A 42,337-nucleotide genomic window follows, 5' to 3' on the forward strand; every position below is an offset into this window, starting at 1 on the left:
CGGCTCGCTCCTGGCGGCGGCCGCGCGCGCCGGGCGCGCAGCCGCCTTGGCCGGAGCGGGCGCCAGGGCCTGTTCGCGCTTCTGCGCGCGGCGCTCGGCGGACTCGAAGATCCGTTCCATCTCGCCCAGGCTCGCGCGCGCCGCCTCGCTCAGCGGTTCGGCGGCTTCCAGCACGTGCTTCATGGTGTTGAGCGCTTCGCGGATCGCGGCGGCCGGCGAATTTTCGAGCAGGCGCGGCATGGCCTGGACGGCGGCGGCCGAATCCAGCGTCATCATCAGGGCCTGGTCGCGGATGACGCCCTTGAATTCCGGCAGGGTCAGCGCGGTGTCGGATTCCGCGCGCATCTTGCGGATCAGCGCGAAGCTGCGCTCGTCCAGGCCGCCCTCGGAGCCCGCTACGTACAGCAGCATCCGGATGGCGGCGACGCGCAGGCCGCCTTCCTGCAGCAGCGAACGCAGTTCGCCCGCGCGTTCTTCCATGAAGCGGCGGTGTTCGGGCGACACGCCCGGGTGCTTGCGCGGCGGGCCGGAACGCGCGCCCAGGCCGGCCAGGTCCTGCACCAGGGGCGATCCGTACACGCTCATGAAGGTGCGCTCATCGGCCGAATCGCGCAGTTCCTGCCAGATGTCCAGGCTGGTCTCGACCAGGTTCGAGAACATCTCCTGCGCCACCAGGAAGGGGTTGGAGGGCGAGGCCGGCCGGCGGTGCTCGCGCACCTGTTCCGCGATCTGGGCGATCGGCGCGATCGCCGGGTTGCGGTCAGAAATCAGCTCGTAGGGCAGGCGCAGCGGATGCAGGCGCTGCCCCCATTCCGCGGATTGCGGCGTCACCATGGCGCGCACCCAGGGCTGCATGAAGCTGCGGTACATGCCCAGGTTGATGTCGGAGATCCGGGCGACGGCGGCGAATCGCCGGTCGTCGTCTTCCTTGCGATCCACGATGGCGCGCACGTCGTCCAGGCTGCGCTGTTCGAACGACAGCACGTAGTTGCCATAGGCCAGGTCCGCGTTCGGCGTGTCGGGCGTCTTGTCGGCGATTTCGGCCTGGTAGATGCCCGGCGGCAGCACGTCGATCATGTCGATGTTGGACGTGAATTCCTGGTGTTCCTTGCGGGCCACGCTGCCGGACACGAAGATGCCGAGGTGGCCGATGCTTTCATGCACGGCGTAGACGATGGTCTGGCCGTGGGCCAGCACCTCGGCCTCGTTCTGGTACAGGTCGGGAATCCAGCCCAGCGCCTGCGGCGGGGGCGTGATGTTGTCGCCCTTGGAGCAGAACACCACGATGGGCGACCGGATGTTGCGCAGGTCGATGCGGATGCCGTCGGAGGTCACCAGGCCCGCCGTGGCCAGGCGGTTGCCTACGAACAGGTTGTCGACGATGTACTGGATTTCGGGGCCGTTCAGGAAGACGTGGCCGCCCCACCATTTCTCGAAGCTCAGGTAGCGCGACGCCTCGGTGTCCACATTGGAGTACAGGTTGTACTGCTTGGACCACAGCGTGTTCGCCGGATTCAGGTTCTCGAAGTTCTGCACCAGCCAGGCGCCGTCGAACTTGCCGTCGCCCAGGTCGCTGGTCAGCGCGGTGAGCCAACTGCCGCCCAGCAGGCCGCCGGCATAGCGCATGGGGTTCATGCCGCGCCAGCCGGACCAGTACGACAGCGGGGCGCCGGCGACGATGATGGGGCCGAACAGTTCCGGCCGGACCGCGGCGGTCATCATGATCTGCCAGCCCGCCTGGCAATTGGCGACTACGACCGGCTTGCCTTCGGCGTTGGGGTGCAGCGCGATGATCTCTTCCAGGAACCGCGCCTCGGCCATCATCACGTCTTCGACGGTCTGGGCGGGCATGGGCTGCGGCAGGAAGGTCGCGAAATAGCAGGGATGCCCCGCGCGCACGGCCACGCCGATCTCGCTTTCGGGCTTGAATCCGCCGATGCCCGGGCCGTGCCCGGCGCGCGGGTCCACGACCAGGAAGGGGCGCTTGATCGGATCCGTTTCCACGCCGGCCGGCGGCTTGATGCGCAGCAGGCCGTAGTTGACGGGGCGCGGCAGGCCGCGGCCGTCCAGCACCAGTTCGAATTCCATGCTCAGCACGTTCGGGGCGCGCTTGGCCATGTGTTCGTGATATTGATTGCCGCGCTGGCGCATCACGTCTGCGTAAAGCACGCCGCGCTGCCAGGCGTCCACTGCGTATTCGTAGGCGGCCGTCCAGGGGTTGAAGGACGGGGTGGGGGCGCGATCGTTGCCGGATCCGGCCATGGCGATCTCCTTGTAGTAGCTTCCGGCGGCGGTAGCCGCCAGGCCGGTCCAGTGGAACCGGCCGGGTTGACCTCCCCATTACACCGCAACTGATGTTGCGCTGCAACATCAGAGGGGCTGACCGCCGTCAAACCGGCCGGATTTAACTGTCCCTTTTTGCGTTCCGGCTCCGCCCGAACCCCCGGGATCAGGCCGGATCGTGGCAGACGGCCTCGATGCGGTTGCCGGCGGGGTCCAGCAGGAAGGCGGCGTAGTAATGCGGGTGGTAGTGTTCGCGCAGGCCCGGCGCGCCTTCGTCGCGCCCGCCATGCGCCAGCCCGGCGGCATGGAACGCGTCGACGGCGGCGCGGCTGGGCGCCTTGAAGCACCAGTGGCGCCGGGCGCCGGCGGCGGCATCCACGGCCGCGCCGGCGGCGAATACGGACAGATAGCTGTGCTGGCCGCTGCCCGGCCGGCAGCGTTCGCCGTAGCCGAGCGCGTCGGGGCGGTCGTAGACCTTGTCCGCGCCCAGCGCCCGCATGACGGCATCGTAGAAGGGCCGGGCGGCGTCCAGGCCGGGAACGGTGATGGAAACGTGGTCCAGCAGTTGCATCGGGGCTCTCCGCGGACGCGAACCGGAATCAGGGCCGCGCGGCGGCGTTGTGCGCCAGCCATTTCTGGACGGAGGGCCGCTGCCATTGGCCGTCGGCATAGGCGGCAAGCGGGGCGGGCAGGTCGTCCAGGGACAGCCGCTTGAGCATCACCGCCAGGTCGGTGTCGGCGATGCACCAGCCGTCGAACAGACAGGCCTGGCCCGCGCCCAGCAGGCTGCCGGCCACGTGGATGAGCTTGGCCGCGGCGGCGTGCGCGGCGTCGGACAGCGGCTGGCCGGCGGCGCCGTGGAACACGGTTTCGGTGGGGCGTTCCTGGCGCAGGGCGGCCAGGTCGCTGCGCAGCCAGGCCTGCAACTGGCGGGCGCGGGCGCGCGCGCGGAGTTCGCGGGGATAGAGGGCGGCATGCGCGGGCGCGGGGAAGGCCTCGTCCAGGTATTCGGCGATGGCGCTGGATTCGGTCAGGTGGAAATCCTCGTGCGTCAGCGCGGGCACCCGGGAGGTCAGCGCGCGGGCCTGGTAGGGCTGCATGCGCTGTTCGCCCGCTTCAAGGTCGATCGGGCGCACCTCGAACGGCAACTGCTTTTCGGTCAGCGCCACATAGGCCGACATGGCATAGGGACTGAGGAACAGGGAGTCGACGAATAGCGTAAGCGGGGCGCTCAAGTGGGGTCTCCGGTTGTATCGAAAAAGCGTAACGCAACTGCCGCCCGCGTGTCGCGCGGACGCGTCAATCCACGATGAAAAGCCTGGCGCCCGTGGCCGTGGAGGAACGGTGGGGCTCGGCCTGGTCGGCGACCTGGTAGCTCATGCCGGGCGTCAGCACGAACGTCCGGCCGTCCTCGAGTTCGGTGTGGAGTTCGCCTTCCAGGCAGAAGAGGATGTGGCCCTTGCTGCACCAGTGGTCGGCCAGGTAGCCCGCGGTGTATTCCACCATGCGCACCCGCAGCTCGCCGAACTGCCGGGTCCGCCAATAGGCCATGCCGGTCTCGCCGGCGTGTTCGGTGCGTTCCACTTCGGACCAGTCGGTGGTGCCGAAGGGGATGTTGCTCATTTTCATGGTCGATCCTGCATCGTGGCCCGGGCGGCTTCGCCCGGCAAAATACAAATACTACGCTACTCAGGCGGCCAGCTTTTTCTGCCAGAACAGGGCGCGGCCCGTGGTTTCGTCCAGCGCATAGCCCTCGAAGCCGAGCTTGCGGTACAGCCCCTGGGCCACCGCGTTGCCTTCCAGCACTTCCAGCGTGATCTTGCAGCAGCCCAGCCGGCGCGCCCGGTCTTCCAGCGCGGACAGCAGGGCCTTGCCCACGCCCAGGCCCTGGAACCGGGGCGACACGCCCAGATCGTGCAGGTTGACCAGCGGACGGCAGGCGAAGGTGGAGAAGCCTTCGAGGTAGATCGCCACGCCGGCGGCCTCGCCGTCGACGCGGGCCAGCAGGGCGTGCGCGGCGGGGCGGCGGGCCAGTTCGGCGATGAGGTGCCGGCGCGCGTGGTCGGACAGCGGGGCATTGCCGCCCATGGGGCCGCTGGCGTATTCGTCCAGCATGGCCAGCACCTGGCGGCCGTGTTCGGGGTTGTCGAAGTCGACGTCGATGATTTCCAGCACGATCGTTCCTGTCTGCTTCCGCCCGTTCCCGGGAAGGGCGCGGACGGGCCTGTCGGTTCCGGCGCGCGCGGGCGCCGCGGAACCGGACATTATGCGCGATGCGCCCGGCTTGGCAAGGCGCATTGAAAAAACGGGCTACAGCCCCTATCTTCTTGATATTCAAGGCCGATCGCGGCGCGATCCGGGAGCGGCCGCAACCCCTTGCAAAGGGCGGAACATGGAGTTCAAGGACTACTACGGCATTCTAGGGGTGGAGCGGGGCGCTTCCGAAGACGAGATCCGGCGCGCCTACCGCAAGCTCGCCCGCAAATATCATCCCGATGTCAGCAAGGAAAAGGATGCGGAGACGCGCATGCGCGACGTCAACGAAGCCTACGACGTGCTGCGCGACCAGGAAAAGCGCCTGGCCTACGACAACCTGGCCGCGGGTGTGTCGCCCGATGGCGGCTTCCAGCCGCCGCCGGGCTGGGACGAAGGATTCGAGTTCCATCGCGGCGCGGCGCCCGGCGAAGAAGCGCAGTTCAGCGAATTCTTCTCGTCGCTGTTCGGCGGCCGCGGGCGCGGCCACCGGGGCGGGGCGCAGCAACAGGAATTCCGCGCGCGCGGCGAAGACCATCACGCCGCGATCGAGGTGGACCTCGAAGACGCGCTCAAGGGCGCCACGCGCGACATCAGCCTGCGCTCGATGAAGATCGACGACGAAGGGCGCCCCCAGATGCAGACCCGCACGCTCAGCGTGAAGATTCCCGCCGGCGTGCGGGAAGGCCAGTTCATCCGGCTGGCGGGCCAGGGCATGCCCGGGTACGGCGGCGGCGAGAACGGCGACCTCTACCTGGAAATCCGGTTCAAGCCGCACCCGCAGTACCGCGCCGACGGCCGCGATCTCTACATGGCGCTGCCCGTGGCGCCCTGGGAGGCCGCGCTGGGCGCCAGCGTGAAGACGCCCACCCCGGGCGGCACCGTCGAAGTCTCGGTCCCGCCGGGATCGGGCAACGGCCGCAAGCTGCGGCTGCGCGGGCGCGGCATTCCGGGCGACCCGCCCGGAGACCTGTACCTGGTGCTGGACCTGGTGCTGCCGCCGGCCGACAGCGAGGCGGCCAAGGCGGCCTACCGCAAGCTGCAGCAGGACCTGCCTTTCAACCCGCGGCGCCACATGGGGGTCTGACCATGAAGAAGCTCGTCATCACCAGCGCCACCGTCGTGGGCAAAACGCAACCCTTGAGCGCCGACGACCTGGCCCGCGCCTGCGGCCAGGAAGTGGAATGGATCGCCCGGCTCGTCGAAGTCGGCATCGTCAACGCCAGCGGGCGCCGGCCCGCGGAATGGCGCTTCTACAGCATGGACTTGCAGCGCGCGCTGGACGCCCGGCGCCTGGAGCGGGATTTCGACGCCAGCCTGGACGCGGTGGCGCTGATCCTGGACCTGAGCCAGGAGGTCCGCCGCCTGAAGGCGCAACTGCGCGTGCTGGGCGCCGACGACACCTAGCGTCGCCGCGGGCGATACCCGGCGGATGGGTAAACTAGGCGCTTGCCGCAACACCGAACAAGCGAAGAAACCTTGCAGACCTCATCCGCCCCGGCGCCCGGCCTCGCGGGCAGCGCCCGCATCGACGGCCTGAAATCCTGCCTGCCCGTCATGATCGGCTACTTTCCGGTGGCCGTGACCTTCGGCATCGCCGGCATGGCGGCGGGCCTGACGCCCGCGCAAGTCATCCTGATTTCCGTGCTGGTCTATGCTGGCGCCAGCCAGTTCCTGCTGCTTGCCTCCATCAAGGCGGGCACGCCGTGGCTGTGGGTGGTGGCGCTGTGCTCGCTGCTCAACGCCCGCCACCTGCTGTACGGCCCGCTGCTGTCCCGCTTCCTGCCCGCCGCGCTGCGCGGCCGGCTGAAAGTCGCCTTCCTGCTGACCGACGAGGTGTTCGCCACGGCCTTCAACCGCCTGCAGGCCGTGGATCCCGCCCGCCGCCAGGGCTGGATGACCGCGCTGGGACTGGGCGCCTGGCTGACCTGGATCGCCGGCACCGCCGTCGGCGTCTATGCCGGCGACGGGCTGGAACGCCATTACCCCATGCTGTCGCAGGTGATGCGTTTCGCGCTGCCGGCGCTGTTCATGGCGCTGGTATGCCAAAGCGCCAGGCGCGGCCTGGGGCTGCCCATCGTGGCGGCGGTGGCGGGCGCCGGCGCCGTGGCCGCCCTGGGGCACACCAGCGCGGCCATCCTGGCCGGCGCCGTCATCGGCTGCGTCGCGTACCGCCTGCGGAGGCCCGCATGAATACCGATGGACTGGGATTCTGGGGCGCGGTGGCCGCGATGGCCGCGATCACCTATCTGACCCGCGCCCTGCCTTTCATGCTGTCCGAACGCAGCCGCCTGCTGCGCCACCTGTCGCGCGAAGGCTCGGCGCTGGCCGCGCTGGGGCCGTCCCTGCTGGCGGGGATCGCCGCGGCGGTCATCGTGCCCGACCTGATCGAGGCAGGCGACCAGGCGGCCCGCATCGGGCCCTACGTGGGCGGCCTGGTCGTGACCGCGGTGGCGGCGCGGCTGGTCAGCAATACGGGCGTCGCCGTGCTGTTGGGCATGGCCGGATACGGGGTGCTGCTGGCCCTGGCCGGCTAGCCGATGCGCGCGCGCAGGTCGGCCTGCCACTGCGCCGGGCGGCCCAGGTAGCGGGAAGGCTCCAGCAGGGTGCAGGCGCCGCCGCGCTCCAGCGCCAGGGTGGGAAAGCCCGAGCCGCCCAGCCGGGCCAGCAATTGCCGGCTGGCGGCGATGTGCGAGGCGGTTTCGGCGCCCTGGGCCGCCGCGAAGGCGGCGCCGAAAGCCGCCGGGTCCAGCCCGATATCGGCCGCCAGGGCCGCCAGCACGGCGGGGTCCGCGACGCGCAGCCCTTGCACGTAGTGGGCGCGCTGGATGCGCTGGAGCAGGTCCAGCCCGCGGCCGCCCAGCGCCTGCGCGGCCAGGATGGCCGTGGTGGGCGGCTCGGAATCGAACACCGCGCCGCTGTCGCGCAGCAGTCCGTTGAAATAGTCCTCGCCGAAGGGCTGGCCCGTCAGGCCGGCGATGCGCTCGTCGTGCGGCATCACATAGCGGCGCAGCGCGTCGGTCACGGGCTGGCGGTTGCCGCCGGTCATCATGCCGCCGCCATGGAGCGCGATGTCCAGGCCGGGGAGGGCGCGGGCGGCCTCCACCAGCGGCGCGGCGGCGTAGCACCAGCCGCAAAGCGGATCGAAAATGTAATGCAGGGTGGGATTGGAAGCAGTCATGGCGCCATGGTAGACGCGGGCCGCTTCCGGGGTAAGCCCATTGCGGTAACCAGTGTGTTGCGCCGGTCCCGCGGATCGTCGCGGGACCGCGGAACGTCAGCCGGCGATCTGCACGCCGATCCAGAACAGGCCGGCGGCCAGCAGCATCGAGGCGGGCAGGGTCAGCACCCAGGCCATCAGGATGTTGCGCACCGTGCTGCTGTGCAGGCCGGTCTTGTTGGCGACCATCGTCCCCGCCACGCCCGAGGACAGGACGTGGGTGGTGGACACCGGCAGGCTGAACACGTTGGCCAGCCCGATGGCGCCCATCGCGGTCAACTGCGCGGACATGCCCTGCGCATACGTCATGCCCTGCTTGCCGATTTTTTCGCCCACCGTGAGGACCACGCGGCGCCAGCCGACCATGGTGCCCGCGCCCAGCGCCAGGGCGACCGCCACGATCACCCAGAAGGGCGCGTATTCGGTGGTGGCCGTCAGGTCGGCGCGCAGCCGTTGCAGGTCCGCGCGTTCGCGGGCGGGCAGCCCTTCGATGCGCGCCACCTTCTTGGCCGTGTCGTCCAGGCACAGCAGATAGCGGCGCACGGCAACGCGTTTCTCGGGCGGCAGGTCGGCGTAGTTGGACACGCCGTGCAGATCGGCCTGCAAGGCGGCGATGGTCGGCATCGTCAGTTCGGGATCGCAGCGGAAATTGCGCGGCAGCTCGGTGGTCGCGTCGTAGCGCTTGAGCGCCAGGTAGTCGCCCAGCATCGCTTCGTTGCGCTGGTAGAACACGTTCAGGTGATTGGCGGCGTCGCGCGTGCGCTCGATCTGGTAGGTGGTGCTGTTGGTGTCCAGCACGAAGTTGGCGGGCACGATGCCGATCAGCACGAGCATGATCAGGCCGATGCCTTTCTGGCCGTCGTTGGAGCCGTGGACGAAGCTCACGCCCATCGCGGACAGCACCAGGACCAGGCGGTTCCAGAACGGCGGATGCTTCTTGTTGTCGATGGCGCGGCGCTGCTCCGGCGTCTTGTGCATCTTCGACAGCGGCAGCCAGCGCTTGAGCGCGAGGAGCAGGCCGCCCGCCACCACGAAGCCGGCCACCGGCGACACCACCAGGGACAGGCCGATGTCGATGGCCTTGCCCCAGTTGACGCCGTCGGCCAGCGGCAGTTCGGTGATCAGCGCGTTGGCCAGGCCCACGCCCAGGATCGAGCCGATCAGCGTGTGCGAGCTGGAGGCCGGGATGCCGAAATACCAGGTGCCCAGGTTCCAGGCGATGGCCGCCGCCAGCATGGCGAACACCATGGCCAGCCCGCGGCCGGTGTCCACGTTGATCAGCAATTCGACCGGCAGCAAGTGGACGATGGCATAGGCCACGCCCACGCCGCCGAGCAGCACGCCCAGGAAATTGAAAATGCCGGAAAGCATGACCGCCAGGTGCGGCGGCATGGCCTTGGTGTAAATGACCGTTGCCACGGCGTTTGCCGTGTCGTGGAATCCGTTGATGAATTCAAAGGCCAGGACGAATGTCAGGGCCAAGACAAGACTGAGGCCTACCCAAGGGTCTAGGCCGTGGAAGAGGTCGAACATGGAGGCGGGGGAGGTTCCGGCGGGAGGCCCGATTATTGCAGATTTGTGACCTGTCCCTGGTTGCGTACGGCTACCAAAGGGGGGATTCGTTGATGTCGGACACAAACCGTTCGCCCAGGTGTCAGACACCCGAGGAGACAGCGGCCGCCCGCCCTGGGCGCCCGTGGGTGTCTGACACCCCCCCAACCCCTAGAACTTCGAATACTGGAACTCGATCTCCATCGGTTTGCCCAGATTGGCCGAGGTATCGGCCTGGATCAGCGCGACGCCCAGCAGGCCGAGGTACAGCAGGCAAAGCCACAAGGTTCTTTTCATGGGATCCGGTGCCTCATGGCCGAAATACCTCGGCGATTTTCTGGTTGACGCGCAGCCAGCCCAATTCCCCAAGATGCTGGACGTCGCGCAGCGTGCCCACTTCGAACGGCGCTCCGTACATATCCATGCAGCGCATGGCGTAGCGCCGGCACTGCGCCGCGACTTCCCGCTGCACCGGCTCGAAGCGGTCCAGGTCCCGGAACACCATGGGATGCAGCGGCTGCATGACGAACAGCGCGTCCACGCCGTGCCGGCGCAGCAGCGCCATCAGGGCGTCCAGTTCGCGCAGTTCGTCGCGGCCGGTCAGGGGCTGCTGCAGATAGGCCGTCTTGCCGCCCTCGGGAACGGTCCGCAGGTATTTGTCGAAGAAATCGTCGCGCACCGCGTACCGGTTGCCCGCCATCAAGGCCTGTTCGGCGCCCTGGGCCTGGCTGGCCAGGGCGTCCCAGTCGACCACGCGGGCGGCGGCGGGCGGCCCTTCGCGTTCCGGCTCCGGGGCGGGAGCGGCATGGGCCGGGGTCCACAGGTCGACCAGGCGCTGGCGGAAAACATAGGCTTGCTCGGCCATCATCGACCAGGCGACGCCCGCGTCGCCCTTGGCCTCCAGCCAGCGCAGCACCTCGGCCCGGCCCTCGGGCTGCCCCAGCAGCCGGGACAGCAGCGGATTGGCGTGCTCCTTGAATTCGTCCGGGCCCAGTCCGCCCTCGCCATCGAACCAGCCGGGCGACAGCATGACGACCACGCGGGAAGCCGCGGAGAGGTCGTCGGCCAGCGCCGCCAGCACCAGTTGCATGCCCAGCGACTGGAAACCGGAATGGCCGTAGGCCAGCACCGGCATCTGGAGTTCGTCGGCCAGGTAGCGGTAGGGCACGAAGCGCAGATCGTTGCTGGTCAGTTCCGACGAGCCCAGGATGACCAGGCGGTCCCCCGTGCGCAAGGCCTGGCTCAGGCGCGACAGGTTGCGGGTCTGCTCCTGCAGCGTATTGCCCAGGTTGGGGAGGTAGATGCCGGGCGCCGCGGCCGGGACGGGTTCGGTCTTCAGGGCCAGCGCGTGCAGGGCGCCCCATCCGGCGGCCGCGGCGGCGGCCAGGGCCAGCGCCGCCGCCAGCGCGTGCTGCCGGAGAGTGCGTGTGATCATGGAGGGAAACCGAAAGCGCGGCGTCTCGTAAGCGGAATTGTATTGTTAGCGGATGTTAACGAGCGGCCTTTGCCGGAACAAGCGCGGGAAAGCGGGGCCATGGCCGATTCGCTTTTTCGCCACAGGGCGGGATCGTCCGGATGGCGGAAGCGGCCGCCCTTCCCCCGGGGGAAGAATGCGATAGCATGGTTGCCGCGGGGTTCTTCTGGATTTCCATGATTGACCGCGCCACGAGCCGCCTTCGCGGCGCCAGACCGTCCCATTCAACGATTGCCGCCCATGACCGCCGTTACCCGTATCGCCCGCAGCCACCCCGATGAATTGATCGTGGGCCTGGTGTCCGTTTCCGACCGCGCCTCGGCCGGCGCCTACCAGGACCAGGGCCTGCCCGCGCTGCGGGAATGGCTGGGCGGCGCGCTGGCATCGCCGTGGCTGGCGGTCGACCGCCTGATTCCCGACGAGCCCGCCCGCATCTCCGAGACGCTGATCGAACTGGTGGACGGCTGCGGCTGCGACCTGGTCCTGACCACCGGCGGCACCGGCCCCGCGCGGCGCGACGTCACGCCGGAGGCGACCCTGACCGTCGGCACCAAGGAAATGCCCGGCTTCGGTGAACAGATGCGCCAGATCAGCCTGCGCTTCGTGCCCACGGCCATTCTGTCCCGCCAGGTGGCCGTCATCCGCGAAACCGCGGGCCACGCCGCGCTCATCGTGAACCTGCCCGGCCAGCCGAAATCCATCCGCGAAACGCTGGAAGGGCTGAAAGGAGAGGACGGCGCCGTCCTGGTGCCGGGCATTTTCGCCGCCATTCCCTACTGCATCGACCTGATCGGCGGCCCCTACGCCGAGACCCGCCCGGAAGTCATCGAGGCTTTCCGCCCGAAGTCGGCCCGCCGGCAGTAGCGCCGGCACGCCCCGGCGCTGCGCTATAGTTGGCCGCGCTTTCCTCAATTTCCACCCGTTCGAGAGTTCCATCGCCATGAAGGTCCGTACCGCCCTGTCCCTCACCGTTTTGGCCGCCCTGACGGCCTGCGCCAGCGTCAAAGACGTGCGCGACCGCGATCCCGTCTTCTACGGGTCGACCCAGCGCTCGGCCGAGGATTACACGAATTGCGTGGCGGAATCCTGGAAGAACATGGGCGTCCGGTTCGAGCGGAAGGCCGTGCGCAACGGCTTTGAACTCATCCAGTCGGACAGCCTGGGCGTGGAGGCCGTGCTGACGACCACCCACTGGAAGGGCAAGACGGAAACGCGCCTGTCCACGCGCATCGCCCGCCGCGACCAAAGCATCATCGAGCCCGCGAACCTGTGCCTGTAAGCGCCATGTTCCGCCGCCGCGACGTACTGCGGCTGGGCCTGGCCGCGGCCGCCGCCGGCCTGGGGCTGCCCGTCCGAGCCCAGCAGGAAGGCTACCTCACCCGCAAGCTCAATTTTCCCGTTCCCGGCGGCGTCGCGGTCCTGGGCCTGGGCGACGCGGAACGCGCCCCGGAAGTGACGTTCCAGGGGCGGCGCGTGCTGGTCGTGCGCGAAGAGGGCAGGCAGTGGATCGCCGTGGTCGGCATTCCGCTGAGCGCGAAGCCGGGCGAACAGCAGGTATCGGTCGGCGATGGGCAGGGCCGGCGCAAGCTGTCCTTCAGGGTCGGGGCCAAGGAATACGCGGCCCAGCGCATCACGCTGAAGAACCAGCGCCAGGTCGAGCCGAATCCGGACGACATGAAGCGCATCGAACGCGAAATGGCCGAGCAAAGCGCGGCCAACCGCGGCTACCGCGCCGGGGTCGTCCCCAGCAACCTGCTGCTGGACCGCCCGGTCGACGGCGGCCGCCTGTCCAGCCCATTCGGGCTGCGGCGCTTTTTCAACGGACAGGAACGCAACCCGCATTCGGGGCTGGACTTCGCCGTGCCGGCGGGCACGCCCATCAAGGCGCCGGCGGCCGGCACGGTCGTGCTGGTGGGGGATTATTTCTTCAATGGCAAGACGGTGTTCCTGGACCATGGGCAGGGTTTCGTCAGCATGTTCTGCCACATGTCGGCCATCGACGTGAAGGTCGGCGACGAGGTGCCGCGCGGCGGCGTGGTGGGGAAGGTGGGCGCCACGGGGCGGGCGACCGGCCCGCATCTGCACTGGAACGTCAGCCTGAACGACGCCCGCGTCGACCCGGCCATCTTCATCGGGGCATTCAAGCCCTGAATCCGGCGCGGGATCGCGCCCTATGCGGGCGTGGCCTGCAGCGCGATCCGGCGCAGCACGTGCTGGTGCATGCGCTCGGCATAGTCCATCTGCTGGCGCACGCGGAGGTGCTGGGCTTCCTGGTCGTCCAGGCAGTTGTCGTACTTGGTCTTGGCCTCGGCGTACGTCAGGCCGGTATTGCGCAGGCTGTTGATGAACGTCTCGCGCGACTGATGGAGCAGGCGCAGGCCTTCCTCGCCCTTCACGAATCGCCTTCGCGCCAGGGCAAGCTCGTCAGCGGCCGCTTGCAACTCTTCTGTCAGATCCATCTTGCATCTTGCGCGTCCCGCCGGGTGTCGCGCCTGGCGGGGATCGCCATTCGTCCATGAACAGGCGTTCCACGCATTACGGCACGCCGCCGCGCGGGCTTAAGGCTCGCGAGCAGGGCTGGGGAGCCGGCGAGCGCCGGCCCTGAAGCCCAGGCTCAGCGGCGGTACTGCTGGGGGCGATGCGCGGCGGGGGCGCGTTCGTCCTTGTGGCGGAAGTTGATGCGGCCCTTGGTCAGGTCGTACGGCGACATTTCCAGGGTGACGCGATCGCCCGCCAGGATGCGGATGCGGTGCTTGCGGATGCGGCCGGAGGCGTAGGCGCCGACTTCGATGCCGTTGTCCAGCTTTACGCGGTAGCGGCTATCGGGCAGCACTTCGTCAACGATGCCATCCAATTCGATGAGTTCTTCTTTAGCCATTTTCTACTCCTATCAATACGCGCAGCCATGCCGGCGGCATGGCTCGCCGCGCGGGCGGCAAGCGCGTTGGACTCAAATAACCAGGTCCAGCGGTTTGAACGTAAAACGTCCGGGCAGGCGCGGGTGAGGGCCACGGCATCCCAAGCGGATGTCTGAAATGACGGATACTCGCGCCGCGAGGGCAATGTGCGCGCGATGCGCGGCTCGGTCGCGGCGGCGTGCCATTGCTATGCGCGCGTCGCCGGAAGAAGCGGGGTGGAGCGGTTGTTGCAGTGCCGGATGGCGCCGCACTTGATGCGGCGGCGCCTCTGGCGGCGAAGGGTTTCGTCCTGAAATGCCGGACGCGTCCTGTGCGGGCCTCGCGGTATTGCCCAGAGGCGGTACAGGTTGGCGACTCAGAGTGACCGAAGCCCGGTTTTCGCGGAGAAATCACGGACTTATGTTACTGCAAAGCGCAATGATTAGCCAGTATTTATCTGCCGTTGCGCCGTGATAGTTGCTACGGAACGACTCCGGGGCCGCGGAATCCGGCCCCGGTATCGGGGGGCGGGAATTCAGGCTATGGCCCGCGAACTGTGCTCGGGCGTTTCCTCGAACGCCCCGGCGTGCTGCGGCAGCGTGTCGGTGATGTCGAACCAGGGCGCCTTGTTGGCCACGTGGCAATGCGCGGCCGGCTTCACGCCCGGGTCGTCGTCCAGCGCGCCCAGCGGCAGGCCGTAGACGTCGGGGGTCTGGTCGAAGCGGCTCAGCAGGGGCGTGCCGCAGGCTTCGCAGAAGCCGCGGTAGCTGCCCGGCGACGAGCTGTACCAGGTGACGTGGTTTTCTCCCCGCGTCCAGGCGAAGTCCTTGGACTGGACCGTGGCCCGGCTGCGGAACGCGGCGCCATGCGACTTTCGGCACATCGTGCAATGGCAGTTGAGGGCGTTGGTGAGCGGGCCGGCGATCTCGTACGCAATGCGGCCGCACAGGCAGGAACCTTTGATCATGATGAACGCCTGTCTGGTGGGGAATAGCCTCAATATACCCGCCGGCGAGCCGGCGAGGCGCCCGCATTTATGACGAAGGTCTTTCAGTGCATTGCGGCGTCCCTAATTTCCGTCAAATCATTCGATCCCCAGGTCATCGTGCTGTCATGCCGCCAAAACAGAATGCGGCAATGACCAAACCCAAGGGGATCCCACGATGACGTACGCCATCGAAGTACAAGGGCTGAGCAAAAGCTTCCACCCGGGCGCCAAGGCGCTGGACGGCGTGGACCTGCTGGTGGCCGACGGCGAGATGGTCGCCCTGCTGGGCGCCTCCGGCTCGGGCAAGTCCACGCTGCTGCGCCATCTGGCGGGCTTCGTCGCCGGCGACGCGGGCAGCGTGGCCGTCAACGGCCAGGCGATCCAGCGCAACGGCCGCCTGAGCCGCAACGTGCGCGGCGCGCGGGCCGGCATCGGCTTCGTGTTCCAGCAGTTCAACCTGGTGGGCCGCCTGCCCGTCATCACCAACGTCCTCACCGGCCTGCTCCCGCGCGTGCCGCTGTGGCGCAGCCTGGCCCGCTGGTTCCTGCGCGCCGAAGTGCGCCAGGGCCTGGACGCGCTTGCCCAGGTTGGTATAGACGACTACGCATTTCAGCGCGCCTCCACATTGTCCGGCGGCCAGCAGCAGCGCGCGGCCATCGCCCGCACCCTGGTGCAGAACGCCCGCGTCATCCTGGCCGACGAGCCGATCGCGTCGCTGGACCCCGAGTCGTCGCGCCGCGTGATGGACACGCTGGCCCAGATCAACCGCAGCCGCAAGGTGGCGGTGGTGGTGTCCTTGCACCAGGTCGACGTCGCCCTGCGCTACTGCCCCCGCGTGGTAGCCCTGCGCCAGGGAAAAGTGGTCTATGACGGCCCGTCGGCGGCCCTGACCCCGTCCATGCTGCGCGAACTCTATGGCGCCGACCTGGGCGAACTCCTTCCCGAATACGCGCCGCAGGCGCCGGCCGTCGCGCCGCTGTCCCGGCTGGCGCACGCCGCCTGATTCCTTGCCCCTTTCCTTCCCGGAGCCTTCCATGCTACGCAGAACCTTTTTCACCCTGATCGCCGCCGCCGCCCTGTCCTCGCAGGTTCACGCCCAGGACGCCAAGACGCTGAACTTCGGCATCATCTCGACGGAATCGTCGAGCAACCTGAAGTCCGTCTGGCAGCCCGTCATCGACGACCTGAGCCGCGCCATCGGCGCGCCGGTCAAGCCCTTCTTCGCGTCGGACTACGCCGGCATCATCGAAGGCATGCGCTTCAACAAGGTGCAACTGGGCTGGTTCGGCAACAAGTCGGCCATCGAAGCCGTGGACCGCGCCCAGGGCGAAGTGTTCGCCTCCGTCATCGACAAGGACGGCAACCCCGGCTATTGGTCGCTGCTGATCGTCAACAAGGACAGCAACCTGAAGACGCTGGACGACGTTCTGAAGAACGGCGGCAAGCTGAGCTACGGCGCCGGCGACCCCAACTCCACGTCGGGCACCGCCGTGCCGGGCTACTACCTGTGGGCCGCCAACAAGATCGAGCCCAAGACCTTCTTCAAGACGGTGCGCGCCAGCAACCACGAAGCCAACCTGCTGTCGGTCATCAACAAGCAGGTGGACGTGGCCGTCAACAACACCGAGGCGCTGGAGCGCTACCGCCTGAACACGGGCAAGGACGCCAACGACAGCGTGCGCGTGCTGTGGAAGTCGCCGCTGATCCCGGCGGACCCGCTGGTCATGCGCACCGACCTGCCGGCCGACCTGAAGGTCCGAATCCGCGACTTCTTCATCAACTACGGCAAGGGCAAGGACGCCGAACGCGAACTGGCCAACCTGAAAGCGCTGACCTACCAGGGCTTCCGCGCCTCGGACAACCAGCAACTGGTTCCCATCCGCCAGATCGAGCTGGCGCGCGAGAAGGCCAAGGTCGAAGCCGATTCCACCCTGGGCCAGGCCGAAAAGCAGAAGCAGTTGGCCGAGCTGGACGGCAAGCTGGCCAGCCTGGGCCAGCCGGCCGCCAAGCAGTAAACGCCGCCCGGACGCCGGCGCGCCGTCTGGCGCGCCGGCGTCCGCGCAACCGAAAATCCCTACGCCAATCGCCAGTCCCCATGAACCCAGCCATGCAGACCTCCCGTCTTCCTTCCGCACCGCGCTCGTCGCTGCCGGTCCTACTAGTCTGGGCCGTCGTGCTGGCGTTGCTCGTCATGTCGTGGACAGGGGCGGACATGCGGCCCCTGGACCTGCTGCGCGATTCGGGCAACATGGCCCAGTTCGCGGCGGACTTCTTCCCGCCGAACTTCCGCGACTGGCGCATGTACCTCGATGAAATGATCGTGACCGTGCAGATCGCGGTCTGGGGCACGTTCCTGGCCATCGTGGTGGCGGTGCCCCTGGGGTTGCTGTGTTCGTCGAACATGGTGCCGGCCTGGGTCTACCAGCCCATGCGGCGGCTGATGGACGCCTGCCGCGCCATCAACGAGATGGTGTTCGCCATGCTGTTCATCGTGGCGGTGGGCCTGGGCCCGTTCGCCGGCGTGCTGGCGCTGTGGGTGCACACCACCGGCGTGCTCGCCAAACTGTTCTCGGAAGCCGTCGAGGCGATCGATCCGCGCCCGGTCGAAGGGGTGCGCGCCACCGGCGCCAACGCGCTGGAAGAAATCGTCTACGGCGTGATCCCGCAGGTGCTTCCCCTGTGGATCTCGTATTCGCTGTACCGCTTCGAGTCGAACGTGCGCTCGGCGTCCGTCGTGGGGATCGTGGGCGCCGGCGGCATCGGGACCGTGCTGTGGGAGATCATCCGCAGCTTCCGCTACGCGGAAACCTGCGCGGTCATGATCATCATCGTCGCCTTCGTGGTGGCGATCGACATGATGTCCTCGCGGATCCGCAGCGCGCTGATCTAGGGCCTTTCCAGCGCCTGGAACGCCGGCAGCGCCAGCAGGCCGGCCAGGCGCGCGGCATGCACGTCGGCGTCCGACACCGCGGGGCGGGGCATCAGGAAATTCACGGTGCCCAGACAGGCCCCGCCGTACACCACCGGCACGTTGATGACGGACCGCAGCCCCAGTTCGCGGATGGCGCCGTGGTCGTCGAAGAATTCGCGGATGGCGTCCTCGCCTTCGCCCACGAAGACGCGCCGCTCCTGCAGGACGTGGCGGCCCCAGGCGGTGCCGGCCTTGTCCTTGCTGCCGCCGGGCGGGTAGGCGCCGGGATTCGAGCTGTACAGCCGCAGGACGCGCATGGCGCCGGCGTCGTATCGGTTGATGGTGCACAGGGCGTGCGCCAAGGTGGCGTGCGCGTAGGCGTCGATGGCCAGGAAGGCCGCCGCCGCGTCGGCGGCGGCGTAGGCCTGGGCGATGGCCTGCACCCCGGCCAGCGCCGGGGTCGGGGACGATGCTGCGGTCATTCGGCCGTGATTCCCAGTTCTTTGATCAGCTTGCCGTACTTGTCGGCGTCGCGCGCCAGGATCTGGCCGAACTGTTCGGGCGTGGTCTCGGTCAGCAGCACGCCCATGTCGGCCATCTTCTTGATGACGTCGGGGCGCTTGAGGATCAGGTTGATCTCGCGGTTCAGCCTGGCGGTCAGTTCGGGCGGCATGCCGGCCGGGCCGAAGGCGCCGTACCAGACCGACAATTCATAGCCGGGCAGCGTCTCCGCGACCGTGGGCACGTCCGGCAGCAAGGGCGAGCGCGCTTCCTCGGTGACGGCCAGCAGCTTGAGCTTGCCGCTCTGCACGTGCGGCAGCGTCTGTGTGCCGGCGCTGAACAGCACCTGCGTGCGGCCGGCCACCGTGTCCATCACCGCCGGCGCGCCGCCGCGGTAGGGAATGTGCGTCATCTTCACGCCGGCGGCCTTTTCGAACAGCGCGGCGCTGAGATGGTTGGTGGAGCCCTGGCCCGCCGAAGCGTAGGTCACGGTGTCCGGATGCGCCTTCAGGTAGGCGATGAATTCCTTCAGGTTGGCGGCCGGCACGGACGGGTGCACCACCATGGTGTTGGTGACCAGCGCGAGTTCGGCGATGGGCGTGAAGTCCTTCACGCCATCGAACGGCATGCTGGAATAGAGCGCCTGGTTCATCGTGTGCGTGCTCATGGAGCCCACGAGCAGCGTGTAGCCGTCGGGCTTGGCGCGGGCGACGAAGGTCGTGCCGATATTGCCGGACGCGCCCGACCGGTTTTCCACGATGACGGACTGCCCGAGGGACTGGGTCAGCCCTTCGGACAGCACGCGCGCCAGGATGTCGGTGGAACCGCCCGCCGCCCAGGGCACGATCAGGGTGATGGGCTTTTCGGGCCAGGCGGCCTGGGAAGCGGCGGGCGCGGCCAGCGCCAGGCCCAGCGCGCAGGCGCGCAGCAGTCGTTTGAATCGCAAAGTCATGGTTGGTACCCCTTGTGCAAGTGCCGGTCTGTGCGCCGGCTGGAACGAAATGGATTCATCATCGCCCGGCGGCATACCCTTGCATGCCGCGCGGATTGGCGCCCGCGCGCAGCAGCAGGCCGCCGCCGGCGGCGGGCTCCCGGGTGCAGGCGCTGATGCGGCCTTCCGACCAGTCCGGGCCCGCCTTGACGTCGTGGCCGGCGGCGCGCAGCGCGTCCAGCGTCGCGGCGGGCATGCGGGACTCCACCGTCAGCCGGTTCAGCGTTTGCGTGCGGGGCCAGAACGATCCCGGGAAATGGTCGATGTGCCAGGAGGGCGCGTCGATGGCCTCCTGCAGGTTCATGCCCATGGCATGGCGCAGGAAGAACGCCACCGTCCACTGGTCCTGCTGGTCGCCGCCGGGCGTGCCGAAGGCCATGTAGGGCTGGCCGTCGCGCAATGCCAGGCCCGGCGACAGGGTGGTGCAGGGACGCTTGCCGGGCTGCAACTGCCCGGGCACGCCGTCGTCCAGCCAGGTCATCTGCAGGCGGGTGGTCAGCGGGAAGCCGAGACCGGGCACGACGGGGCTGGACGACAGCCAGCCGCCCGACGGCGTGGCCGCCACCATGTTGCCGTCGCGGTCGATGACGTCGATCTGGCAGGTGTCCCCCACGAACAGTTCGCGCGCGGCCCACTCCGAGACCGGCGGCAGCGCCGCGAAGGTGGGTTCGCCCACGCCGAAGCGGGTGTCGGAAGCGGCCAGGGTGCGGACGGCGGCGTCCAGGTCCGGCAGCCGGGGCGCGAGGCCGCCGGGGCTGCCGGGCTGCAGCACGCGGGACGCGAGTTCGCCGATGCCGGCCGCGCGCGAGCGCGCGTAGGCGTCGCTCAGCAGGTCCGCCAGCGGCACCTGCACGAAGTCCGGATCCCCGTACCAGGCGCAGCGGTCGGCGAACGCCAGCTTGGCCGCTTCGGCGATGCGGTGCACGAAGGCGGGCGACTGCGGGTCCAGGCCGTCCATGCCGAGGTGGCGCAGCATGGCCAGTTGCTGCAGGTGGACCGGGCCCTGCGACCACACGCCGCATTTGGCCACGGTGTAGCGCCCGTAATCCACGGTGAGAGGATCGTCGTAGGTGGCGCGCCAGTCGGCCAGGTCGGACTTGCGCAGCAGGCCGCGGTTGCGCTGGCCGGTCGTGTCGCGCACCGCTTCCTGGCTGTAGAAGGCGTCGATGCCATCGGCCACGAAGCCCCGGTACCAGACGTCCAGCGCCGCGTCGATGCGGCCGCGGCGGTCGGCGCCGGCGGCATGCGCCTCGTCCAGGATACGGGTATAGGTGGCCGCGATGGCGGGCGTGCGGAACAGCGCGCCCGGGGCCGGCACCTGGCCGCCGGGCAGCCAGACGTCGCGCGAGCTGGTCCATTCCTGGCGGAACAGCGCCTGCACCGCCAGGATGGCCTGGGAGATGCGTGGCACCAGCGGAAAGCCGTTGCGCGCATAGCCGATGGCCGGGCGCAGCACGTCGGCCAGTTCCCAGGTGCCGTAGTCGCGCAGCAAGGTCAGCCAGGCGCCGAATGCGCCGGGCACCGTGGCCGGCAGCAGGCCGATGCCGGGCACCAGGTCCAGGCCCAGGTTCCGGAAATAGGCCGGCGTGGCCAGCGCCGGCGCGGGGCCCTGGCCGCACAGGGCGCGCATGCGCTGTTCACGTTCGCTCCAGAACAGGATGGGCACCTCGCCGCCGGGCCCGTTCAGGTGCGGTTCCACGATCTGCAGGGTGAAACCGCCCGCCACGGCGGCGTCGTAGGCGTTGCCGCCGCGCTCCAGCACGCCCATGGCCACTTGCGTGGCGAGCCAGTGGGTGGACGAAACCACGCCGAAGGTGCCGCATATTTCGGGGCGGGTGGTGAACGAGGCGCTCATGGGAGAGTTCCAGGCAACGGGATGCTTGCAGTATAGGATCGTGAAATAACTGGATTCATGTTTGTTGGCATAATTGAATAACCAACTGGTTATAGGGAAAGATCGTGAACTGGGATGCAGCCCGTCTCGCCAACCGCCTGAAGCACCGCCATCTGGCGTTGCTGATCGACATCGCCAGGCACGGGTCGCTCACGCGCGTGGCGGCGGCGGCCGGCATCAGCCAGCCGGCGGTCACCAAGGCGCTGGCGGAACTCGAGGACATCTTCGGGGCGCCGCTATTCGTGCGCACCGGGCGCGGCCTGCAGCCCACTTCCCTGGGCAGCCTGGCCCTGGTGCGCGCGCGCCACATGCTCAGCGACCTCGATCTGTGGGGGCGCGAAGTCGAGGCCCTGCATGCCGGCCGTTCGGCGCATCTGCACGTGGGCGTGGTGCCCTACGTGTCCAGCGCCCTGCTGACGGCGGCGATCAGCCGCCTGCACCAGCGCCACGGGGTGACGCTGAGCCTGCACCGCGCCACGACCGACCACCTTGTTCCCATGCTGCGCCAGCACGAACTGGATTGCATCATCAGCCGCGCCACGTCGACGGTGGCGCACGACGACCTGATCCACCGCGCGCTGTACCGCCAGCGGCCGCGGTTGATCGCGCATGGCCCGCTGGCCCAGCGGCTGGCGCGGCGCCGGCCGGACTGGGCGGCCGTGGCGGCGATGGACTGGGTGCTGCCCGCGGCCAACACGCCTACGCGGCAACTGATCGTGGAGCACTTCATCCGCGAGGAAGTGAGCCCGCCGTCCCCCGTGCTGGAGGCCTACTCGACGGACGTGATCGAAGGCATGCTGACCATGAACGAAACCTTCGTTTCCGTGGTGCCCGAAGAGATCGCGCGCGAACTGTGCCAGCGCGGCAAGCTGGGGATGGTGCCCTGGGACTTCGGCTGGGAGCTGCCGCCCATCAACCTGATCCGGCGCAGGCGCGAGCAGCCGCTGGCGGCCGAGGCGCATTTTTCCGACATCCTGCTGGATTTGTGCGGCGACGCGGCCGGTCCGGGCTGAACCGCGCCGCTCAAGCCTGTTCGCGCCAGGCGACGACCGGCCTGAGCTTCGCGCGCGCGATGTCCAGCAGCGCGGCGGCCGCGGTCTCCGGGGCGCCGTCGTTGTCGATTCGCAACGGCCGGCACCCCGGCGGCACCGGGAACGCCTGCGTGGCGCGCGACAGCCGCTGCGCGATCTGTTCCGCGCTTTCGCGTCCGCGGCCGGCCAGCCGGCGGGCGAGCACCGCGGGATCGACCGCGACCTCCACCGCCGTCAACGCCGGATAGCGCGCATGGGCCTGTTCCAGGTGCGCGCGCGAGCCGTTGACGATGACGGCCGCGCCGCGGGAAAGCCAGGCGTCTATTTCGATGCCGATGCCGTAGTGCAGGCCATGGCTGCGCCAGCGCAGCGCGAAGCAGCCCAGCGCGGCGCGGCGGAGGAATTCTTCGTCCGTCAGGCGCAGCGCGTCTTCGCTGTCGCCGCTGTCGCGCGTGATGTAGCGGTGCGCCACCAGCACGGGTTCGCCGCCGCGCAGGCAGGCGCGCAACAGGCGCAGGAGCGTGTCCTTGCCGCTGCCCGAGGCGCCCATCAGGTAGATCAGGCGCGCGCCGTCGGCGGGGGCGGGGGCGTTCATGCCGCCGCCGGCCCTTGCAGGTAGGCGGCGCCCGCGGCGTCCACGCAGGCGCCGTCGAAATGGTAGTGCCGCGCCGCGACGAAATCCGCGCCCGGCGCGGCCTGCACGTAGACGCTGACGCCGGGCACGGCCATGGCCTGCCCGCGCAGCGGGTCGGCGAAGGCCGCGATGCCGGCCCGCGCCCGCGCCAGCGCGTCGCCTTCCAGCTTGCCCGTCAGCGTGATGTGGAAGGTGTAGGTGTCGAACACATAGGGGTAGCCCCAGCGCGCCAGCATGGCCTGCTGCGCGGGCGTGAGCGACTGCGGCCGGCGGCGCGCGGTTTCCTCGGGCGTGGGTGGGGCGCGCAAGGGATCCAGGTCGCGCACGGCCGCGTCGGCCAGGGCCTGGATGCGGGCCCGGCCCGGTTCGTCCGCGTCGGCGATGCGCCAGGCCAGGAAGCCACGCAGCGGTTCGCATTCCAGTTCCAGCGCGAACGGGCTGCCGCCTTCGGCCAGCCGGCGCGCGGCCGCGTCCACTTCCAGGGGGCTCGCGCCCTCGCGCAGGCGGAAGGGCGGCTTCAGGGTCGCATGCAGGCCGTAGTGGCGCGGAGCCCGCGTCCATTCGCGCGAGCATTCGGCCTGCCCCGGCAGCGGCGGCAGCGCCTCGCCGGTGTCGGCGCAGCGGCCCAGCCAGCGGCTGCCGTGTTCGCGCCAGGGGCCGGTGGGGGCGAGGTACAGGGCGTAGCGATGGGCAAGGGCCATGGTCACCCCTCAGGCCGCCATGCGCTGGTCGCGGCCATCGCCGAAGGCGCGGCTGGCGTAGCGCAGTTCACCGCCGACGATCGCCGCGCAGACGCGGGGCAGCCCCGGCACCTGGTCGTCCACCACGATCGCGTCGGCGATCAGGCCCGGCGCCAGCGCGCCGCGGTCCTGGAGGCCGGCGGCGCGCGCCGGATTCAGCGACACCAGGTCCCAGGCCCGCGCCAGCGGCAGCACGCCGTCGGCGGCCAGCTTCAGGGCGGCGGCGAGCGGGGCGGGGTAGTAGTAGTCGGAGGTCAGCACGTCGCACAGGCCCGCGCGGACCATTTCGGCGGCGCTGGGCGCGCCGGTGTGGCTGCCGCCGCGCACCACGTTGGGCGCGCCGAAGACCACGGAGTTCCCCAGGTCGCGCGCGACGCCGGCGGCATCGCGGGTCAGCGGAAATTCCGCCACGCCGCAACCCAGTTGATGGTAGTAGCGGCGCGTGGCGGCGTCGGGGTCGTCGTGCGACGCCACCCTCAGGCCGGCTTCCCGCGCGCAGGCGGTCAGTTCGCGCATGGCGTCGGCCACGCAGTCCGCCGCCGCCATCGCTGCCCGGATGCGGTCCTGGAAGACGTCGAGGTCGCATTCCGCGCGGTTGGCGTACTGCATGAGCTTGCGCTCGTCGCCCAGGCGCCGCGCCATGCTGGGCAGGTGGTCGTTCAGCGCCAGGAAGCGCACGCGGCCGTCGCGTATCCATTGCCGCGCGACGTCCAGCCCGCCCACGTGATGCGTCTCGAAACGCAGGTGCACGTAGTGCCGCGCGCCCATGAGGGGGCGCATGCTTTCCAGGGCGTCGAACATGCGCTGGGCGTAGCTCTCGCCGCGCAATCCGCCTTCCCAGGACAGCGTGACGCCGTGGAATTCGGTGGTGATGCCGTTGGCCAGCAACTGGCGGTCCACGTCGGACAGCGCGCCTTCGTAGGGGAAGGTCACGCTGGGCCGCGGCATGATGGCCCGCTCGAAGGCGTCGCCATGCAGGTCCACGATGCCCGGAAGCACCAGCAGGTCTCCGGCGTCGAACCAGGAGGCGCCCCGGGCGGCGGGAGCGGCCGAGTCGTCGATCAGCCCGCCATGGAAGCGCAGGCTGGCGTGTTGGACGCCGCGCGGCGTCAGGATGCGCTGGCCTGTGACACCGGCCAGGGGCGAGGGGGCGTGTGTGCGTGTATTCATGATGCGACCTTAGCGGGGTTGCATTACAACCAGATGTCTAGATGAGTTCGGCGGGTTGCGGCGATTGCGAAAGGCCGCCGCGCCATGGTGGCGGGCGGCCGGGCTCCTGCGCCGGCCTCAGCCGTCGTCCGCCACCATCAGTTGCACCAGGTCGCCCACGAAATGGGCGATGCTGTATTGCAGGGGGGCGCCCTCCTGGTCCACGTTCAAGGCTTCGATCTGGAGGATGGGGCGGGTCTTGGGCTGGCCCAGCAGCCGGGCGGTTTCGGGCGAGGGCAGGACGGCGGTGATGCGCGACCACTTCCGGGTGTAGTCGCCGATGCCGTAGTGCGCGTAGACCTTGGAGATGGAGCGCAGCGCCGCCAGCCGCTGCGCGAAATCGGGGAAACGCTTTTCGTCGAAATAGTGTTCCGAGGTGCTGATGGGGCGGTTCTCGGCCTTGCCCACGATCTGCACGCGCAATAGCGGCGCGCTGCGGGCAAGCCCCAGGTGCTTGGCGATATCGGCCGCGCGCAGCGACTGGCTGCCCAGCACCTCCTGGTGGCCCAGCATGCCCTGGCTGCGCAGGTTCTCGGAAAAGCGCGTGCGCTTGCCGATGGCGTAGTCGATGGCGTGTTCCTGGACGAAGGTGCCGCGGCCCTGTTCGATCCTGACCAGCCCGCTTTGCTCAAGCTCGCCCATGGCGCGCCGGATGGTGTGGCGGTTGACCGAGAACCTGGCGGCCAGCTCGGGTTCGGAGGGAAGCTGTTCCCCCGCCGCATAGAGTTTGTTGCGGATGTCGTCCGCAAGCGATTCGCCGATTTGCCGCCAGACGGCGATGCCGGAACCTCTTTCAACCATAGGGTGCGCTCGTGCTGTCATATCCGCTCGTCAAGAATGGCCCCGATTGTGCCCGATGCCGCGGGCGCCGCAAAGGCGTCGCGCGCATGCCGCCGCTGTCATCAAAAATTCACGCCAGGCTGTTGAACTTGCCTTTCGAAGCGATCATACTCCATCCGGTCGTCTAGACGTTTAGAGGAAAAAATGGATCACCCACAGGCAGGACAGGATGCGGCCAGCGCCCGGCGCGCGGCCTGGATGCGCGTGTTGGCGCTGGCGGACCCCGGCGCGCTGGACGGCGCCTTCGGCGCATTGTCCGGCGTGCCCGGGCACCGGACGCTGCGGCCGGCCCAGACCGGCATGGCCATGGTGCGCGCCCGCAGCGGCGGCACGGGCGCCCGCTTCAATCTGGGCGAAATGACCGTGACACGTTGCGCGGTGACGATGGGCGAGGGTGTGGTCGGCGTGGCCTACGTGCAAGGCCGTTCGCTGCGCCACGCGGAACAGGCCGCGGTGGCCGACGCCCTGCTGCAGATGCCCGAATGGCGCGAAACGGTGCAGGAGCGGCTCATCGCGCCGCTGGCGCGCCTGCATGCCAAAAAGGTCGAGCGCCAGGCCCGCGTGGCGGCGCAGACCAAGGTGGAATTCTTCACGATGGTGCGAGGCGAGGACTGACATGGAACGACAGACACTGGCCGTCGCGGCCTCGGGCCGGACGCTGCTTCCCGGTTTCGAGGATCCGGTCGGCGATGCGCAGGCCACATTCCGCGCCGCGCTGGACGCGCTGGCCCATCCGGGCCGCATCTGCGAAATCCTGGCCGGCAGCGGCGTGCCGGAGGGCCTGTCGCCCGCCATGGCCGCCTTGCTGCTGACGCTGGTGGACGTGGACACGCCGCTGTGGCTGCCCGAATCCGCCAGCGCCGAAACGCTCGCCTTCCTGCGCTTCCATTGCGCCTGCCCCATCGTGCCGTCGCCGTCCCTGGCCCGCTTCGCCGCGGTGCCGGCCGGCTTCGCCGCGCCCGCGCTGTCGTCCTGCCATCAGGGCGACCCCGCCTATCCCGATCAATCGACCACCTTGCTGATCGAGGTCGAATCGCTGGACGCGGGGCCGCAAGCCGTCCTGAGCGGCCCGGGCATCCAGACGCGGCAGACCCTGGCCGCCGCCGGCCTGCCGGAGGGGTTCTGGCGCGAATGGCGCATCAACCATCAACGGTTTCCGCTGGGCGTCGACGTGTTCCTGACGCAGGGCCGGCGGATTTGCGGGCTGCCGCGCAGCACGCGCCTGGAGAACTGACATGTACGTAGCCGTGAAAGGGGGCGAACGCGCCATCCTCAATTCCTACCGCATGCTGGACGACTACCGCCGAGGCGACCGCGAGGTGCCCGAGCTGGAGCTGGACCAGATCCGCGAACAAATGCCGCTGGCCGTGTCCCGCGTCATGGCCGAAGGCTCGCTCTACGATCCGCAACTGGCGGCGCTGGCGCTCAAGCAGGCGGCCGGCGACGTGATCGAGGCCGTGTTCCTGCTGCGCGCCTATCGCACGACCCTGTCGCGCTATGGGTACACGCAGCCGATCGACACGGGCCGCATGCGCCTGCGGCGCCGGATCTCGTCCACCTTCAAGGACGTGCCCGGCGGCCAGATCCTGGGCCCCACCTACGACTACACCCAGCGCCTGCTGGACTTTTCGCTGCTGGCGCAGCGCGAGGCCGACGCCCTGCCTCCGGGCGAGGAGGCCCTGGACAGCGCCATGCCACGCGTGACCGACCTGCTGGCGCAAGACGACCTGATCGACGCCGAGCCGGTGCCGGAAGGCGATCCCGAGCCCTTCGACCTCACGCGGCAGCCGCTGGACTTTCCGGCGTCGCGCGCCGCGCGCCTGCAGAACCTGGCGCGCGCCGACGAAGGCTTCCTGCTGTCGATGGGCTATTCCACGCAGCGCGGCTACGGCAACACCCACCCCTTCGCGGCCGAGATCCGCTACGGCGCGCTGGAAGTGGAAATGCACATCGAGGAACTCGGCTTCGCCGTCACCGTGGGCGAGATCGAGATCACCGAATGCCAGATGGTCAGCCAGTTCGCGGGCAACGCCGAGGAAGGCCCGAAGTTCACCCGGGGCTACGGGCTGACGTTCGGCTACGGCGAGCGCAAGTCCATGTCGATGGCGCTGGTGGACCGCGCCCTGAAGGCGGGCGAACTGGGCGAACGCGCCGATTCCCCGGCCAACGACCATGAATTCGTGCTGTACCACAGTGACAACGTCGAGGCGTCGGGCTTCGTGCAGCACTTGAAGCTGCCGCACTACGTGGACTTCCAGGCCAACCTGGAATTGCTGCGCCGGATGCGCGCCGAGCGGGCCGCGCCCGAGGCCGCGCACAACGAACTGATGGACGAGGCGGTTTCCCCATGACGACGCAACACGCAACGGTCGAACGCGACGACCACTACAACTTCGCCTACCTGGACGAATCCACCAAGCGCATGCTGCGCCGCGCCTTGCTCAAGGCCGTCGCCATTCCCGGCTACCAGGTGCCGTTCGGCAGCCGCGAAATGCCGCTGCCCTACGGCTGGGGCACGGGCGGCATCCAGGTCACCGCCGCCATCATCGGCGGCGGCGACGTGCTCAAGGTGATCGACCAGGGCTCGGACGACACCACCAACGCCATCAACATCCGGCGCTTCTTCGGCCGCGTCACGGGCGTGGCCACGACGGAATCCACGCGGGCGGCCACCATCGTGCAGACGCGCCACCGCATCCCCGAGACGCCCCTGGCGGCGGGACAGATCATGGTGTTCCAGGTGCCGATCCCCGAGCCGCTGCGCTGGCTCGAACCCAGCGAGACCGAGACGCGCACCATGCACGCGCTGGCCGAATACGGCGGCATGCACGTCAAGCTGTACGAAGACATCGCGCAGCACGGCCACATCGCCACCACCTACGACTACCCCGTCATCGTGAACGACCGCTACATGATGCGGCCCTCGCCGATCCCCAAGTTCGACAACCCCAAGCTGGACGGAAGCCCCGCGCTGATGCTGTTCGGCGCGGGCCGCGAAAAGCGGGTCTACGCGGTGCCGCCGTACACCCGCGTGAAGAGCCTGGACTTCGAAGACCACCCCTTCCGGGTGGAGACCTGGACCGAGTGCTGCGACCTTTGCGGTTCGCGCGAGAGCTACCTGGACGAGATCATCCTGGACGACGCGGGCACGCGCCGCTACGTCTGCTCGGACACCGAATACTGCAACAACCGCCAGGCGCCGCGGCGCCCGGACCGCTCCCTGGACGAGGCCGCCGCATGAACGCCCAACCTTTGCTTTCCGTGCGGAACATGACGCGCACCTGGGACGGCGTGCACGGCTGCCGCGACGTCAGTTTCGACCTTTATCCCGGCGAAGTGCTGTGCGTGGTCGGCGAGTCCGGCTCGGGCAAGAGCACGCTGCTGTCGGCGGTCTCGTACCAGACCCGGCCGGACGCGGGCAGCGTCTGGTACGACACCCGCGACCAGGGCTTCACCGACCTGGCCGCGCTGCCGGGCGCGCGCCTGCGCCTGCTGTCGCGCACCGATTGGGGCTTCGTGCGGCAGAACGCCCGCGACGGCCTGCGCATGCAGGTCAGCGCGGGCGCCAACATCGCGGAACGCCTGATGGCCGTCGGCGACCGGCACTACGGCGAACTGCGCCGGGTGGCGGGCAACTGGCTGCACAAGATGGAGATCGACGCGGGCCGGCTGGACGACACGCCCGTGTCGTTTTCCGGCGGCATGCAGCAGCGCCTGCAGATCGCCCGCAACCTGGTGACGCATCCCCGCCTGGTGTTCATGGACGAGCCCACCGCGTCGCTCGACGTGTCGGTGCAGGCGCGCCTGCTGGACCTGCTGCGCCAACTGGTGACCGACCTGGGCCTGGCCGCCATCGTCGTGACGCACGACCTGGCCGTCGCGCGCCTGCTGGCGCACCGCACCCTGGTCATGCGCGGTGGCGAGGTCGTGGAAAGCGGGCTGACCGACCAGATCCTCGACGACCCGCAGCATCCCTACACCCAATTGCTGGTGTCCTCCATTTTGCAGAGCTGACGATGAGCGCAACGATACCCATGATCGAGGTGCGGGGCCTCGGAAAGATGTTCACCCTGCATAACCAGGGCGGCATGCGCCTGCCGGTGCTCGACGCGGTCGACTTCGACGCCTCGGCCGGCGACTGCCTGGTGCTCGCCGGACCGTCGGGCACCGGCAAGAGCACGCTGCTGCGCTGCCTCTACGGCAACTACCTCGCCACCGAAGGCAGCATCCGCGTGCGGTCGGGGGACCAGTGGGTCGAACTGGTGGGCGCTCCCGAGCAGCGCATTCTGGCCTTGCGCCGGGACACGATCGGCTACGTCAGCCAGTTCCTGCGGGTGATTCCGCGGGTGGCCGCGCTGGACGTGGTGGCCGAGCCGCTGCGCGCGGCCGGCGTGGAGCCGGAAGCGGCCCGCGGCCGGGCCGCCGCGCTGCTGCAGCGCCTGAACGTGCCCGCCCGGCTGTGGGGGCTGGCCCCGGCCACTTTTTCCGGCGGCGAACAGCAGCGGGTGAACATCGCGCGCGGCTTCATCGCCCGCCATCCCATCCTGCTGCTGGACGAACCCACCGCGTCGCTGGACGCCGACAACCGCCAGGTGGTGATCGAGCTGATCCGCGAGGCCCGCGCCCAGGGCCGCTGCCTGCTGGGCATCTTCCACGACGCCGAGGTCCGCGACGCCGTCGCCACCCAGACCCTGGAACTGCGCCCCGCGCTGGCGGCCGCGGCCGAACTGGAGCAATGAGCATGCAAAGCACCTACCTCACCCATGCCCGCGTGGTGATGCCCGACCGCGTCCTGGAGGACAGCGCCGTGCTGATCGACGACGGCCGCATCGTCGCCATCGAGCCGGCCGGCGCGCGCGCCGGCCGCGAGATCGACCTGGGCGGCCAGACCCTGCTGCCGGGCCTGGTCGACCTGCATTGCGACGCGATCGAAAAAGAGGCCGAGCCGCGTTCGCGCGTGCTCTTCCCGCTGGACTTCGCGGTGGCCCAGGTGGACCGCCGCAATGCCGCCGCGGGCATCACCACGCCGTATCACGCGCTGTCGTTCGCCAATAGCGAATGGGGCGTGCGCAACAACCAGACGGCGGCGGAAGTGGTGCGCACGGTGCGCGCCTTCCGCCGGCACAGCCTGGTCGACAACCGCGTGCATTGCCGCTACGAAGTCACCGACGCCACCTCGGTGGGCGTGCTGCGCGCCCTGATGGACGAGGGCGCGGTGGACCTGCTGTCGGTGATGGACCATTCGCCGGGCCAGGGGCAGTTCAAGACCCTGGAGTCCTACTTGCAGTACATGATGGGCAACCACGCCATGAGCCGCGAGCAGGCCGAAGAGGCCGCGCAGGCCAAGACCCACGCCCGGGACGGCGCGGTGGCGCGGGTGGAGGCGCTGCTGTCGCACGCCCGGGCGCTGGGCATCCCCACCGCCAGCCATGACGACGACTCGATCCACCGGATCGCCACCATGCGCAACCTGGGCGTGGCGATGAGCGAGTTCCCCATCACGCTGGATACCGCGCGCGCCGCGGTGTCCTGCGGGCTGCCCACCATCCTGGGCGCGCCCAACGTGCTGCGCGGGCAGAGCCAGAGCGGCTCCATGCGCGCCATCGACGCCGTCCGCGCGGGCGTGGCGAGCTGCCTGTGCTCGGACTACCAGCCTTCCGCGCTGATCGCCGCGGCCTTCGCGGTGGCGGCGCAGACCGACCTGACGCTGCCGCAGGCGGCCGCGCTGGTCACCCTGAATCCGGCGCAGGCCTGCGGCCTGTCGGACCGCGGCCGCATCGCGCCGGGCCTGCGCGCCGACCTGGTGGCGGTGGCGCAAGTGGGCGGGCAGCCCCTGGTCAGCCATACCTGGTCGGCCGGCCGGCTGGTATTCTCGACGCACTATCCGCCCATGCGCGCGAGCGAGCCCCGGCTGGCCGAGCCGCAAGGCCTGGCGGCCTGAGGCCGCTCCTGGAGAGATGCGATGAGTTCCATCGTGACCGCCGTGGCGCGCAGCGCGGCGCATTCGTTCAGCAAGCCGGTCGTGCCGGCCATCGTGCTGCTGAAGGGGCTGGGCGTGGAGGGCGACGCCCATCTCGGCGTTACCGTCAGGCACCGCTCCCGCGTCAAGGCCGATCCGACGCAGCCCAATCTGCGGCAGGTGCACCTGATCCACGGCGAGCTGCACGACGAGCTTCAGCTTGCCGGCTTCAACGTGGCGGAAGGCACGATGGGCGAGAACATCACCACCCGCGGCATCGACCTGCTGGGCCTGCCGCGGGGCGCCAGGCTGCATATCGGCGAGGGCGCGGTCGTGGAGATCACCGGTCTGCGCAATCCCTGCGCGCAATTGGACAACTACCAGAAGGGCCTGACCGCCGCCGTGCTGGGCCGCCATCCCGACGGCAGCCTGATGCGCCGGGCGGGCGTGATGGGCATTGTGATCGAGGGCGGCGAGGTGCGCGCGGGCGATTCCATCCGTGTCGCGCTGCCCGCCTTGCCGCATCTGCCGCTGGAGCGTGTCTGAAACATCTCGGACGGAGACGGACGCGGCGCCGCGCATCTGGTTAAATGGCGGCAAGAACGCTGCCGCATTTCCCGCGGACGGCGACCCCATTTTCCGGAGCGCTCGATGGCACGATTCAATTTCACCCAGGATCCCGAAGAACCCGATCTGTGGGCGGCCGAAAACGTCGCCGTGGGCGAGGGGCGTCCGCCTATCCACGTCATGATCCAGACCGATGGCGAGGAACCCTCGAGCGGCGCTTCCAAGGTGGTCAAGGCCATCATCGACAACCTCGACGAGCAAATCGTCGCCGCCGCCGATTTCCTGCTCGACAACTACTCCTACGAACACTACAAGAAGCTCGGGCTGGAAGACAGCCAGTTGCTGCCGGAGGAAACCGCCGAGGCCATGGCGGAAAAGGCCGTGCTGCGGGCCTTGTGGCTGTTCGACGAGGACGGCGACGGCTACGAACTGTGGTTCACGCTGCCTTGGGATCCGGTGCACACGTACGACGTCGAATTCGAGGACGGCGCGCCGGTCTCCTGCTCGGTGAACGACTGACGCCGTCCGGCAGGCCCTAGCGGACCAGCTCGAACCGCGTCGCCTGGGCCTGGCCCAGCGAATCGTCGTAGCGGTACCGCAGCTTCAGGGGCTTGCCCTTGCGCACGGCGCGGGCGCCGGCGTTCTCCAGCACCACGTCGATCTCCCGGTCGAGGAATTCGGTGCAATCGGTATCGGCGCGGGCGCCTTCGGGAATGTCCGCGCTGCTGACCTTCAGCCTGAACATCAGTTGCGTGATCTCCGTGCCGTCGACGCGGTACTGGCGCATTTGTTCCGGCAGGTTGGCCACGGTGCCGCCCAGGTCGCAGGAAATGCGCGTCCAGGCATGCGAGGCGGGTGCGGCGGCCATCAGCGCGAGGGCCGCCAGGGTGCAGCGCAGGCGTGTGGAGATCATGGCTTGCGAAGGGCGCGGGGCGATCGCGCGCCGCGCCGGTATGTCGGGCAAAGGGCTTATATGTTGCTCCCGGCGGTGGTGCCGGTCAAGCCGGGCCGGCCCCAGGAAATCGGGCCTTGCGGCCCGCTTTCCGCCTACGCCCGCTGGCTCGCGGGCTGGACGGCGGGGGGCTCGTCGGGCGCGATGGACGCGGCTTGCGCGCCGGGCGCTTCCTGCTTGCCTTCCAGCTTGGAGATGACGGCGGTGGCCAGGCTGTTGCCCACCACGTTGGTGGCCGTGCGGCCCATGTCGAAGAACTGGTCGATGCCCATGATCAGCAGCAGGCCGGCTTCCGGAAGATGGAACATCGGCAGCGTCGCGGCGACGACGACCAGCGACGCGCGCGCCACGCCGGCCATGCCCTTGCTGGTCACCATCAGCACCAGCAGCAGCGTCAGTTGCTGCGTGAAGCTCATCTCGATGTTGTAGGCCTGCGCGATGAACAGCACCGCGAAGGACTGGTACATCATCGAGCCGTCCAGATTGAAGGAATAGCCCAGCGGCAGGACGAAGCCCGAAATGCGCTTGGGCACGCCGAAGCGCGTGAGCGCCTCGATGGTCTTGGGATAGGCCGATTCGCTGCTGGCCGTCGAGAAGGCCAGCAGCGTGGGTTCCTTGATCAGGCCGCCCAGCCGGATGGCGGACTTGCCCAGGAACAGGTAGCCGACCGAGAAAAGAACCGCCCACAGCAGCGCCAGGCCCAGGTAGAACTCGCCTATCAGCTTGCCGTAGCTGACCAGCACGCCCAGCCCTTCGGTCGTGATGGCGGCGGCCATGGCCGCGAACACGCCCAGCGGCGCGAAGCGCATGACGTAGTCGGTGACCCGGAACATGATCTTCGCAAGCTCGTCGATCATGTTGTAGAGGGTGTCGTGGCTCTTGCCGCGGATGAACGACAGCGCCGCGCCGAAGAACAGCGAGAACACCAGGATCTGCAGGATCTCGTTGGTGGCCATCGCCTCGGCGATGCTGCGGGGGAACACGTGGGCGATGAAGGCCTTGAGCGTGAAATCGCCCGTCTTCAGGCCGGAGGTGGCGCCGGCGTCCGGCAGGGCCATGTTCAGGTGCGCGCCCGGCTGGAACAGGTTGACCAGCGCCAGCCCCAGCAGCAGCGAAATGGCCGAGGCGGCGATGAACCAGATCATCGCGCGCATGCCGATGCGGCCCACGGCGCTGGCGTCGCTCATGCTGGCCAGGCCGGTCACCAGGGTGGCGAACACCAGCGGGGCGATGATCATCTTGATCATGCGCAGGAAAATGTCGGTGACGAGGCTGAAATACGAGGCGATCTGCGCGCCTCTTGCGGGTTCTGCGCGTGGTTGTTGCAGAAGTAGCCCACCACGATGCCCAGCACCATGGCGATGCCGATGTAACGCGTCAGCTTCTTAGTGTTCATGATCAAAACGGAAAACGGCGGCCCCATGCCTGGCCCCGCGGGGGGCCGGGTCCGCCGGCATGGGGCGGGCTTGCGGGTCCAATGACAGACATGCCGGGGCGTCCCCCGCGGCTACGGGTTTACCCTTGGGGCGCGATGTTAACGCCGCAAACCTGACAGCCAGTTGTCAGCAATGCCAGGGCCGGCGCCGGCGCGCCCCGCGGACGCCCGGCAGGCGCGCCAGCCCCGGATTTGTATCAATTTGGAACCGCGGCGCGATCGTCCGCCGCCATGCCAGAATGGCCGTCCGGTGACAAAAAAAAGGAGACTAGGCAATGCTGAAACGCGAACTGTCCGTGCTGGCGTCCGGTTACACCTACCTGGAGGGGCTGCGCTGGCACGAGAACCGCCTGTGGGCGTCGGACTTCTATACCGAGCAGGTCATCGCCGTGGACCTGGACGGCAAGGTCGAACGGATCTGCCAGGTGCCGCAGCAGCCGTCCGGGCTGGGCTGGCTGCCGGACGGCCGCCTGCTCATCGCCTCCATGAAGGACCGCAAGCTCCTGCGCCGGGAACCGGACGGCTCGCTCGCCGTGCACGCCGACCTGTCCGCGCTGACGGGGGGACATATCAACGACATGGTGGTGGACGCGCAGGGCCGGGCCTATGTGGGCAATTTCGGCTTCGACCTGATGGGCGGCGCGCCCGTGCGCAATACGACGATCGTGCGGGTGGATCCCGACGGCGCCGCGCGGGTGGTGGCCGACGGGCTGTGTTTCCCCAACGGCTCCTTCATCACGCCGGACGGCAAGACCATGATCGTCAACGAAACCTTCGGCAACCGCATTTCCGAATTCGACATCCTGCCCGACGGGGGACTGGGGCCGCGCCGCGACTGGGCGGACTTCGGCGCGCTGCCGGACAGCGACGACCTGGGCGTCCTGATCGCCGCGTCGGCCATCGGACCCGACGGCGGCGCGCTGGACGCGGAAGGGGCGCTGTGGGTGGCCGACGCCATCGGCAAGCGCATCGTGCGCGTGGCGCGCGGCGGCAGGATACTTGAGCAGATCGACACCGGCGAATTCGGCATCTTCGCGGCCGCCCTGGGCGGCCCGGACGGCCGCAGCCTGTTCATGGCGGCGGCCCCGGACTTCATCGAGGCCAACCGCAGGGCCAGGCCCGAGGCGCGGATCCTGATGACGCGGGTGGACGTGCCGCACGCCGGCAGGCCGTAGCCGGAATTCGCCCGCCCCGCCGCGCCATCCCCCGTCCGGACGGAGGCGCCGGGGCGGTTTGCATCCTTCGGCGCAAGCCGAATGGCCTGGATACCGGCGGTTGCAAGACCTTTCGTCGAATCCCCCGTAAAATCACACCATTCAGCAGGACTTCAACCATCTTTCAATAGACAGTACCTAAGGAGGACCACTCATGGCCCTAGTCTCCATGCGCCAGTTGCTCGACCACGCCGCCGAGCACGGCTACGGCATCCCTGCTTTCAACGTCAACAACCTGGAGCAGGTCCAGGCCATCATGGAAGCCGCTGCGGAGACCGACAGCCCGGTGATCATGCAGGCCTCGGCCGGCGCGCGCAAGTACGCGGGCGAAGGCTTCCTGAAGTACCTGATCCAGGCCGCCGTGGAATCCTATCCGCACATCCCCGTGGTCATGCACCAGGACCACGGCCAGTCGCCCAAGGTCTGCCAGGGCGCCATCGACCTGGGCTTCTCCAGCGTCATGATGGACGGCTCGCTCAAGGAAGACGGCAAGACCATCGCCGACTACGACTACAACGTGGACGTGACCAAGAAGGTCGTGGACATCGCGCACAAGCTGGGCGTGACGGTCGAAGGCGAACTGGGCTGCCTGGGTTCGCTGGAAACCATGCAGGGCGACAAGGAAGACGGCCACGGCGCCGACGGCAAGCTGACCATGGACCAGTTGCTGACCGATCCGGAACAGGCGGCCGATTTCGTGCGCAAGACCCAATTGGACGCGCTGGCCATCGCCATCGGCACCAGCCACGGCGCCTACAAGTTCACGCGCAAGCCCACCGGCGACATCCTGTCGATCTCCCGCATCAAGGAAATCCACGCCCGCCTGCCCAACACCCACCTGGTGATGCACGGCAGCTCCAGCGTGCCGCAGGAACTGCTGGCCGAGATCCGCGAATTCGGCGGCAACATGAAGGAAACCTACGGCGTTCCCGTCGAGGAAATCCAGGAAGCCATCAAGTACGGCGTGCGCAAGATCAATATCGACACCGATATCCGCCTGGCCATGACCGGCGCGATCCGCCGCTTCTTCGCCGAAAACCCGGAAAAGTTCGACCCGCGCGAATACCTGAAGCCGGCCCGCGCCGCCGCCAAGGCCATCTGTGTCGCCCGCTACACGGAATTCGGCACCGCCGGCAACGCCAGCAAGATCAAGGCGCTGCCGCTGACCGACATCGCCGCGCAGTACGCCTCGGGCAAGCTGGCCCAGGTCGTCCAGTAAGCACCCGTCCAGGGTAAAAAGGGGTGGGTCCTTGCGGACCCGCCCCTTTTTTTTGCAACCGTTCTTGCTAGGCCGGCGGGGAGTTGCGGGGGAAGTGCGGCACGCCGCGGTCCACGTGGTGCCAGGACGGGGCGGAGTCGGTCCAAAGGCTGACCTGGGCGTGGAAGGCCTCGGGGTCGTCCAGCGAGCCGGCCCGCACGACTTCGTATCCCATGCCCTCGGACCCGCCGAACAGCGGCGTGCCGCAGTCCGCGCAGAAGCTGCGCATGACGGTGTGGCCCGAATCGCCCCGGTAGCGGTGTTCCTTGGCGCGGCCGCGCAGGAGTGTGACGGAGCCGGCGGGGAAGATCAGCGCATGGGCCGGGGCGCCGCCGCTGGAATACTGGCAGTCCCGGCAATGACAGGTGGCGGCCGAGATCGGCTCGTCGGTGACGGCGTAGCGGATGGCTCCGCACTGACAGCCGCCGGTGAGATGCACCTGCGCGTCGGCGCGGGCGGTGCGTTTGAGGATAGCGTCCTGCATACGGCTTTGTCTCCGGGCTTGGGGTGAACGGGCCCTAGGGTCAGCGCCGTAACGCCAGCGGCGGTCGGCGCGCATAGTGGGAGACCACAGCCTAACCCGCGCGCCCGGCGGCGTCGAGGGGCGGGCGGGCTGCCAGACCCTTCCGGGCGTCCGGCAAAGCGGGCCCATTTGCAGTAACCTATGCGCTTTGCAGGACCCGCGCCCCGCGCCGGCCTTGCCCCGCGGTTCCCGGATCCCGTTCTACTTCCCGCCCTGGCGCCTGCCCGAGGCGGGAATCTTCATTATTGCCATAGGCCATTTCCCGTGACTTCTGCTTTGCATCAATCCAGCATCAAGTCCTTGCCGCTGCTGGGCCGCGGTAAGGTGCGCGATATGTACGCGGTGGGCGACGACAAGTTGCTGATCGTCGCGTCGGATCGCATCTCCGCCTTCGACGTGATCCTCGACGACCCCATCCCCGGCAAGGGGCAGGTGCTGACCGAGCTGACCGAATTCTGGCTGCAGAAGCTGGCCCACATCCTGCCGAACCACTCCACCGGCGTGAAGCCCGAAGACGTGGTGGCGCCGGACGAAGTGGAGCAGGTGCGCGGCCGGGCCGTCGTGGTCAAGCGCCTGAAGCCCATCCTGGTGGAAGCTGTCGCCCGCGGCTACCTGATCGGCTCGGGCTGGAAGGACTACCAGGCCACGGGATCGGTCTGCGGCATCCAACTGCCGGCCGGCCTGCAGCAGGCCAGCCAGTTGCCCGAACCCATTTTCACGCCGGCGGCCAAGGCCGAATTCGGCATGCACGACGAAAACGTGGACTTCGCCCACGTGGTCAAGGAAGTCGGCCAGGAAATGGCGGAACGCATCCGCGACGTGACGCTCAAGCTGTACGCCGAGGCGGCGAAGTTCGCGGCCACCAAGGGCATCATCATCGCCGACACCAAGTTCGAATTCGGCCTGGACGACGACGGCACGCTGTACCTGATGGACGAAGTGCTGACGCCCGATTCCTCGCGCTTCTGGCCGGCCGACGGCTACCGCGTGGGCATCAGCCCCCCGTCGTTCGACAAGCAGTTCGTGCGCGACTGGCTGGAAACCCAGCCCTGGGACAAGACGCCGCCCGCGCCGCGCCTGCCCAAGGACGTGCTGGAAAAGACGGCCGCCAAGTACCGCGAAGCCCTGGACCGCCTGGTCGCCTGACCGGGCCGCCTTTCCAGGCAGAAGAAAGCCGCTCGGCGCCGAGCGGTTTTTTTTCGTCCGCGGCGGGCGCGTGGACACGCCCCGGGTATTCGATAGGATTTATTGCTGATTGTTACGGTATACTTTTCCGCTGCTTGTATCGGGACGTCCCAGAAAGGAGCGCTACGCATGGTAATGATGTTGCCTTTCCTGACCGGCCTGGTCGCCGTGTGGTTCGGGATGCTTGGAAAGCGCCGCCCCTGCGTGACCTTCTGGCTGCTCACCCTGGCGATCTTCGCCGCCTGGTGCCAATACCACATGACCAGCCCGCTGGCGCTGTCGTTCTAAGGGTCGGACGATGATCTTTTCCCGCAATCCCGCGCGCGGCTCCCGCATTCTGAACGGCCTGGCGCTGCTGGGCGTCACCGCCGCCCTGGGCATGGCGTTCTTCTGGCAGTTCGTCTACGACGAACTGCCGTGCCCGTTGTGCCTGCTGCAGCGCGTCGCCCTGGTCCTGGCCGGCGTGGGGTTCCTGCTGAACCTGCGGCTGGGCCCATCTCCGATGCACTACGCGATGAGCATCGCGGCCGCGCTGGGCGGCATGCTGGTCTCGGGCCGGCAGGTGCTCCTGCACATCGCGCCGGGCGATCCCGGCTACGGCGCGCCGCTGCTGGGCCTGCACTTCTACACCTGGGCATTCATCGCCTTCGCGGCCATCATCGCGTTCTGCGCCGTGATGCTGTCGGTCGACCGCAAGTGGGGCGACAGCATGCTGAAAAAGCCGGTGTCGGCCCTGGGCGTCCTGGTCATGGTCCTGTTTCTCATCGTGACGCTGGGCAACGTCGGCAGCACGACGCTGGAGTGCGGCTTCGGGCCTTGCCCGGACGATCCCACCACCTATCTGTGGCTGGATTCCGGCGCGTCGCGATAGCCGTTCGCCCTCCCGGTTAAAATACCCGGTTTCGCGGCCTGGTTCCGCGGTCCTCCGACTTTCCGCGGCCCGGCGCCGCGGGCTCAACATTCAGACACCGGTTATGACAGCCAAGACTTCCGCAGCGGCAGAGGCCACCCCAGTGGTGGGCGTGATTATGGGTTCTTCCAGCGATTGGGAGGTCATGAAGCACGCGGTCACCATGCTGGAGGACTTCGGCGTGCCCTGCGAGGCGCGCGTGATTTCCGCGCACCGCATGCCGCAGGACATGGCCGACTACGGCGCCGCCGCGCATGGGCGCGGCCTGCGCGGCATCATCGCCGGCGCCGGCGGCGCGGCGCATCTGCCGGGCATGATGGCGGCGCTGACCGAAGTGCCGGTGTTCGGCGTGCCGGTGCCGTCCAAGTACCTGCGCGGCGAGGACTCGCTGCTGTCGATCGTGCAGATGCCCAAGGGCGTGCCGGTGGCCACCTTCGCCATCGGCGAGGCCGGGGCCGCCAACGCGGCGCTGCACGTGATCGCCACCCTGGCGGGCACCGACGCCGGCCTGCACAAGAAGCTGGTGGCGTTCCGCGCCCGCCAGACGCAGGCCGCGCGCGACATGAAGGTTCCGCCCGAGGCCTGACCAGAATGACTCAATCCACTGCTTTCACGATCGCGCCCGGCGGCTGGCTGGGCTTGCTGGGGGGCGGCCAGTTGGGCCGCATGTTCTGCCATGCGGCGCAAAGCCTGGGCTACAAGGTCGCCGTGCTGGATCCGGCGGCGGAATGCCCGGCCGGCATGGTGGCCGACCTGCACATCCAGGCCGCCTACGACGACGAGGACGGCCTGGCCCGCCTTGCCCAGACCTGTCAGGCCGTGACGACCGAATTCGAGAACGTGCCCGCCGACAGCCTGCGCACCCTTGCCACCCGCTGCCGCGTGAGCCCCGCCGGGGACGCCGTGGCCATCGTGCAGGACCGCATCGCCGAAAAGACCTTCATCGCATCGCAGGGCATTCCCGTGGCGCCGCACGCGGCCATCCGCAGCGAAGCCGACCTGCGCGCCGCGCCGGACAGCCTGTTCCCCGGCATCCTGAAAGTGGCCCGCCTGGGCTACGACGGCAAGGGCCAGGCCCGCATCGGCACGCGCGAGGAAGCGCTGGCCGCTTTCGCCGAATTCGGCGGCGTGGCCTGCGTGCTGGAAGCGCTGATGCCCCTGGACTACGAGATCTCGGTGGTGCTCGCGCGCGGCTTCGACGGCGCCAGCGTGGTGTTTCCCGTGGCGCGCAACGTGCACCGCGACGGCATCCTGGCGGTCTCCACCGCCGCGCCGGTCCAGCAGGACGCGGCCCATGCCGAACGCCAGGCCCGCGCGACGCGGGCGGCGCAATCCATTGCGCAGGGCCTGGGCTACCACGGCGTGCTGTGCGTGGAATTCTTCGTGCTCAAGGACGGCAGCCTGATCGTCAACGAAATCGCGCCGCGTCCGCACAATAGCGGCCACTACACGATGGACGCCTGCCTCACCAGCCAGTTCGAGCAGCAGGCGCGCGCCATGGCCGGCCTGCCGCTGGGCGGCACCGACCTGCTGGCGCCCGCGGTCATGCTGAACCTCCTGGGCGACATCTGGTATCCGTCGGCCGCCGCGACGGCGCAGCGCGAGCCCGACTGGCCGGCCGCGCTGGCGGTGCCCACGGCCAAGCTCCATCTGTACGGCAAGCGCGAAGCGCGCCGCGGCCGCAAGATGGGCCACATCACCATCGTGGCGCCCACCGTGCAGCAGGCCCGCGACGACGCCGCCCGCGTGGCGGCGGCGCTGGGCATGCAGGCTCCCGAGTAAGCGCGCCGGATGAACGCCTTGTCCACCCCAGGTTCCGCCAGCGCCGCGGAGATCGCCCAGGCCGCCCAGCGCCTGCTGGACGGCGAATTGGCCGCGTTTCCCACCGAGACCGTCTACGGCCTGGGCGCGGACGCCGAAAACCCGCAGGCGGTGGCCAGGATCTACGCGGCCAAGGGCCGGCCTTCGAATCATCCCGTCATCGTGCACATCGCGCCGCAAGGCGACGTGTCGTACTGGGCGGCGGAAGTGCCGCCGGAGGCGCGCCTGCTGATCGACGCGTTCTGGCCCGGCCCCTTGACCCTGATCCTCAAGCGCGCCCCGCGCATCGCCGATACGGTGAGCGGCGGGCAGGACAGCATCGGCATCCGCTGCCCGTCGCATCCCGTGGCGCAGGCGCTCCTGGCGGCCTTCGCCGCGGGCAAGCCGAACGGGCAGGGCGGCGTGGCCGCGCCGTCGGCCAACAAATTCGGCCAGGTGTCGCCCACGCGGGCCGAACACGTCCGCGGCGAATTCCCCGAAGAGGTCGCCGCCGGCATGCCGGTGCTGGAAGGCGGAGCGTCGGAAGTGGGCATCGAATCCACCATCCTCGACCTGTCGCGCCTGGACCGCGGCGCCGGCCCGGTGCTGCTGCGTCCCGGCCACATCAGCGCCGCGCAGATCGAAGCCGTGCTGGGCGTGCAGGTGTTCGCGCCGGACGCCGCCGCGCCGCGCGCCTCGGGCACGCTGAAGGCGCACTACGCCCCGCGCACCGCGCTGGAACTGGCGTCCGACGCGCGCATGAGCGACGTGGCGCAGGGCCGCGGCCTGCCCGAAGGCCGGGTGGTGGTTGTGGCCTACGGCCCGGCGCCGGCCGTGCTCGATCCCCGGGTGCAATGGCAACCCGTGCCCGCCGATCCTGCGCGCTACGCGCAGGCGCTGTATGGCCTGCTGCGCGATCTGGACAAGCAGGGCTATGCGCGCATCATCGTGCAGGCGCCTCCGGCCACCGATGCGTGGCACGCGGTCAACGACCGCATCGGCCGCGCCGCCGCGGCCTTCACGCTGGACACGACGGATTTGTAGATTCTATGGTTTCACGCAAGCCTGCTTGGCCAGGAAGAGTTCTTGGTCGAAGGGTTTGCGTGATTTCCATACG

At 69.0% G+C, this 42,337-nt stretch carries 49 protein-coding genes and 1 pseudogene; 28 read left to right on the forward strand and 22 right to left on the reverse strand.

The genetic code is table 11. The features are described from left to right. The 5 genes from AVE30378_RS28835 to AVE30378_RS28855 all read right to left on the reverse strand — a co-directional run. A partial coding sequence (locus tag AVE30378_RS28835; RefSeq protein WP_165360338.1) for a DUF3141 domain-containing protein occupies nt 1–2,262 on the reverse strand: 2,262 nt, incomplete at its 3' end. A gap of 187 nt (nt 2,263–2,449) precedes the next feature. Then, the gene (locus AVE30378_RS28840) at nt 2,450–2,854 is read right to left on the reverse strand and encodes a VOC family protein (protein WP_129246097.1); all 405 of its coding nucleotides are present in this window, start codon (nt 2,852–2,854) and stop codon (nt 2,450–2,452) included. A gap of 28 nt (nt 2,855–2,882) precedes the next feature. Next, nucleotides 2,883–3,518, reverse strand: coding sequence for a glutathione transferase (gene yfcF / locus AVE30378_RS28845; protein WP_129246099.1), 636 nt, complete (start codon nt 3,516–3,518; stop codon nt 2,883–2,885). A 64-nt stretch (nt 3,519–3,582) separates the two neighbouring features. Further along, the gene (locus AVE30378_RS28850; RefSeq protein WP_129246102.1) at nt 3,583–3,912 is read right to left on the reverse strand and encodes a DHCW motif cupin fold protein; all 330 of its coding nucleotides are present in this window, start codon (nt 3,910–3,912) and stop codon (nt 3,583–3,585) included. Between the two features lie 60 nt (nt 3,913–3,972). After that, on the reverse strand, nt 3,973–4,458 hold the full coding sequence (locus AVE30378_RS28855) for a GNAT family N-acetyltransferase (RefSeq protein ID WP_129246104.1): 486 nt from the start codon (nt 4,456–4,458) through the stop codon (nt 3,973–3,975). A gap of 217 nt (nt 4,459–4,675) precedes the next feature. Here AVE30378_RS28855 and AVE30378_RS28860 point away from each other — a divergent pair, with 217 nt between their 5' ends. The 4 genes from AVE30378_RS28860 (at nt 4,676) to AVE30378_RS28875 (ending at nt 7,073) form a co-directional block, all read left to right on the forward strand. Further along, a complete protein-coding gene (locus tag AVE30378_RS28860; RefSeq protein WP_129246106.1) occupies nt 4,676–5,623 on the forward strand; it encodes a DnaJ C-terminal domain-containing protein in 948 nt (315 codons plus the stop codon). Nucleotides 5,624–5,625: 2 nt separating this feature from the next. After that, complete coding sequence (locus tag AVE30378_RS28865; protein WP_129246108.1) at nt 5,626–5,943, forward strand: chaperone modulator CbpM; 318 nt, start codon at nt 5,626–5,628, stop codon at nt 5,941–5,943. A gap of 72 nt (nt 5,944–6,015) precedes the next feature. Further along, complete coding sequence (locus AVE30378_RS28870; protein ID WP_129246110.1) at nt 6,016–6,729, forward strand: AzlC family ABC transporter permease; 714 nt, start codon at nt 6,016–6,018, stop codon at nt 6,727–6,729. Then, nucleotides 6,726–7,073: an AzlD domain-containing protein gene (locus AVE30378_RS28875; protein WP_129246112.1), complete on the forward strand. Its 348-nt coding sequence runs from the start codon at nt 6,726–6,728 to the stop codon at nt 7,071–7,073. Before AVE30378_RS28870 ends, AVE30378_RS28875 begins: the two co-directional genes overlap by 4 nt. Here the strand turns inward: AVE30378_RS28875 and AVE30378_RS28880 are convergent. From AVE30378_RS28880 to AVE30378_RS28890, 4 genes are all read right to left on the reverse strand, one after another. After that, on the reverse strand, nt 7,070–7,717 hold the full coding sequence (locus AVE30378_RS28880) for a DsbA family protein (protein ID WP_129246114.1): 648 nt from the start codon (nt 7,715–7,717) through the stop codon (nt 7,070–7,072). The two genes, AVE30378_RS28875 and AVE30378_RS28880, sit on opposite strands and share 4 nt — an antisense overlap. 96 nt (nt 7,718–7,813) lie before the next feature. Continuing rightward, entirely contained in the window at nt 7,814–9,289 is a 1,476-nt protein-coding gene (locus tag AVE30378_RS28885; RefSeq protein ID WP_129246116.1) for an inorganic phosphate transporter, read from the reverse strand. A gap of 189 nt (nt 9,290–9,478) precedes the next feature. Beyond that, nucleotides 9,479–9,604, reverse strand: coding sequence for a hypothetical protein (locus AVE30378_RS33040; RefSeq protein ID WP_279636214.1), 126 nt, complete (start codon nt 9,602–9,604; stop codon nt 9,479–9,481). Nucleotides 9,605–9,617: 13 nt separating this feature from the next. After that, entirely contained in the window at nt 9,618–10,742 is a 1,125-nt protein-coding gene (locus AVE30378_RS28890) for a D-alanyl-lipoteichoic acid biosynthesis protein DltD (protein WP_129246118.1), read from the reverse strand. 279 nt (nt 10,743–11,021) lie between these two features. Between AVE30378_RS28890 and mog the strand changes: the two genes are divergently transcribed. The 3 genes from mog (at nt 11,022) to AVE30378_RS28905 (ending at nt 12,932) form a co-directional block, all read left to right on the forward strand. After that, a complete protein-coding gene (gene mog, locus AVE30378_RS28895; RefSeq protein ID WP_129246120.1) occupies nt 11,022–11,645 on the forward strand; it encodes a molybdopterin adenylyltransferase in 624 nt (207 codons plus the stop codon). A gap of 76 nt (nt 11,646–11,721) precedes the next feature. Then, nucleotides 11,722–12,060, forward strand: coding sequence for a hypothetical protein (locus AVE30378_RS28900; protein WP_129246122.1), 339 nt, complete (start codon nt 11,722–11,724; stop codon nt 12,058–12,060). Then, nucleotides 12,051–12,932 (forward strand): peptidoglycan DD-metalloendopeptidase family protein, encoded by an 882-nt coding sequence (locus AVE30378_RS28905; RefSeq protein WP_425265803.1) that lies wholly within the window; start codon nt 12,051–12,053, stop codon nt 12,930–12,932. The genes AVE30378_RS28900 and AVE30378_RS28905 overlap by 10 nt, the downstream gene beginning before the upstream one ends. A gap of 20 nt (nt 12,933–12,952) precedes the next feature. Here the strand turns inward: AVE30378_RS28905 and AVE30378_RS28910 are convergent, their stop codons facing one another. The 3 genes from AVE30378_RS28910 to AVE30378_RS28920 all read right to left on the reverse strand — a co-directional run bounded on the left by AVE30378_RS28910 (nt 12,953) and on the right by AVE30378_RS28920 (nt 14,645). Continuing rightward, nucleotides 12,953–13,240, reverse strand: a complete 288-nt coding sequence (locus AVE30378_RS28910) for a hypothetical protein (RefSeq protein ID WP_129246126.1) — start codon at nt 13,238–13,240, stop codon at nt 12,953–12,955. A 155-nt stretch (nt 13,241–13,395) separates the two neighbouring features. Further along, nucleotides 13,396–13,659, reverse strand: a complete 264-nt coding sequence (gene infA / locus AVE30378_RS28915) for a translation initiation factor IF-1 (protein WP_062683195.1) — start codon at nt 13,657–13,659, stop codon at nt 13,396–13,398. Between the two features lie 554 nt (nt 13,660–14,213). Further along, nucleotides 14,214–14,645, reverse strand: a complete 432-nt coding sequence (locus AVE30378_RS28920) for a GFA family protein (RefSeq protein ID WP_129246128.1) — start codon at nt 14,643–14,645, stop codon at nt 14,214–14,216. A gap of 196 nt (nt 14,646–14,841) precedes the next feature. On the opposite strand from AVE30378_RS28920, the gene phnC reads away from it, so the two are divergent. The 3 genes from phnC (at nt 14,842) to phnE (ending at nt 17,556) form a co-directional block, all read left to right on the forward strand. Next, entirely contained in the window at nt 14,842–15,669 is an 828-nt protein-coding gene (gene phnC / locus AVE30378_RS28925) for a phosphonate ABC transporter ATP-binding protein (protein ID WP_129246130.1), read from the forward strand. Between the two features lie 31 nt (nt 15,670–15,700). Then, nucleotides 15,701–16,681 (forward strand): phosphonate ABC transporter substrate-binding protein, encoded by a 981-nt coding sequence (phnD, locus tag AVE30378_RS28930; RefSeq protein ID WP_129246132.1) that lies wholly within the window; start codon nt 15,701–15,703, stop codon nt 16,679–16,681. An 80-nt stretch (nt 16,682–16,761) separates the two neighbouring features. Beyond that, the gene (gene phnE, locus AVE30378_RS28935) at nt 16,762–17,556 is read left to right on the forward strand and encodes a phosphonate ABC transporter, permease protein PhnE (RefSeq protein WP_129246134.1); all 795 of its coding nucleotides are present in this window, start codon (nt 16,762–16,764) and stop codon (nt 17,554–17,556) included. Here the strand turns inward: phnE and AVE30378_RS28940 are convergent. Genes AVE30378_RS28940 through AVE30378_RS28950 form a run of 3 tightly spaced genes read right to left on the reverse strand, consistent with a single transcriptional unit; the run spans nt 17,553 to nt 20,924 of the window. Beyond that, entirely contained in the window at nt 17,553–18,059 is a 507-nt protein-coding gene (locus AVE30378_RS28940; protein ID WP_129246136.1) for a GAF domain-containing protein, read from the reverse strand. The two genes, phnE and AVE30378_RS28940, sit on opposite strands and share 4 nt — an antisense overlap. Further along, nucleotides 18,056–19,030 (reverse strand): Bug family tripartite tricarboxylate transporter substrate binding protein, encoded by a 975-nt coding sequence (locus tag AVE30378_RS28945; protein WP_129246138.1) that lies wholly within the window; start codon nt 19,028–19,030, stop codon nt 18,056–18,058. The genes AVE30378_RS28940 and AVE30378_RS28945 overlap by 4 nt, the downstream gene beginning before the upstream one ends. Nucleotides 19,031–19,088: 58 nt before the next feature. After that, nucleotides 19,089–20,924 carry a gamma-glutamyltransferase family protein gene (locus AVE30378_RS28950; protein ID WP_129246141.1) on the reverse strand — a complete coding sequence of 612 codons (1,836 nt, stop codon included), beginning with the start codon at nt 20,922–20,924 and terminating at the stop codon, nt 19,089–19,091. A 104-nt stretch (nt 20,925–21,028) separates the two neighbouring features. Between AVE30378_RS28950 and AVE30378_RS28955 the strand changes: the two genes are divergently transcribed. Continuing rightward, a complete protein-coding gene (locus AVE30378_RS28955) occupies nt 21,029–21,976 on the forward strand; it encodes a LysR family transcriptional regulator (RefSeq protein ID WP_129246143.1) in 948 nt (315 codons plus the stop codon). Between the two features lie 10 nt (nt 21,977–21,986). Here the strand turns inward: AVE30378_RS28955 and phnN are convergent, their stop codons facing one another. The 4 genes from phnN to phnF all read right to left on the reverse strand — a co-directional run bounded on the left by phnN (nt 21,987) and on the right by phnF (nt 25,378). Beyond that, the gene (gene phnN, locus AVE30378_RS28960) at nt 21,987–22,589 is read right to left on the reverse strand and encodes a phosphonate metabolism protein/1,5-bisphosphokinase (PRPP-forming) PhnN (RefSeq protein ID WP_129246145.1); all 603 of its coding nucleotides are present in this window, start codon (nt 22,587–22,589) and stop codon (nt 21,987–21,989) included. Further along, on the reverse strand, nt 22,586–23,329 hold the full coding sequence (locus tag AVE30378_RS28965) for a DUF1045 domain-containing protein (protein ID WP_129246147.1): 744 nt from the start codon (nt 23,327–23,329) through the stop codon (nt 22,586–22,588). Before AVE30378_RS28965 ends, phnN begins: the two co-directional genes overlap by 4 nt. Nucleotides 23,330–23,338: 9 nt before the next feature. Continuing rightward, nucleotides 23,339–24,538 carry an alpha-D-ribose 1-methylphosphonate 5-triphosphate diphosphatase gene (locus tag AVE30378_RS28970; protein ID WP_129246149.1) on the reverse strand — a complete coding sequence of 400 codons (1,200 nt, stop codon included), beginning with the start codon at nt 24,536–24,538 and terminating at the stop codon, nt 23,339–23,341. 117 nt (nt 24,539–24,655) lie between these two features. After that, on the reverse strand, nt 24,656–25,378 hold the full coding sequence (phnF, locus tag AVE30378_RS28975) for a phosphonate metabolism transcriptional regulator PhnF (protein ID WP_129246151.1): 723 nt from the start codon (nt 25,376–25,378) through the stop codon (nt 24,656–24,658). 183 nt (nt 25,379–25,561) lie between these two features. Here phnF and phnG point away from each other — a divergent pair, with 183 nt between their 5' ends. The 9 genes from phnG (at nt 25,562) to AVE30378_RS29020 (ending at nt 32,462) form a co-directional block, all read left to right on the forward strand. Then, the gene (phnG, locus tag AVE30378_RS28980) at nt 25,562–26,032 is read left to right on the forward strand and encodes a phosphonate C-P lyase system protein PhnG (protein ID WP_129246153.1); all 471 of its coding nucleotides are present in this window, start codon (nt 25,562–25,564) and stop codon (nt 26,030–26,032) included. Between the two features lies 1 nt (nt 26,033). Further along, on the forward strand, nt 26,034–26,651 hold the full coding sequence (gene phnH / locus AVE30378_RS28985; RefSeq protein WP_129246156.1) for a phosphonate C-P lyase system protein PhnH: 618 nt from the start codon (nt 26,034–26,036) through the stop codon (nt 26,649–26,651). A gap of 1 nt (nt 26,652) precedes the next feature. Beyond that, the gene (locus AVE30378_RS28990) at nt 26,653–27,768 is read left to right on the forward strand and encodes a carbon-phosphorus lyase complex subunit (RefSeq protein WP_129246158.1); all 1,116 of its coding nucleotides are present in this window, start codon (nt 26,653–26,655) and stop codon (nt 27,766–27,768) included. After that, complete coding sequence (locus tag AVE30378_RS28995) at nt 27,765–28,658, forward strand: alpha-D-ribose 1-methylphosphonate 5-phosphate C-P-lyase PhnJ (protein WP_129246160.1); 894 nt, start codon at nt 27,765–27,767, stop codon at nt 28,656–28,658. The genes AVE30378_RS28990 and AVE30378_RS28995 overlap by 4 nt, the downstream gene beginning before the upstream one ends. Continuing rightward, nucleotides 28,655–29,431 (forward strand): phosphonate C-P lyase system protein PhnK, encoded by a 777-nt coding sequence (phnK, locus tag AVE30378_RS29000; RefSeq protein WP_129246162.1) that lies wholly within the window; start codon nt 28,655–28,657, stop codon nt 29,429–29,431. The genes AVE30378_RS28995 and phnK overlap by 4 nt, the downstream gene beginning before the upstream one ends. 2 nt (nt 29,432–29,433) lie before the next feature. Next, nucleotides 29,434–30,156, forward strand: a complete 723-nt coding sequence (phnL, locus tag AVE30378_RS29005; RefSeq protein WP_129246163.1) for a phosphonate C-P lyase system protein PhnL — start codon at nt 29,434–29,436, stop codon at nt 30,154–30,156. 2 nt (nt 30,157–30,158) lie between these two features. Next, complete coding sequence (locus AVE30378_RS29010; protein WP_129246164.1) at nt 30,159–31,358, forward strand: alpha-D-ribose 1-methylphosphonate 5-triphosphate diphosphatase; 1,200 nt, start codon at nt 30,159–30,161, stop codon at nt 31,356–31,358. Between the two features lie 21 nt (nt 31,359–31,379). Further along, nucleotides 31,380–31,922, forward strand: coding sequence for an MOSC domain-containing protein (locus AVE30378_RS29015; protein ID WP_129246165.1), 543 nt, complete (start codon nt 31,380–31,382; stop codon nt 31,920–31,922). Between the two features lie 105 nt (nt 31,923–32,027). Then, nucleotides 32,028–32,462, forward strand: a complete 435-nt coding sequence (locus AVE30378_RS29020; RefSeq protein WP_129246166.1) for a hypothetical protein — start codon at nt 32,028–32,030, stop codon at nt 32,460–32,462. Between the two features lie 16 nt (nt 32,463–32,478). On the opposite strand, the gene AVE30378_RS29025 is transcribed toward AVE30378_RS29020, so the two are convergent. Together AVE30378_RS29025 and AVE30378_RS29030 are read right to left on the reverse strand one after the other, a co-directional pair. Beyond that, complete coding sequence (locus AVE30378_RS29025) at nt 32,479–32,856, reverse strand: hypothetical protein (RefSeq protein ID WP_129246167.1); 378 nt, start codon at nt 32,854–32,856, stop codon at nt 32,479–32,481. A 134-nt stretch (nt 32,857–32,990) separates the two neighbouring features. Continuing rightward, nucleotides 32,991–34,291: pseudogene (locus AVE30378_RS29030) on the reverse strand (dicarboxylate/amino acid:cation symporter). A 314-nt stretch (nt 34,292–34,605) separates the two neighbouring features. Here AVE30378_RS29030 and AVE30378_RS29035 point away from each other — a divergent pair. Both AVE30378_RS29035 and fba read left to right on the forward strand, forming a co-directional pair. Then, on the forward strand, nt 34,606–35,505 hold the full coding sequence (locus AVE30378_RS29035) for an SMP-30/gluconolactonase/LRE family protein (RefSeq protein ID WP_129246168.1): 900 nt from the start codon (nt 34,606–34,608) through the stop codon (nt 35,503–35,505). A 193-nt stretch (nt 35,506–35,698) separates the two neighbouring features. After that, entirely contained in the window at nt 35,699–36,763 is a 1,065-nt protein-coding gene (fba, locus tag AVE30378_RS29040; RefSeq protein WP_129246169.1) for a class II fructose-bisphosphate aldolase, read from the forward strand. A gap of 67 nt (nt 36,764–36,830) precedes the next feature. Here the strand turns inward: fba and AVE30378_RS29045 are convergent, their stop codons facing one another. Continuing rightward, a complete protein-coding gene (locus AVE30378_RS29045) occupies nt 36,831–37,286 on the reverse strand; it encodes a GFA family protein (RefSeq protein WP_129246170.1) in 456 nt (151 codons plus the stop codon). Nucleotides 37,287–37,589: 303 nt separating this feature from the next. On the opposite strand from AVE30378_RS29045, the gene AVE30378_RS29050 reads away from it, so the two are divergent. From AVE30378_RS29050 to AVE30378_RS29070, 6 genes are all read left to right on the forward strand, one after another. Next, a complete protein-coding gene (locus AVE30378_RS29050) occupies nt 37,590–38,471 on the forward strand; it encodes a phosphoribosylaminoimidazolesuccinocarboxamide synthase (RefSeq protein WP_129246171.1) in 882 nt (293 codons plus the stop codon). A 168-nt stretch (nt 38,472–38,639) separates the two neighbouring features. Next, nucleotides 38,640–38,798, forward strand: coding sequence for a DUF5993 family protein (locus AVE30378_RS32670; protein ID WP_043545931.1), 159 nt, complete (start codon nt 38,640–38,642; stop codon nt 38,796–38,798). Nucleotides 38,799–38,808: 10 nt separating this feature from the next. After that, complete coding sequence (locus AVE30378_RS29055) at nt 38,809–39,381, forward strand: disulfide bond formation protein B (RefSeq protein WP_129246172.1); 573 nt, start codon at nt 38,809–38,811, stop codon at nt 39,379–39,381. 103 nt (nt 39,382–39,484) lie between these two features. Beyond that, nucleotides 39,485–40,006 carry a 5-(carboxyamino)imidazole ribonucleotide mutase gene (purE, locus tag AVE30378_RS29060; RefSeq protein WP_165360339.1) on the forward strand — a complete coding sequence of 174 codons (522 nt, stop codon included), beginning with the start codon at nt 39,485–39,487 and terminating at the stop codon, nt 40,004–40,006. Between the two features lie 5 nt (nt 40,007–40,011). Beyond that, the gene (locus AVE30378_RS29065) at nt 40,012–41,202 is read left to right on the forward strand and encodes a 5-(carboxyamino)imidazole ribonucleotide synthase (RefSeq protein WP_129246173.1); all 1,191 of its coding nucleotides are present in this window, start codon (nt 40,012–40,014) and stop codon (nt 41,200–41,202) included. A gap of 9 nt (nt 41,203–41,211) precedes the next feature. Continuing rightward, nucleotides 41,212–42,264, forward strand: a complete 1,053-nt coding sequence (locus AVE30378_RS29070; RefSeq protein WP_165360340.1) for an L-threonylcarbamoyladenylate synthase — start codon at nt 41,212–41,214, stop codon at nt 42,262–42,264. Nucleotides 42,265–42,337 lie beyond the last annotated feature (73 nt).

It is taken from the genome of Achromobacter veterisilvae, from assembly GCF_900496975.1.
Lineage (GTDB): Bacteria > Pseudomonadota > Gammaproteobacteria > Burkholderiales > Burkholderiaceae_B > Achromobacter > Achromobacter veterisilvae.

What these genes read in the sequence shown, in the direction of transcription:
- AVE30378_RS28840 (WP_129246097.1), bottom strand. Translation starts at nt 2,854, where the DNA reads ATGCAACTGCTGGACCACGTTTCCATCACCGTTCCCGGCCTGGACGCC.
- AVE30378_RS28850 (WP_129246102.1), bottom strand. Translation starts at nt 3,912, where the DNA reads ATGAAAATGAGCAACATCCCCTTCGGCACCACCGACTGGTCCGAAGTG.
- AVE30378_RS28860 (WP_129246106.1), top strand. Translation starts at nt 4,676, where the DNA reads ATGGAGTTCAAGGACTACTACGGCATTCTAGGGGTGGAGCGGGGCGCT.
- AVE30378_RS28865 (WP_129246108.1), top strand. Translation starts at nt 5,626, where the DNA reads ATGAAGAAGCTCGTCATCACCAGCGCCACCGTCGTGGGCAAAACGCAA.
- AVE30378_RS28875 (WP_129246112.1), top strand. Translation starts at nt 6,726, where the DNA reads ATGAATACCGATGGACTGGGATTCTGGGGCGCGGTGGCCGCGATGGCC.
- AVE30378_RS28880 (WP_129246114.1), bottom strand. Translation starts at nt 7,717, where the DNA reads ATGACTGCTTCCAATCCCACCCTGCATTACATTTTCGATCCGCTTTGC.
- AVE30378_RS28885 (WP_129246116.1), bottom strand. Translation starts at nt 9,289, where the DNA reads ATGTTCGACCTCTTCCACGGCCTAGACCCTTGGGTAGGCCTCAGTCTT.
- AVE30378_RS33040 (WP_279636214.1), bottom strand. Translation starts at nt 9,604, where the DNA reads ATGAAAAGAACCTTGTGGCTTTGCCTGCTGTACCTCGGCCTGCTGGGC.
- AVE30378_RS28890 (WP_129246118.1), bottom strand. Translation starts at nt 10,742, where the DNA reads ATGATCACACGCACTCTCCGGCAGCACGCGCTGGCGGCGGCGCTGGCC.
- mog (WP_129246120.1), top strand. Translation starts at nt 11,022, where the DNA reads ATGACCGCCGTTACCCGTATCGCCCGCAGCCACCCCGATGAATTGATC.
- AVE30378_RS28900 (WP_129246122.1), top strand. Translation starts at nt 11,722, where the DNA reads ATGAAGGTCCGTACCGCCCTGTCCCTCACCGTTTTGGCCGCCCTGACG.
- AVE30378_RS28910 (WP_129246126.1), bottom strand. Translation starts at nt 13,240, where the DNA reads ATGGATCTGACAGAAGAGTTGCAAGCGGCCGCTGACGAGCTTGCCCTG.
- infA (WP_062683195.1), bottom strand. Translation starts at nt 13,659, where the DNA reads ATGGCTAAAGAAGAACTCATCGAATTGGATGGCATCGTTGACGAAGTG.
- AVE30378_RS28920 (WP_129246128.1), bottom strand. Translation starts at nt 14,645, where the DNA reads ATGATCAAAGGTTCCTGCCTGTGCGGCCGCATTGCGTACGAGATCGCC.
- phnC (WP_129246130.1), top strand. Translation starts at nt 14,842, where the DNA reads ATGACGTACGCCATCGAAGTACAAGGGCTGAGCAAAAGCTTCCACCCG.
- phnD (WP_129246132.1), top strand. Translation starts at nt 15,701, where the DNA reads ATGCTACGCAGAACCTTTTTCACCCTGATCGCCGCCGCCGCCCTGTCC.
- phnE (WP_129246134.1), top strand. Translation starts at nt 16,762, where the DNA reads ATGAACCCAGCCATGCAGACCTCCCGTCTTCCTTCCGCACCGCGCTCG.
- AVE30378_RS28940 (WP_129246136.1), bottom strand. Translation starts at nt 18,059, where the DNA reads ATGACCGCAGCATCGTCCCCGACCCCGGCGCTGGCCGGGGTGCAGGCC.
- AVE30378_RS28945 (WP_129246138.1), bottom strand. Translation starts at nt 19,030, where the DNA reads ATGACTTTGCGATTCAAACGACTGCTGCGCGCCTGCGCGCTGGGCCTG.
- AVE30378_RS28950 (WP_129246141.1), bottom strand. Translation starts at nt 20,924, where the DNA reads ATGAGCGCCTCGTTCACCACCCGCCCCGAAATATGCGGCACCTTCGGC.
- phnN (WP_129246145.1), bottom strand. Translation starts at nt 22,589, where the DNA reads ATGAACGCCCCCGCCCCCGCCGACGGCGCGCGCCTGATCTACCTGATG.
- AVE30378_RS28965 (WP_129246147.1), bottom strand. Translation starts at nt 23,329, where the DNA reads ATGGCCCTTGCCCATCGCTACGCCCTGTACCTCGCCCCCACCGGCCCC.
- AVE30378_RS28970 (WP_129246149.1), bottom strand. Translation starts at nt 24,538, where the DNA reads ATGAATACACGCACACACGCCCCCTCGCCCCTGGCCGGTGTCACAGGC.
- phnF (WP_129246151.1), bottom strand. Translation starts at nt 25,378, where the DNA reads ATGGTTGAAAGAGGTTCCGGCATCGCCGTCTGGCGGCAAATCGGCGAA.
- phnG (WP_129246153.1), top strand. Translation starts at nt 25,562, where the DNA reads ATGGATCACCCACAGGCAGGACAGGATGCGGCCAGCGCCCGGCGCGCG.
- phnH (WP_129246156.1), top strand. Translation starts at nt 26,034, where the DNA reads ATGGAACGACAGACACTGGCCGTCGCGGCCTCGGGCCGGACGCTGCTT.
- AVE30378_RS28990 (WP_129246158.1), top strand. Translation starts at nt 26,653, where the DNA reads ATGTACGTAGCCGTGAAAGGGGGCGAACGCGCCATCCTCAATTCCTAC.
- AVE30378_RS28995 (WP_129246160.1), top strand. Translation starts at nt 27,765, where the DNA reads ATGACGACGCAACACGCAACGGTCGAACGCGACGACCACTACAACTTC.
- phnK (WP_129246162.1), top strand. Translation starts at nt 28,655, where the DNA reads ATGAACGCCCAACCTTTGCTTTCCGTGCGGAACATGACGCGCACCTGG.
- phnL (WP_129246163.1), top strand. Translation starts at nt 29,434, where the DNA reads ATGAGCGCAACGATACCCATGATCGAGGTGCGGGGCCTCGGAAAGATG.
- AVE30378_RS29010 (WP_129246164.1), top strand. Translation starts at nt 30,159, where the DNA reads ATGCAAAGCACCTACCTCACCCATGCCCGCGTGGTGATGCCCGACCGC.
- AVE30378_RS29015 (WP_129246165.1), top strand. Translation starts at nt 31,380, where the DNA reads ATGAGTTCCATCGTGACCGCCGTGGCGCGCAGCGCGGCGCATTCGTTC.
- AVE30378_RS29020 (WP_129246166.1), top strand. Translation starts at nt 32,028, where the DNA reads ATGGCACGATTCAATTTCACCCAGGATCCCGAAGAACCCGATCTGTGG.
- AVE30378_RS29025 (WP_129246167.1), bottom strand. Translation starts at nt 32,856, where the DNA reads ATGATCTCCACACGCCTGCGCTGCACCCTGGCGGCCCTCGCGCTGATG.
- AVE30378_RS29035 (WP_129246168.1), top strand. Translation starts at nt 34,606, where the DNA reads ATGCTGAAACGCGAACTGTCCGTGCTGGCGTCCGGTTACACCTACCTG.
- fba (WP_129246169.1), top strand. Translation starts at nt 35,699, where the DNA reads ATGGCCCTAGTCTCCATGCGCCAGTTGCTCGACCACGCCGCCGAGCAC.
- AVE30378_RS29045 (WP_129246170.1), bottom strand. Translation starts at nt 37,286, where the DNA reads ATGCAGGACGCTATCCTCAAACGCACCGCCCGCGCCGACGCGCAGGTG.
- AVE30378_RS32670 (WP_043545931.1), top strand. Translation starts at nt 38,640, where the DNA reads ATGGTAATGATGTTGCCTTTCCTGACCGGCCTGGTCGCCGTGTGGTTC.
- AVE30378_RS29055 (WP_129246172.1), top strand. Translation starts at nt 38,809, where the DNA reads ATGATCTTTTCCCGCAATCCCGCGCGCGGCTCCCGCATTCTGAACGGC.
- purE (WP_165360339.1), top strand. Translation starts at nt 39,485, where the DNA reads ATGACAGCCAAGACTTCCGCAGCGGCAGAGGCCACCCCAGTGGTGGGC.
- AVE30378_RS29065 (WP_129246173.1), top strand. Translation starts at nt 40,012, where the DNA reads ATGACTCAATCCACTGCTTTCACGATCGCGCCCGGCGGCTGGCTGGGC.
- AVE30378_RS29070 (WP_165360340.1), top strand. Translation starts at nt 41,212, where the DNA reads ATGAACGCCTTGTCCACCCCAGGTTCCGCCAGCGCCGCGGAGATCGCC.